At 48.0% G+C, this 57671-nt stretch carries 57 protein-coding genes, 1 tRNA gene and 1 CRISPR repeat array (2 of these 59 running past the window's edge); of the genes, 16 read left to right on the top strand and 42 right to left on the bottom strand.

The window, feature by feature from the left end; all coding sequences use genetic code 11:
- From glnA to C7452_RS06670, 3 genes are all read right to left on the bottom strand, one after another.
- On the bottom strand, positions 1-266 hold the start of the coding sequence (glnA, locus tag C7452_RS06680) for a type I glutamate--ammonia ligase (protein WP_048176080.1). Its footprint begins 1063 nt before the window's first position; 266 of the gene's 1329 nt are visible here — the first part of the coding sequence; its start codon is at positions 264-266; the stop codon falls past the left edge of the window.
- A 74-nt stretch (positions 267-340) separates the two neighbouring features.
- Positions 341-1096, bottom strand: a complete 756-nt coding sequence (locus tag C7452_RS06675; protein ID WP_115892646.1) for a HesA/MoeB/ThiF family protein — start codon at positions 1094-1096, stop codon at positions 341-343.
- Positions 1097-1462: 366 nt separating this feature from the next.
- Positions 1463-1571, bottom strand: a tRNA-Met gene (locus tag C7452_RS06670).
- Between the two features lie 114 nt (positions 1572-1685).
- Here C7452_RS06670 and C7452_RS06665 point away from each other — a divergent pair.
- Together C7452_RS06665 and C7452_RS06660 are read left to right on the top strand one after the other, a co-directional pair.
- A complete protein-coding gene (locus C7452_RS06665) occupies positions 1686-2675 on the top strand; it encodes a hypothetical protein (protein WP_048176083.1) in 990 nt (329 codons plus the stop codon).
- A gap of 18 nt (positions 2676-2693) precedes the next feature.
- Positions 2694-3515 (top strand): methanogenesis marker 8 protein, encoded by an 822-nt coding sequence (locus C7452_RS06660; RefSeq protein ID WP_048061092.1) that lies wholly within the window; start codon positions 2694-2696, stop codon positions 3513-3515.
- A 2-nt stretch (positions 3516-3517) separates the two neighbouring features.
- On the opposite strand, the gene C7452_RS06655 is transcribed toward C7452_RS06660, so the two are convergent.
- Positions 3518-3895 carry a CBS domain-containing protein gene (locus C7452_RS06655; RefSeq protein WP_048061093.1) on the bottom strand — a complete coding sequence of 126 codons (378 nt, stop codon included), beginning with the start codon at positions 3893-3895 and terminating at the stop codon, positions 3518-3520.
- 47 nt (positions 3896-3942) lie between these two features.
- Here C7452_RS06655 and thiC point away from each other — a divergent pair, with 47 nt between their 5' ends.
- The 5 genes from thiC to C7452_RS06630 all read left to right on the top strand — a co-directional run bounded on the left by thiC (position 3943) and on the right by C7452_RS06630 (position 8560).
- Entirely contained in the window at positions 3943-5217 is a 1275-nt protein-coding gene (gene thiC, locus C7452_RS06650; RefSeq protein ID WP_048176085.1) for a phosphomethylpyrimidine synthase, read from the top strand.
- A 72-nt stretch (positions 5218-5289) separates the two neighbouring features.
- A complete protein-coding gene (locus C7452_RS06645) occupies positions 5290-5568 on the top strand; it encodes a glutaredoxin family protein (RefSeq protein ID WP_010877185.1) in 279 nt (92 codons plus the stop codon).
- Positions 5569-5576: 8 nt separating this feature from the next.
- A complete protein-coding gene (locus tag C7452_RS06640) occupies positions 5577-6032 on the top strand; it encodes a ferredoxin-thioredoxin reductase catalytic domain-containing protein (RefSeq protein WP_010877186.1) in 456 nt (151 codons plus the stop codon).
- A gap of 14 nt (positions 6033-6046) precedes the next feature.
- A complete protein-coding gene (locus tag C7452_RS06635) occupies positions 6047-6829 on the top strand; it encodes a helix-turn-helix transcriptional regulator (protein ID WP_010877187.1) in 783 nt (260 codons plus the stop codon).
- A gap of 57 nt (positions 6830-6886) precedes the next feature.
- Positions 6887-8560 carry an ATP-dependent DNA ligase gene (locus tag C7452_RS06630; protein WP_369798263.1) on the top strand — a complete coding sequence of 558 codons (1674 nt, stop codon included), beginning with the start codon at positions 6887-6889 and terminating at the stop codon, positions 8558-8560.
- Positions 8561-8619: 59 nt separating this feature from the next.
- On the opposite strand, the gene C7452_RS06625 is transcribed toward C7452_RS06630, so the two are convergent.
- Genes C7452_RS06625 through C7452_RS06610 form a run of 4 tightly spaced genes read right to left on the bottom strand, consistent with a single transcriptional unit; the run spans position 8620 to position 13277 of the window.
- Positions 8620-9141, bottom strand: a complete 522-nt coding sequence (locus C7452_RS06625; protein WP_048176089.1) for a beta-class carbonic anhydrase — start codon at positions 9139-9141, stop codon at positions 8620-8622.
- A 32-nt stretch (positions 9142-9173) separates the two neighbouring features.
- Entirely contained in the window at positions 9174-10358 is a 1185-nt protein-coding gene (locus C7452_RS06620; protein ID WP_115892645.1) for a Coenzyme F420 hydrogenase/dehydrogenase, beta subunit C-terminal domain, read from the bottom strand.
- An 11-nt stretch (positions 10359-10369) separates the two neighbouring features.
- Complete coding sequence (fdhF, locus tag C7452_RS06615) at positions 10370-12415, bottom strand: formate dehydrogenase subunit alpha (RefSeq protein WP_115892644.1); 2046 nt, start codon at positions 12413-12415, stop codon at positions 10370-10372.
- Between the two features lie 37 nt (positions 12416-12452).
- On the bottom strand, positions 12453-13277 hold the full coding sequence (locus tag C7452_RS06610) for a formate/nitrite transporter family protein (RefSeq protein ID WP_115892643.1): 825 nt from the start codon (positions 13275-13277) through the stop codon (positions 12453-12455).
- A gap of 243 nt (positions 13278-13520) precedes the next feature.
- Between C7452_RS06610 and C7452_RS06605 the strand changes: the two genes are divergently transcribed.
- The 4 genes from C7452_RS06605 (at position 13521) to glmM (C7452_RS06590) (ending at position 17271) form a co-directional block, all read left to right on the top strand.
- A complete protein-coding gene (locus C7452_RS06605; RefSeq protein WP_115892642.1) occupies positions 13521-13715 on the top strand; it encodes a hypothetical protein in 195 nt (64 codons plus the stop codon).
- Between the two features lie 105 nt (positions 13716-13820).
- Positions 13821-14225: an exodeoxyribonuclease VII large subunit gene (locus C7452_RS06600; RefSeq protein WP_048176096.1), complete on the top strand. Its 405-nt coding sequence runs from the start codon at positions 13821-13823 to the stop codon at positions 14223-14225.
- 163 nt (positions 14226-14388) lie between these two features.
- Positions 14389-15789 carry a hypothetical protein gene (locus C7452_RS06595; protein WP_115892641.1) on the top strand — a complete coding sequence of 467 codons (1401 nt, stop codon included), beginning with the start codon at positions 14389-14391 and terminating at the stop codon, positions 15787-15789.
- Positions 15790-15903: 114 nt separating this feature from the next.
- Positions 15904-17271, top strand: coding sequence for a phosphoglucosamine mutase (gene glmM, locus C7452_RS06590; protein WP_115892640.1), 1368 nt, complete (start codon positions 15904-15906; stop codon positions 17269-17271).
- Between the two features lie 4 nt (positions 17272-17275).
- Here the strand turns inward: glmM (C7452_RS06590) and C7452_RS06585 are convergent, their stop codons facing one another.
- The 14 genes from C7452_RS06585 to C7452_RS06520 form a co-directional block, all read right to left on the bottom strand.
- Positions 17276-18406 carry a tetratricopeptide repeat protein gene (locus C7452_RS06585; protein WP_115892639.1) on the bottom strand — a complete coding sequence of 377 codons (1131 nt, stop codon included), beginning with the start codon at positions 18404-18406 and terminating at the stop codon, positions 17276-17278.
- 39 nt (positions 18407-18445) lie between these two features.
- On the bottom strand, positions 18446-19138 hold the full coding sequence (locus tag C7452_RS06580; RefSeq protein ID WP_170130321.1) for an anaerobic ribonucleoside-triphosphate reductase activating protein: 693 nt from the start codon (positions 19136-19138) through the stop codon (positions 18446-18448).
- A gap of 5 nt (positions 19139-19143) precedes the next feature.
- Complete coding sequence (hisC, locus tag C7452_RS06575; protein ID WP_170130320.1) at positions 19144-20244, bottom strand: histidinol-phosphate transaminase; 1101 nt, start codon at positions 20242-20244, stop codon at positions 19144-19146.
- Positions 20245-20296: 52 nt separating this feature from the next.
- Positions 20297-20752 (bottom strand): gamma carbonic anhydrase family protein, encoded by a 456-nt coding sequence (locus C7452_RS06570; RefSeq protein ID WP_115892636.1) that lies wholly within the window; start codon positions 20750-20752, stop codon positions 20297-20299.
- A gap of 4 nt (positions 20753-20756) precedes the next feature.
- Complete coding sequence (gene glmU, locus C7452_RS06565) at positions 20757-22028, bottom strand: bifunctional sugar-1-phosphate nucleotidylyltransferase/acetyltransferase (RefSeq protein ID WP_115892635.1); 1272 nt, start codon at positions 22026-22028, stop codon at positions 20757-20759.
- Between the two features lie 4 nt (positions 22029-22032).
- Entirely contained in the window at positions 22033-23382 is a 1350-nt protein-coding gene (glmM, locus tag C7452_RS06560; protein ID WP_115892634.1) for a phosphoglucosamine mutase, read from the bottom strand.
- Between the two features lies 1 nt (position 23383).
- Positions 23384-24613: a 2,3-bisphosphoglycerate-independent phosphoglycerate mutase gene (locus C7452_RS06555; RefSeq protein WP_115892633.1), complete on the bottom strand. Its 1230-nt coding sequence runs from the start codon at positions 24611-24613 to the stop codon at positions 23384-23386.
- A 30-nt stretch (positions 24614-24643) separates the two neighbouring features.
- Complete coding sequence (locus C7452_RS06550; RefSeq protein WP_010877200.1) at positions 24644-25327, bottom strand: TIGR00297 family protein; 684 nt, start codon at positions 25325-25327, stop codon at positions 24644-24646.
- 20 nt (positions 25328-25347) lie between these two features.
- Complete coding sequence (locus tag C7452_RS06545; protein ID WP_010877201.1) at positions 25348-25935, bottom strand: 30S ribosomal protein S3ae; 588 nt, start codon at positions 25933-25935, stop codon at positions 25348-25350.
- A 205-nt stretch (positions 25936-26140) separates the two neighbouring features.
- Positions 26141-26467, bottom strand: coding sequence for a NifB/NifX family molybdenum-iron cluster-binding protein (locus tag C7452_RS06540; protein ID WP_170130319.1), 327 nt, complete (start codon positions 26465-26467; stop codon positions 26141-26143).
- Position 26468: 1 nt separating this feature from the next.
- Positions 26469-27041 (bottom strand): flavodoxin family protein, encoded by a 573-nt coding sequence (locus C7452_RS06535; RefSeq protein ID WP_211305661.1) that lies wholly within the window; start codon positions 27039-27041, stop codon positions 26469-26471.
- Positions 26980-27822, bottom strand: coding sequence for an S-methyl-5'-thioadenosine phosphorylase (gene mtnP, locus C7452_RS06530; protein ID WP_115892631.1), 843 nt, complete (start codon positions 27820-27822; stop codon positions 26980-26982). Before mtnP ends, C7452_RS06535 begins: the two co-directional genes overlap by 62 nt.
- A gap of 13 nt (positions 27823-27835) precedes the next feature.
- Positions 27836-29284: an RtcB family protein gene (locus C7452_RS06525; RefSeq protein WP_115892630.1), complete on the bottom strand. Its 1449-nt coding sequence runs from the start codon at positions 29282-29284 to the stop codon at positions 27836-27838.
- Between the two features lie 32 nt (positions 29285-29316).
- Positions 29317-29739 carry an archease gene (locus tag C7452_RS06520; protein ID WP_048176116.1) on the bottom strand — a complete coding sequence of 141 codons (423 nt, stop codon included), beginning with the start codon at positions 29737-29739 and terminating at the stop codon, positions 29317-29319.
- Between the two features lie 177 nt (positions 29740-29916).
- Between C7452_RS06520 and C7452_RS09090 the strand changes: the two genes are divergently transcribed.
- Complete coding sequence (locus C7452_RS09090) at positions 29917-30084, top strand: hypothetical protein (protein ID WP_158296338.1); 168 nt, start codon at positions 29917-29919, stop codon at positions 30082-30084.
- A gap of 1 nt (position 30085) precedes the next feature.
- On the opposite strand, the gene cdc6-2 is transcribed toward C7452_RS09090, so the two are convergent.
- Together cdc6-2 and C7452_RS06510 are read right to left on the bottom strand one after the other, a co-directional pair.
- Positions 30086-31225: an ORC1-type DNA replication protein Cdc6-2 gene (gene cdc6-2 / locus C7452_RS06515; RefSeq protein WP_010877207.1), complete on the bottom strand. Its 1140-nt coding sequence runs from the start codon at positions 31223-31225 to the stop codon at positions 30086-30088.
- A 26-nt stretch (positions 31226-31251) separates the two neighbouring features.
- Positions 31252-31950 (bottom strand): 6-hydroxymethylpterin diphosphokinase MptE-like protein, encoded by a 699-nt coding sequence (locus C7452_RS06510; protein WP_010877208.1) that lies wholly within the window; start codon positions 31948-31950, stop codon positions 31252-31254.
- 253 nt (positions 31951-32203) lie between these two features.
- On the opposite strand from C7452_RS06510, the gene C7452_RS06505 reads away from it, so the two are divergent.
- Positions 32204-33361 (top strand): pyridoxal-phosphate-dependent aminotransferase family protein, encoded by a 1158-nt coding sequence (locus C7452_RS06505; protein ID WP_048176684.1) that lies wholly within the window; start codon positions 32204-32206, stop codon positions 33359-33361.
- Positions 33362-33579: 218 nt separating this feature from the next.
- Here C7452_RS06505 and C7452_RS06500 read toward each other — a convergent pair whose 3' ends face one another.
- The gene (locus tag C7452_RS06500; RefSeq protein ID WP_115892629.1) at positions 33580-35154 is read right to left on the bottom strand and encodes a thiamine pyrophosphate-binding protein; all 1575 of its coding nucleotides are present in this window, start codon (positions 35152-35154) and stop codon (positions 33580-33582) included.
- A gap of 69 nt (positions 35155-35223) precedes the next feature.
- Here C7452_RS06500 and acs point away from each other — a divergent pair, with 69 nt between their 5' ends.
- The gene (acs, locus tag C7452_RS06495) at positions 35224-37185 is read left to right on the top strand and encodes an acetate--CoA ligase (protein WP_115892628.1); all 1962 of its coding nucleotides are present in this window, start codon (positions 35224-35226) and stop codon (positions 37183-37185) included.
- 714 nt (positions 37186-37899) lie between these two features.
- Positions 37900-44989: direct repeats of the CRISPR family, unit length 30 nt; unit sequence GTTAAAATCAGACCAAAATGGGATTGAAAT.
- On the opposite strand, the gene C7452_RS06490 is transcribed toward acs, so the two are convergent.
- Positions 44990-45439, bottom strand: a complete 450-nt coding sequence (locus tag C7452_RS06490) for a dCTP deaminase (protein ID WP_115892734.1) — start codon at positions 45437-45439, stop codon at positions 44990-44992. It abuts the feature before it with no gap.
- A gap of 89 nt (positions 45440-45528) precedes the next feature.
- On the opposite strand from C7452_RS06490, the gene dmpI reads away from it, so the two are divergent.
- On the top strand, positions 45529-45714 hold the full coding sequence (gene dmpI, locus C7452_RS06485) for a 4-oxalocrotonate tautomerase DmpI (protein ID WP_048176126.1): 186 nt from the start codon (positions 45529-45531) through the stop codon (positions 45712-45714).
- Positions 45715-45862: 148 nt separating this feature from the next.
- On the opposite strand, the gene C7452_RS06480 is transcribed toward dmpI, so the two are convergent.
- The 15 genes from C7452_RS06480 to C7452_RS06410 form a co-directional block, all read right to left on the bottom strand.
- Positions 45863-47128 (bottom strand): GAF domain-containing protein, encoded by a 1266-nt coding sequence (locus C7452_RS06480; protein ID WP_245942884.1) that lies wholly within the window; start codon positions 47126-47128, stop codon positions 45863-45865.
- Positions 47129-47216: 88 nt separating this feature from the next.
- Positions 47217-48293 carry a signal recognition particle-docking protein FtsY gene (gene ftsY / locus C7452_RS06475; protein ID WP_115892626.1) on the bottom strand — a complete coding sequence of 359 codons (1077 nt, stop codon included), beginning with the start codon at positions 48291-48293 and terminating at the stop codon, positions 47217-47219.
- On the bottom strand, positions 48294-48719 hold the full coding sequence (pfdA, locus tag C7452_RS06470) for a prefoldin subunit alpha (RefSeq protein WP_010877217.1): 426 nt from the start codon (positions 48717-48719) through the stop codon (positions 48294-48296). It abuts the gene before it with no gap.
- A 4-nt stretch (positions 48720-48723) separates the two neighbouring features.
- Complete coding sequence (rpl18a, locus tag C7452_RS06465; protein ID WP_048176133.1) at positions 48724-48954, bottom strand: 50S ribosomal protein L18Ae; 231 nt, start codon at positions 48952-48954, stop codon at positions 48724-48726.
- 2 nt (positions 48955-48956) lie between these two features.
- On the bottom strand, positions 48957-49625 hold the full coding sequence (locus C7452_RS06460; RefSeq protein WP_010877219.1) for a translation initiation factor IF-6: 669 nt from the start codon (positions 49623-49625) through the stop codon (positions 48957-48959).
- A 14-nt stretch (positions 49626-49639) separates the two neighbouring features.
- The gene (locus C7452_RS06455; protein WP_010877220.1) at positions 49640-49885 is read right to left on the bottom strand and encodes a 50S ribosomal protein L31e; all 246 of its coding nucleotides are present in this window, start codon (positions 49883-49885) and stop codon (positions 49640-49642) included.
- Positions 49886-49896: 11 nt separating this feature from the next.
- Positions 49897-50052 (bottom strand): 50S ribosomal protein L39e, encoded by a 156-nt coding sequence (locus tag C7452_RS06450; RefSeq protein ID WP_010877221.1) that lies wholly within the window; start codon positions 50050-50052, stop codon positions 49897-49899.
- 13 nt (positions 50053-50065) lie between these two features.
- The gene (locus tag C7452_RS06445) at positions 50066-50656 is read right to left on the bottom strand and encodes a DUF7411 family protein (protein ID WP_115892625.1); all 591 of its coding nucleotides are present in this window, start codon (positions 50654-50656) and stop codon (positions 50066-50068) included.
- Between the two features lie 9 nt (positions 50657-50665).
- Complete coding sequence (locus tag C7452_RS06440; protein ID WP_010877223.1) at positions 50666-51001, bottom strand: DNA-binding protein; 336 nt, start codon at positions 50999-51001, stop codon at positions 50666-50668.
- A gap of 34 nt (positions 51002-51035) precedes the next feature.
- Positions 51036-51473, bottom strand: a complete 438-nt coding sequence (locus C7452_RS06435; protein WP_010877224.1) for a 30S ribosomal protein S19e — start codon at positions 51471-51473, stop codon at positions 51036-51038.
- A 10-nt stretch (positions 51474-51483) separates the two neighbouring features.
- On the bottom strand, positions 51484-51717 hold the full coding sequence (locus C7452_RS06430; protein WP_115892624.1) for a YhbY family RNA-binding protein: 234 nt from the start codon (positions 51715-51717) through the stop codon (positions 51484-51486).
- The gene (gene rnp4, locus C7452_RS06425) at positions 51659-52081 is read right to left on the bottom strand and encodes a ribonuclease P protein component 4 (RefSeq protein ID WP_115892623.1); all 423 of its coding nucleotides are present in this window, start codon (positions 52079-52081) and stop codon (positions 51659-51661) included. Before rnp4 ends, C7452_RS06430 begins: the two co-directional genes overlap by 59 nt.
- A 118-nt stretch (positions 52082-52199) precedes the next feature.
- Positions 52200-52715, bottom strand: coding sequence for an adenylate kinase family protein (locus C7452_RS06420; RefSeq protein WP_115892622.1), 516 nt, complete (start codon positions 52713-52715; stop codon positions 52200-52202).
- A gap of 106 nt (positions 52716-52821) precedes the next feature.
- Positions 52822-53598 carry a sulfide-dependent adenosine diphosphate thiazole synthase gene (locus C7452_RS06415; RefSeq protein WP_115892733.1) on the bottom strand — a complete coding sequence of 259 codons (777 nt, stop codon included), beginning with the start codon at positions 53596-53598 and terminating at the stop codon, positions 52822-52824.
- Positions 53599-53631: 33 nt separating this feature from the next.
- Positions 53632-54726, bottom strand: coding sequence for an OBG GTPase family GTP-binding protein (locus C7452_RS06410; RefSeq protein WP_115892621.1), 1095 nt, complete (start codon positions 54724-54726; stop codon positions 53632-53634).
- A gap of 131 nt (positions 54727-54857) precedes the next feature.
- Here C7452_RS06410 and C7452_RS06405 point away from each other — a divergent pair, with 131 nt between their 5' ends.
- Entirely contained in the window at positions 54858-55235 is a 378-nt protein-coding gene (locus C7452_RS06405) for a CBS domain-containing protein (protein ID WP_010877230.1), read from the top strand.
- A gap of 132 nt (positions 55236-55367) precedes the next feature.
- Here C7452_RS06405 and C7452_RS06400 read toward each other — a convergent pair whose 3' ends face one another.
- Positions 55368-57671 carry the 3' portion of a dolichyl-diphosphooligosaccharide--protein glycosyltransferase subunit STT3 gene (locus tag C7452_RS06400; RefSeq protein ID WP_245942883.1) on the bottom strand. It continues 207 nt past the right edge of the window, so only the last 2304 of its 2511 coding nucleotides appear in the window; the start codon falls outside the window, past its right edge; its stop codon occupies positions 55368-55370.

The following is a 57671-nucleotide window of genomic DNA, read 5'->3' as shown; positions in this document are numbered from 1 at the left end:
TTTTCCTCTGGCCTCCATGGGAGTGTTGAGAAGGTGTCGGGGTCAGGTTTCAGGACGAGGTCGCTCTCGTTTATATCCACGAACCCCTCAACTGATGACCCATCAAAGAGGAGACCGTCCTTTATTATGTCCTCTATCTGGTCTGGCCTTACCAGGGGTATTGCCATATTCTTTGGTTTTCCGTGTATGTCCACAAACTGAAGGCGGACGAATTTAACGCCGCATTCATCCATTTTAGCTATTATTCTTCCAATCTTATCTGACATGGGTTATGCCTCCATGGCATGAGCTTAACTTCACCGGAAGTAACTTTCCTTCTACTGGTTTATATATTTTTTGTTCAGGATAGTTCAACAATTTTAAATGGTTCGCCCTGAAAGAGATCAAACTTTAACATTCGGGGGGCGGCTATCACATCACCCCTCCCTGTGATCAACTTGAGAACCTCCGCTGCCTGGAGGCAGCCGGTGATATTTGCCACGGGACCTATTACCGGAGGTGTTTTTGATGATAGATCTCTGAGCTTCGCCTTCACATCAGCTGTGAGCTCAAGGCCCACAGATGGCAAACGGAAGAGTTCCTCATAGGATGGTGATCCCTCCCTGAACACAGTTACCTGACCCATGGAGCCATGTATGGCGCCGTGGATGAAGGGTGTTCCCTCTGATGTGCACCTCCTTGATGCAATCACCCTTGATGTTATGTTATCAAGGGCATCAACCACGGCATCGCTGCCAGTTATTATTTCAGCTGCATTTTCTTCATCGAAGATTTCATGATAAACCTTGACCCTGCTGAAGGGGTTTACGGTGCGAATACGCTCCGCTGCAACATCAACTTTGGGGATCCGGAGGTCCCTGAAGCTGCTCATGAGCTGCCTGTTGATGTTCGAGACGTCAAAGACGTCACTGTCAATTATTCTGAGACTGCCCACACCCATCCGTGCAAGCATCTCAACTGCAGAGCCACCTATACCCCCGCAGCCGATCACAGAGACAGTGGAATCCTTGAGCTTTAACTGGTCTGCCCTTGAAAGTAAACCCATCTGCCGGCTGACCATCTCCCAGTAAGCCATACCCTCATATCTCTCAGGCATTCAAACCCTCTTTCACGTTCTTGCATAATAACTATGTGTGTGTTGATATAAATCATGTTGGGGTTTGAGAGGTGGCTGGTAGCTGAAGTCATGAGGGGGTCATCCTGTAGGACCACAGTTATATCTGCTTGCAGCATGAGCCTATCACTGGAGATCATGTGGGGAAGATTCTTCAGATCAGTGAAAAGCAGATGTCTGGGGGGGGTCCTCTGGAGCCATTCTGAAATAGAAAAACAGTTCGGTTCAGTGAAGGGGTTTGATTATCTCCAATTTAAAGAAACGTGATTTTTGTTTTTCAGAAGAATTCATCTTTTCTGTTTTAAGGATAAAAAAAGTTTTTTTGAATGCAAAAATGGGGGGTTAAAGTGCCGGGGGCGGGATTCGAACCCGCGGCCTCACGGTATCCCAGGAAAAAGTCAGAGCACTGCTTAATACCCTATGAGCCGTGCGCTCTAACCAGCTGAGCCACCCCGGCATGACTTATACAAGATCAGTTTTCATCAAATTTAAACTTTTCTGTCAGGGGTGCAATCATTATTATGAAATGCCACCATAATTATATATGAATTTTCTTTGAGGGGGGTTTAATGTGCCTGATGATCTTGATTTCTCAGAGGGGGCCTGTGGGATATGTCATGCAGTCCTCGCAGATATCTCTAGGACAGGCTTCATGGTTGAAACAGCAGAGTACCCTGAGGGTGTCAGGGCCTGGATAACTGACCCATCAGGGGATTCTGTGGGGGAGGGTTCGGATATAACCTGGGCCCCGGCGATACTCGAGGCCGAGATCAATGCAGGATTTCTGGATGACGAAGCTGCAGATAAAATCTCGCCCTTCCTGACAGGCAGGAGAGACCAGATACGGGTTTCAGAGATGTCTGGCTACGGGAGGGTTGTTAACACAGCCTCCATGATAATATCTGATATCTGGTCGGCTGGGGGTTCAGTTGAGGTCAGAAGGGACGGCCCTGGCATAGAGGTCATACTATACTCTGCAGAAGGTGATGAAATTGTATCTGCAGCATCAGGTTTCTGCCCGGTCTGTGCAGTAAACATCGCAGCTTCAAGGGTGCCATCAATCAGGAGGAGGATGGCATCCAGGAAATCCAGAAACACGGGAATGGAAAAGTATGAGAGGGGGGTGACCGGCAGGGTCGCCTGGAGGAGGAACAGGATCCATGTATCCCTCCTTGAGAATGGGGAGGTCATCGGCAGGAACTGGGGGTGCTGCATAGCCTATGCAACGGTGAGGGCGGAGATAGATGCTGGATTTGGAAGCAGCAAGTGGAACCGTATCTTTAAGAATTACTGTGACCTCTGTCCCCTGAAACATTTCTGGCTCGGGAAATCCATGGGTGCCCTTGGAAACAGGATACTTCAGAGGATGACCAGGGTCGGTGTGAGGGAACATGTAAGGATGGAAGATTATATAACTGTGGATATCCTATCTGGTGATAGGAGGGTTGGATGTGGTATAGGAACGCTCTGCTCATTCAGTGCAACCGTCAATGCACTCCTGAGATCCGATGCTTCCCTCATCCTGAAACCGGACCCTGCCGATGGGTTTCCGTACCCCTAAGCTGTTGAGGTGTTCGCTGTGGGTGAACATGTAATAGAGGCCCTGGGAAAAAGTCGTGTCACCGTGAGGAATGGAAGGGTGGTTGATGTATCCGAGCCACTTATCGATTACTGTCCCCTCTTTCATAAGTACCGGGGCATTGAAAAAATCACATCTGAGGCTATCCGTCAAAATATTGAGTTTCGCATTAAAGATTTTGGCATGTGTACAGGTAATCGTGAATTAAGAATGAGGGATTTTCTATCATTTGGCATTTCTGAGATAATCTCAACACTCATCGAGGAGGGTGAGGTGGACGCAGCAGTCATGGTATGTGATGGTGCAGGCACAGTCATAGTCACCGAACCCGAACTTGCACAGGGAATCGGGGGCAGGATATCAGGAGTGGTGGAAACATCACCCGAGGATGAGGTTATAGGATCCATAGGACCAGAAAAGGTCCTTGACCCCGAAAAAGCCACGATAGACCAGGTTAAGGGTGTTGAAAGGGCCTTTGAGATGGGCTATGATAGGGTTGCTGTCACCGTGGCTGACCCGGCAGAGGCAGAGAGGCTGAGGGAAATGGATGGAGGCGAAATCTACATATTCGCCGTTCACCTGACCGGGATAGACTACAGGGGCGCCGAGAAAGTGATTAACACAGCCGATGTTGTAACATCATGCGCATCAAAATACATAAGGAGAATAGCTGATAGAAGGGCGCTGCTGAAGGTAGGATCAGCCATACCGGTATATGCATGCACAAAGAATGGTAAAAGATTCATTGAACTCAGAATTAAAAGGATGGGTGGTATAAAGGATTCAGGGAAAGGTTCAGGCTCCCCGCAACCACTGGTATGAAACTAGAGATAATCTGCAAGGGCCTTTATTATGCAGCTCTGGGTTATCAGTCCAACCAGTCTACCATCCCTGACAACCGGTATCCTCTGATATCCGGTATCTGCCATTATACGGCTTATCCTGCTTATAGGAGTTTCCTCATCAATCACAACAAGGTCCTGGCTCATTATGTCCTTCACCCGAAGCTTCAGGGCCTCGCCACCGGCAAGCAGAATGTCCCTGTGGGTTATGAGCCCAACAAGTTTATCACCCTCCACAACAGGGACACCACCCACGTTCGCACGGACCATCTTGAGGTTGGCTGCTGCGACAAGGTCATCGGGGTGGGAAACAATAACATCACGGAGCATTATATCCCTTGCACGGAGCTTCCTGATCATGAAATTATTTTTATGGATATTCATATATTAAGATTGAGGGATCCAAAGTGACTCAGATGGAAGAAGCAAGAAAGGGCAATATAACCCCTGAGATGGAGGAGGTTGCCCGGAAAGAAAATCTGGACATTCAGATGCTTATTAGGGGTATTGCAAACGGTCGAATTGTGATACCCTCCAATATTAATCGGGAATCATCACCCTGCGGCATAGGGGAAAATCTTTCAACAAAGATCAATGCAAATATCGGTTCATCCTCAAAAATGGAGGACATTGAACTGGAGGTTGATAAGGCACTTGCAGCTGTCGAATACGGTGCAGATGCTGTCATGGACCTCAGCACAGGCCCCATGCTGAGGGATGTCAGGAAAGCGGTCCTGGAGGCTGTTGACGTTCCTGTGGGCACGGTACCCATCTACGAGGCCGGTGTCGAGGCCTTCATGTCAGATGGAGCCGTGGTGGACATGGATGAGGATGACATGTTCAGGGCCATAGAGAACCAGGCCCGGGATGGGGTTGACTTCATGACCGTGCACTCAGGAATCACCCTGGAAACCGTTGAAAGGGCTCAGAGATCAGGGAGGATAATGGGAATAGTTAGCCGGGGAGGAGCGTTCCTTGCAGCCTGGATAATGCAGAATCAGGAGGAGAATCCTCTCTACAGCAACTATGAGTACCTCCTTGAAGTGGCCTACGAGTATGATGTCACACTCAGCCTCGGGGATGGCCTCAGGCCGGGGTGCCTGGCAGACGCTTCTGATATACCCCAGATCAGTGAGCTCCTCACACTTGCAGAACTCGTTGAGAGGGCACGTGATGCAGATGTTCAGTGCATGGTTGAGGGGCCCGGTCACATGCCCCTTGACCAGATAGCCGCCAACATGAAGATACAGAAGGAGGTCTGCGACGGCGCACCCTTCTATGTCCTTGGACCCATAGTCACAGACATGGCACCGGGTTATGACCATATAAGCGCAGCCATAGGCGGGGCCGTCGCTGCAATGAACGGGGCGGACTTCCTCTGTTACGTCACACCGGCAGAGCACCTGGCGATACCGGGGGTTCAGGATGTTATTGAGGGTGTCATTGCATCAAGGATAGCTGCCCAGGCTGCAGACGCCGCCAGAAAATTACCGGGCGCATGGGAATCTGAACTTGAGATGGCTGATGCAAGAAGGTCCTTTGACTGGGATAAACAGTTCAAACTGGCCTTTGACTCAAAAAAACCATATGAATACAGGATGCAGTGCCCAATTGAGGATTCAGAGATGTGCTCAATGTGTGGCGAATACTGCGCCCTCAGGATACTGCGTGAAGACAGATGAATCACATCCTCGATCCTTAACATGCCGGTAAGGGTTAATAGAGATCAGAACCATAATTAAAGTGGTGGTCCTATGGGATTCGAGCATGTTGAAGGTACTGAAAGGGGCAGTGTAAGGCTATTTGCACTCAGCACATGTGGATGGTGCAAAAGGACACGGGAGCTGCTGGAGGAACTTGGGGTGGCCTACGATTATATATACGTCGACCTCCTTGAGGGTGAGGAACGTGAGAATGTAATTGAGGAGCTTAAGAGGTGGAACCCATCCCTCTCATTCCCCACACTTGTAATAAACGATGAGGAAGTGGTGGTGGGATTCGATCCACTCTCAATAAAATCATCCCTCAGGTAGGGATCATCATGAAGGATGAACTCCAGGAACTATACAGAGAGGTTAGGGAATCAGCAGAGAAATCAGGTTATAAGCTTAATCCTGACAGGGAATTCGTCATGGAACTGCTCAGGGGGATGCTGGTTAACAGGAAAAGATATGGCTATGACTCCTGCCCCTGCAGACTCGCATCAGGCAACCCCGAGGAGGACAGGGATATAGTGTGCCCCTGTGATTACAGGGATGATGATATTGAGGAATACGGGACATGCTACTGTGGACTCTATGTCAGGGATGAGGACGTTGAGTTCAGATCCATACCCGAGAGGCGGGGAAAGAGTAGAGGTCCTGGCAGGGCACCAGCCGGCCTTGACATACCTGTGCTGAGGTGTCGCATCTGTGGTTATCTCTGCGCAAGGAAGATCCCTCCGGAACCCTGCCCCATCTGTGGCGTGGCAGGAAAATTCCATGTTTTCATTGAATAGAGGAGTGCATTACCTTGCTGGAAGCCTTCACTGAAGTCAGAAAGGATATCAAATTTCTTTTCTCATCCGAGATAAGGCTCAGGGTTTTAATGGCCCTCATGGACGGTCCAATGGAACTCTCTAAGATGAGGTCCATCATAAAATCAAGTTCATCAACTATTCTCCATGCCATATACCAGCTCGAGGACAAGGGGCTGGTTTGCAGGGTCAACCGTAAGTATGAACTGTCATCAACCGGCAGGATAATATCTCTGAAGGTTCAGGGGATTATAAGGACAATCTCGGTGATCAGGGAACTCTCGGATTTTCTGCTTGACCATGACCTTGGATCCATACCCGAATCACTCCTCTACAGCATAGAATCCCTTGAGGGAGTATCACTCCTCGAGGCAAAACCCGAGAACCTCACAGAGCCATATGAGGTAGTTACAAAGAATGTCATGAACTCCGGGAGGGTCTGGATCCTTTCAGGCGTTCACCACCCCTTCTACGGGGACCTCCTGAAAGCGGGGATAAAGACCGAGATGATCCTCTCAGAGAATGTTGTGGATGCAATTGAACATGTTGAAGCTACGGAAAATGTTAAGATCAGCACCATCGATTCTGAACTGAGGTTCAGCCTCATAATAACGGAGACGGCAATGGCCCTTTCTCTGTTCATGTCTGATGGTCTCTATGATCCCGTGAGATTCCTCTTTTCAAGGGATGAAGAGGCCGTTGGATGGGCCTGGAAACTCTTCAAACACTTCAGGGACATGGCGGAAGCGCCAGCAGACAAGGATGACTGTGAATTGTAGGTACTGAAGAATGTTTTTAAGGTCGATGGGAGTTTAACGGTTCAGATTACTTAGGGGATGAAGGAATTGCTCTATATGGAACTTGCAGAGGTATACCACAGACTTGAATCAACCACAAAACGCCTTGAAAAGACCGAAATACTTGCGGAACTCCTGAGGAGTGTTGATAAGGAACTTCTGCCCGATGTAACAATACTGATGCTTGGCAGAGTGTTTCCAATCTGGAGTGAGGAGGAACTTGGGGTTGGCATAAAGCTGCTCATGAAGGCAATATCCCTGGTTGTGGGGGTTTCGATGGATGAAATCGAGGACGAAATAAGGGAACAGGGTGATATAGGTCTTGCAAGTGAAAAACTATTCTCCAGAAAAACTCAAACAACCTTTTTTTCACAACCCCTGACAGTGGAATTTGTTTACAGCAGACTGAAGGCCCTGGCATCAGCTTCTGGTGATAGGGCACAGTCAAAGAAGATAAACATACTTGTTGAGGTCCTGTCCCAGGCAAAGCCACTGGAGGCACGCTATATAACAAGGACGGTCCTTGAGGAACTGAGGGTTGGTGTTGCAGAGGGAATCATAAGGGACGCCATTGCCCGGGCCTTTGAGGTTGACCCGGCACTCGTTGAAAGGGCCCACATGCTCACAAATGACCTGGGAATGGTGGCCGCAGTTGCAAGGGAGGAGGGCGAGCCTGGACTTGGAAGACTCAACCTTGAACCGGGAAGACCCGTGAAACCAATGCTGGCACAGCTTGCCAGCAGCATAGAATCGGCCATAACGGAGCTTGGAAGGGCCTTCTGTGAAACCAAATATGATGGTATACGTGTTCAGATACACAGATGCGGGGATGAGGTATCCATCTTCACCAGGAGGCTTGAGAACATCACCGCGGCGGTCCCCGAGATACTTGAGGGTGTTGAGGAGGCCCTTCCAGCCGATGACTACATAGTTGAGGGCGAAATAATAGTCACCATGGATGGGAGGCCAGCCTCCTTCCAGTACATACTCCAGCGCGTCAGAAGAAAATATGATGTGGATAGGCTTACAAGGGAGGTTCCCCTCTCACTGTTCCTCTTTGATGTCCTCTACCACAGAGGACCCCTCATCGATGAGCCCCTCTGGCACAGGAGGGAGGTCCTTGAGTCAATACTCTCAGAAATACCTGGAAGGGTTGAGGCGAGTCGCATGGTTGATGTGGGCCCGGATAACCTGGATGATGCTTTATGGCTCTTCAAGGAGTCAATAAGAGAGGGACATGAGGGTATAATGATAAAGGATACGGAAGCGCCGTATATACCCGGTATAAGGGGTAAAAAGATGCTTAAGTTTAAGGCAGAACCCGAGACCCTGGACCTCATTGTGGTCGGTGGCACCTATGGCAGGGGTAAAAGGGCACATCTGGTGGGATCCTATCTCCTTGCTGTAAGGGATGAGAAGAGTGGGGAACTCAAGACAATAGCACATGTGGCCACGGGACTTGATGACCAGACACTTCAAGACCTTTCTGAAAGAATGGAGAATCTAAAAGTTGAAAGAAGGGGTAGAAAAATCAGGGTAAAGCCTGAAATAATACTGGAAGTCGCTTACAGTGAAATAGTCAGGAGCCCAGAATATGAAAGCGGGTATTCCCTAAGGTTCCCTGTTGTTAAACGTATAAGAGATGATTTGAGCCCCGATGATATTGATACCCTTGGTCGCGTGATATCACTCTTTAAGCAGGGTTTCTCATGAATCATTATATAGGACCTTGATAAAATTTTTTAGAGGGCCTTAAATCCTAAATGGGGATCTCATGAATCATTATGCAGGACCTTGATAGCGCCGCTGTTAATATCTACAATCAGACCATGAACAGGTATTTCAGGGATGAATTCAGCATTTTTTATTTTTTTAACGCCTTCAATCACATTTTTCTCTTCATCATCGATTGCCCCAATCCACTCCTCCAGGTTAAGTTTTTCTATAACGTCTTCACTTATCCCCATTGTTTTCATTGATTCCCTGATTTTATCAAAGTTGACGTTTGCCATTCCACAGTCGGTATGACCGACCACCATCACTTCCTCTGCACCCAGAGAATAAATTGCGACGACAAGGGACCTCAAAGCGTCTTCTGTTATACGGTTACCCGCATTTTTTATAATCTTTGCATCTCCTCTTTCAAGCCCCATGGCGGATTCCAGAAATCCTGCTAACCTTGTGTCCATGCATGTTACGATTGCGAGTTTCTTTTTTGGTTTGTGACTTAGTTTTTCAGCGTGGAAATTCTTTACAAATTCCTGGTTCTTAATCAGCACGTCATCCAGTATCATGGCATCACCTTAAAAAGAGAATAAAGTGGGATCTAGGGATGTGTTAGTGGAGGTTCCTGACCGGTTTCAAAGCCCGTTTTGTATCCAAAGGTTTCCTGAACTCTGCAGTTGATTTCATGCCATATCTTTGCGAGGGGTATCTCTGCTGGGCATAATTCCTCGCACTGACCACAGTTGGTGCATGAGTCAACCATATGTAGCATTCTTTCGAGATGGAAGAGAGGTGATGGTGGAATTTTACCTTTCTCGATCCATTCAGGCGTTTTTGTCTCAAGTGAGCACTCTTCACAGTAACATATTGGGCATGCTTCCCTGCAGCTGTAACACTTGATACACTTGTTGAGTTCGTCCATATATCTATCGAGATTCATGAGAATCTCGGCACCGGTTTCCTCATTGAAATCATTTTTCTGCCATTTCTTTGCAAGGTTTACCATGGCCTGATCTATTTTTTCACGTATCTCAATGCCCTTGGGTATGGGATCCTCTATTTCGATGACACCCGCAGATACGGCTTTTTCAAGTAAATCTGCACCTTTCTCGGATGTAACCTCAACGAAGGTTGCCTTACCTGCCAGTGGACCTATAACTCCCCAGTTACCAAGTGCAAGATCCGCCATTCTTGGAATATTCTTTTCGCATCTCCTGCAGTTTGTTCTCCTACCGTAACCCATCTCTTCAACTTCATCGACGCTTATCCCTTTTTCAGCGTCTGAAGTTTCAATTATGAGTTTTCCTTTGGCTATTTCTTCCTTGACAACATCATCAGGGTCCATTTCATATACTTCTTCTATCATGGCGCGTGTTTTAACAGGTGGGAGTGTTCCACCGCAGTTTACACCGACCATTATAACATTGTCAAGGTCTATCTTGCCCCTCTTTGCAACCTCGACTATTGTCATTGCATCGCAGGGTTTCGTTGTAACGGCTATTTTGATGTCCTTTGCCCCGTTCAGGTAGCGAGTTATAACCTTTGCTATGTTCAGTGTACCGCAGTGAAGTGAACCTGCAGATTCTATAACCTTTTCAGGCTCCATTATAAGGGTTGGGACGGCATCATAAAGATCCGAACCCTTCTTAACTGCAAGTACAGCATCCACCATTCCTTCTTCCAGAAGGAATTTAAGAAGGGAAGTTACAGCACCCCCATATTCTCCTTTCTCTGCAATTTCTTCATTTTTTGAGAAAGCATAGTACATGTCGTTAACTTCAACCATTTACAGCCCCCCTATTTTGATATGCTTGCCGCGGAGACCTTTAGTTCAGGCATCTTGGCTTCAGGGTCAAGTTCATCTGCACTTGTTAACATGTTAGCTGCGCACTCAGCGAAGTGGAATGGAATAAATAGAACTCCCTTCATAATCTCTGGGGTTACTCTGGCTGTTATTTCAATCTCTCCGCGTCTGGTTTTTACTTTGACCATATCTCCATTTTTGATTCCAAGTTCAAGGGCATCTTCATCATTTATCTCAACGAATCCAGTTGGAACTTCCCTATCAAGGGTCTCTGATCTTCGTGTCATGGTACCTGTGTGGTAGTGGAAAATTATTCGACCTGTTGTCAGTATGAACGGATATTCAGAATCTGGTGTCTCTGCAAGTTCTCTGTATTCTACCGGGAAGAATATACCAAGACCATCTGGTGTTGCAAACTGTTCTGTGTGTAATATGGGAGTTCCAGGATGGGTTTCATCGGGGCATGGCCAGTGAAGGCCTTCGGGTTTTACCAGTCTCTCAGGGTTCATTCCAGCATACTGTGGTGTCACTTCCCGTATCTCTTCAAATATATCCTCTGCTGAGCTGAATTTAAAACCATCAGCACCCATCTTATTCGCTATTTCACATATTATCTGCCAGTCATCCTTTGCTTCTCCAGGAGCATCAGCAGCTTTTCTTATATACTGAACACGCCTTTCTGTACTTGTATATGTGCCGTTTTTCTCAGACCATGCACTTGCAGGGAGAACAACGTCTGCCAGTTCAGCTGTTTCTGTGAGGAATATGTCCTGAACAACAAGGAACTCAAGATTTTCAAGGGATTCTTTAACGTGCTGAATGTCGGGGTCTGATACCATCGGGTTTTCACCCATGATGTACATGGCCTTAAGTTTACCCTCTGCTGCAGCGTTCATCATTTCAACAACTGTCAGCCCAGGGGTGCACTTCAGATCACTGCAGCCCCATGCACAAGACATCTTTTCGGTCGCATCCTCTTCAATGACCTTCTGATATCCTGGATAGAATGCAGAAAGGGCACCCATGTCACAGGCTCCCTGAACGTTATTCTGACCCCTCAGTGGATTAACTCCAGCACCTCTTTTACCGACGTTACCTGTTAGCATTGCAAGATTTGCAGTTGACACAACATTATCTGTTCCTGTAATATGCTGGGTTATACCCATGGCAAAGAGTATTGCAGCACTATCTGCCTTTGCATATTCTATTGCTGCTTCTCTGATTTTATCGGCGGGTGTCAGGGTGATCTTTTCAGCTTCTTCTGGTTTATAGTTTTTAACAGTTTCTTTAAGTTTTTCAAAGTCCTTTGTTCTTTTCTCTATGAACTCCCTGTCTTCCAGGCCCTCCTCTATTATAACGTTCATCATAGCATTCATGAGAGGAACATCGGTTCCTGGCTTGAATGGGAGATATATATCTGCCATTTTTGCAGTTGGGCTAACCCTTGGATCGGCGACTATTAGCTTGGCACCGTTGGCCTTAGCACGGAGGACTCTTCTCCATATAAGGGGGTGCTGTTCAGCTGTGTTTGATCCGATTATGAATATACATGAGGATTCCTCGATGTCTGAAATAGAGTTTGTCATTGCACCTGAACCAAAGGTCTTGGCAAGCCCGGCGACGGATGGACCATGACATAACCTTGCGCAGTGGTCGACGTTCTGTGTCCCTATGACAGCCCTTGCAAATTTCTGGAGAAGATAGTTTTCTTCGTTTGTACATCTTGCAGATGCAAGAAATGCAAGTGAGTCAGGATCTTCGCCTCTGTATTCTTCTAATTTGGATGCTATCAGGCTTGTGGCTTCGTCCCAGGAAGCCTCTCTGAATTCACCATTTTCTTTTATAAGGGGTTTCGTCAGGCGATCATCTCTTCCTACGAACTGGTAGGAAAAATTTCCCTTTGGACAGAGTTTTCCTTCGTTCAGAGGATGTCTCTTCCAGGGTTCCACACCTTCAACCTTTCCATCGATGGTAACCACGTTCAATCCACAACCACAACCACAGTAAGGACATACTGTAGGAATATATTCAAGCTTCATATTACTCACTCCCTAAAAAATAAATTAAGATTTTAAATCACTCTTTAAGATAGGTGTACCAGTACAGACATGCAACGAAGATAGCACCACCGACTATGTTACCAAGGGTAACTGGAATCAGGTTATTCATAAAGAACTGGCTCCAGGTAACTCCTCCAAGGAATATGCCGACTGGTATGAAGAACATGTTTGCCACACTGTGTTCGAATCCGATAGCCACGAATGCGAATATAGGGAACCATATTCCCCATATTTTACCAATGATATCATCTGAGGCAATTGCAAGGTATACTGCTAGACAGACAAGCCAGTTACAACCGACAGCTCTCCAGAAAGCTTGCGCCCATGTAAGAGACTTTGTAACCTTACCTGCTGCAATAAAGGAAGCACCTCCAAGTGCTTTGGTTTTTGCAACTGTTAATGCGCCAGCCTGCCATGGGTCTGCAGTGAGTATACCTGTTGCAACAGCAAGGAAATATGCAACAAATACTGCACCAACGAGGTTGAATACCCAGCTTGTGACCCAGTTCCTTATTAAGCCCATTATAGAGGCCCTTTTATCCAGAATTCCCAATGACATGTACATACAGTTTCCGGTAAAGAGCTCAGAACCTGCTATTACAACAAGCATGAGCCCGACTGGGAAAACTGCACCAAAAACTAATTTCACAAGGCCTGCAGGATAACCTGCCTTGGCCATTCCCCCAGTAACAACTTCAGCAAGCAAGCCTCCAAAGGCTATGTAAGCACCAGCAAGGAAGCTAAGAACTATAACTTTCCCTAAAGGCGCTTTTTCTTTTAATTCAGCTATTGCAGAACAGGCTTTTGCCGTATCTGCAGGCGATTTAAAAGATGATCCCATTTTTGCACCTCCTTTTTTTACATTCAATATTTTAAATCATGATATTTAATTAATCTTTCCAAAATCATTCAATCGAAAAATTCATATTATAAAATCTACAAATATATTCAGCTTCTTTAGTTTAATCAATGAGTTGGCTCAATTAGGAGTGCTGAGATGGAAATTATAGATAACTAAAGAGAAAATTATTTCTAATAAAAAAAACAATAATTATTCCAATTAAAATCAAATGGGGAGGTTTCCATGTCAAGAAAGGAAAGGGTTGAGGAGCAGATTCGTGGTAAGAAGACTGAGGATATTAGGGATGAGGTTGAGGAGCAGATTCGTGGTAAGAAGACTGAGGATATTAGGGATGAGGTTGAGGAGCAGATTCGTGGTAAGAAGACTGAGGATATTAAAAAAAAGATCGATGAGCAGATAAAAGGAGAGGAAGATTAGGTAACATCATTTAATCTATTTCATTCTATTTTTTCCGGATTCTCCGCCTTGTCGCGTAAACACAAATTAGTAATATTTAAATAGACATATGTATTAAAAAAGTTCATGGCTTACCTGGATGATAGAAGTCTCCTCCTAATATCCCTTTTTCTTGGACTTTCAGGCTTCATTGGAATGATAATATCAGCAGATACAGTTACTCCGCCTGAGGTTAGTGTATCCAGCATAAATCATGGAATGGTGGACAGGAAGGTGACTGTAGAGGGTACAGTTGAGGATTTTCGTGAATCAGAACATTCAGGGACTCTTTTTTTAGTTATAAACGATGGCAGCGGTGTTATAACGGCTGTTATATTTGAATCGACATCGGCTGAAATAAAAAAGAATGGCCTGGACCCTCATCTACTTCGGGGCATGAAAGTGCGAGTTACTGGGAAAGTAAATGAGTACAAGGGATCACTGGAGATTATTGTCGAAGAGCCCTCCAATTTAAGGACACTCGCCTGCTAAACTTCAGGGTCAAAGGTTCTTTTTTCTGATTCACTCAAGCTCGGGTATTTCTGGATTATATATCATTGGCCCCTGGATTTGAATCTAGAGTAATAACCCCTAGAGATATATTTAAGAGCCTCGTTAACAGAGTTATAGTAACTGAGAGTGTTGGTGGATTAACATGCGGATTAACAGAGTAAAGCTCAATTTTATATTGATATTGTTACCTCCGCTCCTTGCTTGCCTTATCGCTTTAACACCCACCTTCCGGTACACTGTTCCGCTGACATGGGATATCTATTATCATATACATAATGCCACCCTTTATATGGGGCGGGGCATCGTGTTCTGGGATCCCATAACTTCAGCCCCCCATGGGAGACCCATATATTATCCACCCCTCTTTCACATAATGCTGCTTTTTCTCAGTAAAATAACAGGATTGGGTTTTTTCACGGTCTCCAGATTCATGCAGCCGGTGTTCGCATTTTTCATTGTACTATCATTTTCATATGTCTCAGGAAAACTGTACGGACCTCTGGCAGGATTCTTAACAGGTATGTTCCTATTTTCAAGTCTATTCTTCATGAGGATGATGTTTCCCATCCCTGAATCCCTTGCGATGATCTCCATCCCCCTCTTTGTTTATGGATACTACAGGTCCATGGAAGGTTGCTCAAGGCTTTACCCTGTTTTAACAGGTTTTCTCCTGGGATTAATGTTAATGACCCATATCTTTTCTGCCTCCATAATTTTAGCAGTTGTTACTCTCTCAACCATTGTCCTTTACATTGGAAAATATGATATCAGACCATGGAATCTATTAATAATCCTCGGGTCCGGTCTTTTACTTGCATCGGTCTGGTATGCACCCCTTATAGTTAAATACGGTTTTGTATTCAGGTCACCGGCGACCACTTCCCTGCCTTTAGAGGGATACATCACCCATCTGGGGGTTCTGCTCACCATCCTTTCACTGGCAGGACTTATTCATGCGGCTGGACGGAGGGAGAAAAAGGATGTTATAATGGCTGTCTGGACTGTATTCGTCCTATCACTTACAGCTGCCTACCTTCTGGGTTTGAAGGTCCTCTCGGACAGGATACTGTACTTCGCCCTCTTCCCGATGGCAACACTGAGTGCAGATCTTTTCAATTCAATACGAATAAATAATGGCAAATGGTCCTTTTACGCTATTATTTTGCTTATATCCCTTTACTGCATCTATGATGGTTACTCCCTTGCAAGCTCCATAAAACTCGAGGTTTCAGATTCTGAACTCGATGTTGCAGAGTGGTTCAGGTATAACGGAGACCATGCAACTGTTGTTGTGTCTGACTACCACATCCAACCCCCTATAGTTGCAGTTTCAGGGCAACCGGTATCGGCGGGCGGCTATGCACCAGGAACCATCCGTTCAATCAGCGTGGAAAAATATATCAGCAGCTTTAAGTATACGAAGCATGATATAATGAGGGATCGGGTGGGATACATAATCCTGGATAATGAGCAGAGGACTCCCCCATACTCCAGACTTGTTTACAGGAACAGGGACTTTTCTGTTTACAGAGTGAATGTCTGACTTTATTCATATAGAGGTAATGTGATTGAAAATTAATACGGAGTGAATGTCTGACTTTATCCATATTGGTGTTTAACAATTCAAATATTATCCAGTAAATGGGGCTGTTAAAAAATGAAGAAACTATTTGGCACATTCGGAGTTAGAAGACTTGCAAATGAGGTTTTAACACCTGAATTCGCATCAAAGCTTGCGGCAGCATACGGTTCAACTGTAGAAGGGAAAATAGCTGTTGGAGGAGATACAAGGACATCCACTGTAATGATAAAGAATGCTGTCATATCCGGCCTTCTTTCAAGCGGATGTGATGTTGTTGACCTGGGAATACTCCCAACGCCAGCCGTTCAGTATGCAGTCAGAAAATATTATGATGGCGGGGTTATCGTAACGGCGTCCCACAACCCCCCACAGTACAACGGTATAAAATTCGTTGACTCAGACGGCATAGGCATCCCTGATGACTTGGAGGAGGAAATAGAAAGGATATTCTTCAGCGAAGATTTCAGGAGGGCCTCCTGGGATAAAATCGGGAACCTCACATCAAACACCTCCATAATCAGGGAGTACCAGGACGGTGTCATAGCGAGGGTCGATGCAGAGGCCATCCGCAGAAGAAAATTCAGGGTGGTGGTCGACTGTGGCTGTGGAGCAGCGTCCTACACCATGCCCTACATCCTCAGGAGACTCGGATGTCAGGTGATAACCCTTAACTCTCAGCCTGATGGTTTCTTCCCGGGCCGTGACCCTGAACCGGTCCCTGAGAACCTCTCGGAGCTGATGGAGACTGTGAGGTCAACCGGGGCTGATCTGGGCATAGCCCACGACGGTGACGCAGACAGGACAATATGTATCGATGAGAGGGGAGAATTTGTCCTCGGCGATAAGACCTTCGCCCTTGTTGAGAAGAGGATGCTCCAGGAAAAGGGTGGAGGCATAATAGTCACCACCGTCGCAACATCCTCAGCAATATACGATATAGCATCAGAGAACAACGGAGAGGTAATAACAACAGCTGTAGGGGACCTCCTGGTGGCAAGAAAACTTAAAGAGACAGACGGACTATTTGGAGGCGAGGAAAACGGCGGATTAATATTCCCCGACTTTGTATACGGGAGGGACGCAGCCCTCACAGCCGCCACGATACTCGAGATAATGGCCCATGAGGACAGGCCACTATCAGAGCTTGTATCGGAACTACCCGCATATTACTCCAGTAAGAGGAAAATAGAATGTCCCGATGAAATTAAAGGGGATGTGATGGACCTGGTAAGTAAGATGCTGGCAGATGAGGAGGGTGTAAGGGACATAGATACCACAGACGGTGTTAAAATATTCAGTGAAGCCGGATGGGTTATAATAAGGCCCTCAGGGACCGAACCAATATTCAGATGCTTCGCAGAGTCAGAGACACAGGAGCAGGCAGATGAAATGGCCCGCTGGGGCATATCCCTGGTCGAGAGGGCCATGGAAAAACTGAAATAGCTGTTTAGAGGTTCTCAAGGCACTCCTCACGGAGTATCCCGGCATCCTCATTTTTCGGGTTTATCATCAGGGCCCTGTTGAAGGCCTCAAGGGCCTCATCGAATCTTTCAAGCTCAAGGAGGGCAACCCCCATGTTGGTCCAGTAGACATCGTTCTCTGGTTCCATTTCAATGGCCCTCCTGTAGCATTCAAGGGCCTCATCGAATCTTTCAAGCTCAAGGAGGGCGTTACCCTTACGGTTCCAGACATTGGGGTCCTGTTCATCCTCAAGGGCAAGCTCAAGGGCACTGTTGTATGATTCTATGGCTTCTTCCATTCGCCCGAGGTCAGATAGCAGGTTTCCCCTGGCTGTCCAGACCTCGGCGTTCCGGGGGTCAATTTCAAGGGACTGTTCATAGGATTCAAGGGCCTCCAGGGGTTTTCCTGCAACCTCAAGCATCACACCCCTCCAGTAGAGGAGGTCCGGGTCGTTTTTTATTTTCAGAGCCCTTTCACTAGCCTCAAGGGCCTCATCAACCCTCCCGGCGTTCAGGAGGGTTATGGCCATGTTATTCCATATGTAGGGGTTCTCGGGTTCTATCATTATGGCCCTCCGGTAATTTTTAAGGGCCTCATCGAATCTTCCCAGCCTTGTGAGGTTGTCACCGAGTCTGTTGAGTATGTAGACGTCGTTGGGGTCTATCCTGAGGGCCGCGGTGTAACATAGCTCTGATTTACTGAATTTACCTGAATCAAAGAGTATGTCCGCCCTTCTTGTTATCATGGCCTTCTCATCGATTTTTTTACCTTCCCATTCATCCACAGGGAGTTTTCTGAACCTTATCACCTGGAACTCGGTATCATCCGTGAGTTCCCCCTGGTACATCCTCTGGAATTCCTCTTCGAGCTGTCTGGCGTCCCTGAAACCATCCTCCCTGGCCAGCTCATCGTTCTCTCTGAGTTCCCTGAAACTCACGGTTTCAACGTCTGTCACCACCGCTTCGAAGACCTTTTCACGGTCCTTTGAGACGAGGTTCCAGTAGCAGTGGAGCCGGTCGCCGACCCTGAGGGGCCTCTTCCACTTGCGCCTTATAGTCATGGTCCTTTTGCCTGTTACAAGGTCAATGTCCCTGCTGCTGAATGAGAGTATGGGCAACGGGTCTCCACCTCCTGGATTCTCTTAGAGGGTTATCATCTAGATCTCTTCTTCTCCGAATTCCTCTGTACGTATTTTAACCATTCTGAACCTGTCTCTGAATCTCATTGCAATCTCCCTGAGTCTCCGGGGTGATGGGGGCTCTGTTTCTCTGAGTGACTCATCAAGGACGACCCTGTTCCTGAACTGCTGCAGGACATAGACATCACATTCGATTGAGTCTGCAATCATCTCTATGTCTTCTTCCCCCATTAGACCCGGCACGAAGGTTGTGCGGCACTCCACTGTGACACCCGAATCCCTGAGGATCTCAAGGCTCCTCATCACGCCCCCGGCACCGGCACCGGCAAGTTCAGGGTACCTGTGGAGGGGGGCCTTCACATCAATTGCAACATAGTCAAGGTGGGGCAGTAGCCTTTCAAGGGCTTCAGGATATGAGCCATTGGTATCCAGTTTCGTTGCAAGTCCCAGGGAACGTGCATGTTCAAGCACAGTTTGGAGGGCATTGACCTGGAGGAGGGGTTCACCCCCACTCACCACCAGGGCTTCAACGAATTCTGAGTACCTCTCCACGTCATCAAGGACAGTTTCGAGGCCAACTTCATCACCCCCATCTATGAGTTCAGGGTTGTGGCAGTAGGGGCACCTGAAGTTGCAGCCGGCAGTGAATATAACGAGCGAGGTTTTTCCGGGATAGTCGAGGGTTGAAACTGCCATTGAACCAATCTTCATTGGAATCACTGAACCAGTTCACCCAGGACCTCAAGGAACCTTCTATCCTCTTCAAGGGTGCCGACACTGACACGTATCCAGTATTCATCAAGTCCTGCGAAGGAAGTGCAGTCCCTCACGATTATACCCTTCCTTAAGAGTTCTTCTGAGAGTTCGGCAGCGGTCCTGCCTGTCCTCCTCACGTCAATCAGTATGTAGTTTGCATATGATCTGAAAACCCTCAGTTCCGGGAATTTCTTCAACCCTGAGTAGAGGTACTCCCTGCTTTTTATTGAGTACTCGGTGGATTTTTTTATGTAATCCCTGTCCCTGATGGTTGCAAGGGCAGCTGCATGGGATAGCCTCGTGAGGCTGAAAACCGGCTTTACACGGTGCATGTACTCTATTATCTGTGGGTCCCCGAGACCATAACCTATCCTCATACCTGCAAGTCCCATCACCTTTGAGAATGTCCTCAGTATAAAGAGGTTTTCATGGTCAGGGAGGAGGTCAGTGTTGTCCACACCTGCGAATTCGGTGTAGGCCTCATCAACAACCACCAGGGCATCTGTTGACTCCAGAACAGCCCGGATGTCCTTCTTATCTATGAGGCCCCCTGTGGGATTGTTGGGTGTGCAGAGAAAGACGAGGCGGGTTGATTCATCAACCGCATCCAGGACCGATTCAAGGTCGAGGCGGTTCTCGTTGACGTCCCACCGTGCATGGACAGCCCTTGCATCATGGGCCTGGAGTGTGTACTCATAGTACATGTAGGATGGCATGGGTACGACGAAGGACTCCCCCGGTTCAAGGAAGGTCCTCCCCAGGACATCGATTATCTCATCGGCACCATCACCACCCACTATAACCTGATCCATCTCAACCCCTGCGTAGTCTGCTATGGCTTCCCTGAGGTCGGTCAGGGCTGACTCGGGGTATCTGTGAACCGATTCAAGTTCACGCTCCATGGCCTCCACCGCGGCGGGTGATGGGCCCAGGGGGTTCTCATTGGATCCAAGTTTAATTATCTCATCCTCTTTAAGACCATAGGCATCTGCAATTTCCTTTATGGATCTTCCAGGTACATAGGGTTCAATATCATTGATCTTATTCCGAATCTTTACCATAGAACCACTCTTGAGTTTCATACAATCTCGGTTAACTCAGGTCACTGGAGAGTTATTCATGTGCCAGCAGAGCATACCTCCGGGCATTATCCCTTATTGACTCTATCTCCTCATCACTGAGTTCTCTCACAGCCCTTGCAGGAGTCCCGATTATCAGGCTTCCAGGGGGGAATTCCTTACCCGAGGTTACCACCGCCCCGGCTCCGACGATGGAGTTCTCCCCTATAACGGCACCGTTGAGGATGGTGGAGTTCATACCTATGAGGACATTATCTGCCACAATGCACCCGTGGAGGACCGCGGCGTGGCCCACAGATACGCAGTCACCAACCCTGACAGGGTATCCGCGACTTGTATGGACGACGCAGTTGTCCTGGATGTTTGAGCAGCGCCCTATCTCGATGGGTTCAAGGTCGCCCCGCAGGACGGCATTGTACCATACAGAGGAACCATCACCGATCCTCACATTCCCCACTATCCTGGCACCCTCAAGGACTCTGAAGCCCATCCTATCACCTGTACTCCATTGTAGTGTGCTCCTGCCTGAGTATCACCAGTCTGTCTGAGGGCACATCCCTCGATATCACACAGCCGGCACCTATGCAGGAATCCTTCCCCACCTTGACACCGGGGTTGAAACTTGAGTTTATACCTGTCTTGACACCATCACCGAACACAGCCCCCAGTTTCCTCCGACCGGTTTCCACGACATCATCCTTTACCACCATCCTGACGGGGCCATCATCAAATCGCAGATTGGCTATGTTGGTACCTGCAGCTATGTTACAGTTCATCCCTATAACGGAATCCCCCACATAGCTGAGGTGGTTGATGTTTGTACCGTCCATTATGATTGAATTCTTGACTTCGACGGCGTTCCCTATACTTACACCGTCCCCTATACAGGTATGGGCCCTGAGGTAGGAGTTGGGGCCTATATCGCAGTTTCTGCCTATGTAGACCGGTCCCTGGATGTAGGTGCCTGACCTTATAATGGTGCCCTCGCCAATGGCAACAGGGCCATGTATGGTCACACCGTCCTCCACATCACCCTCCACGGAATCCTCAAGGTCCTTCATGAGCCTTTCACTTGCCTCAAGGAGTTCCCATGGTCTGCCAACATCTATCCAGTCCCTGTCTGATATTATGGCCCTCACAGGGAGGTCATCCCTCACCTGCATCATTATGGTGTCTGTTATCTCGTATTCTCCCCTGCTGGATAGGGGGGTTCTCTCTATATAATCAAAGACGGCCGGGCTGAACACGTATATGCCTGTGTTTATGAGGTTCCCTGCCCCTGCATCGGGGCCTGGTTTCTCTATGATCTCCCTTACACGGTCCCCCTCAACCTTAACGACCCCGAAGGAGGAGGGGTCCGGGACCTCCCTGAGGACCATCAGTGTTTCGGGTTTCCTCTCATGGTATGACCCAATCAGGTCGCCCATGAGCCCCGGATCCGTGATGATGTCCCCGTTAAGTACAATGAATTCATCGTCTATGAGCTCTGAGGCCTGACCTATGGCATGAGCCGTTCCAAGGCGTTCCTCCTGCCTTACGTAGGTTATATTGACTCCTGATCCGGATCCGTCGCCGAAGTGGGACCTGACGGCCTCCTCATGATAGCCTGTTATCATCACGATATCATGGACACCGTTGTCCCTGAGGGCATCCACACTGTACTGTAGTATGGGTTTACCTGCAACTGGCAGCATGGTCTTGGGCCTTGTGAGGGTGAGGGGTCGCATCCTGGTCCCCTCACCTGCTGTTAGAATAACTGCCTGCATTCCATCACCCTATCATATTTTCAAGGTAACCGCGGGTCCTTTCATGTATATACCTGGCCTTCTCCTCTGTCTTTCCCTCCAGGGTGATCCTGATGTAGGGCTCTGTCCCTGATGGTCTCACAAGGACCCAGCTCCCATCATCGAGGGATATCCTGACGCCGTCGATGGTATTAATATCTGATGTCTCGCTGAACTGGTCACTGAGCTCAGCAGCTACCCTCTCCATTATGATATCCTTCTTCTCGTCGGGGCACGGGACCTTGTCCCTTATGTTGGGGTAGGATGGCACCTCCTCAAGCAGCTCTGAGAGGGGCCCCCTTGCTGATACAAGTTCCGCCACCCTGAGGGCTGAGAGTATCCCGTCGGGGCACATGCAGAAATCAGGGTGCAGCCAGGTACCTGAGGGCTCACCTCCGAACCTGGCCCCCTCCTCTGCAATGGTGTTGGCCACATGCACATCACCCACACGGGTCCTTATGACCTCGCCCCGGTCCCCCAGGCATTCATCAACACAGAGGGACGCATCAACGGTTGTTATTATCTTACCTCCAATCTCCCTTGCCATGAGGGCCAGGAGCTTATCGAAGCTTGCGAATCGTCCCTGGTCGTCGATTGCAACCATCCTGTCTGCGTCACCGTCGTGGGCTATGCCCAGATCAGCCCCGGTTGACCTCACAGTCTCCATCAGCTCCGAGAGGTTCTCAGGGACCGGTTCAGGGTCACGGCCCGGGAAGAAACCATCAGGCTGAGAGTTAAGGGTTATGACCCTGCAGCCTGCCTTCCTGAATATGAGGGGAGACAGGTGGGATGCTGCGCCGCACCCTGAGTCAATGACGACCTTGAGGGGTTTTTTAATCTCCACGGTTTCGAGTACCGCCCTGACATAGTCATCCCTCATATCAACCGTGGTTATGGACCCCAGTTCATCCCAGGCCTTCCTTTTGAAGTCCCTGCTGTGTATTATGGACTCTATGACACTCTCCTGCGATGGTCTGTAGGCCATCCCGTCAGGGTTCCAGAGCTTTATCCCGTTGTAGGGGGCGGGGTTATGGGATGCGGTTATCATCACACCAGCAGCTGCACCCAGACGGGATGCTGCGTAACCCACAAGGGGTGTGGGGACCATTCCAAGGCGTGTAACATCACAGCCACATTCTACTATCCCGGCGATCAGGGCATTCTCCAGAAGCTGGCTGGATGTCCTTGTATCGTAGCCCACAACAACCTCCCCATCACCACCGAGGTGGGTTGCCAGGGCCCTTCCGGTGTCAGCTGCAAGTTCCAGTGTGACCTTCTCTCCGAAGCGGCCCCTTATACCTGATGTACCGAAGAGTCGCGGTTTTTTCTCCTTCATCTTAAGCCCCGAATTTTTCCTTTTTGTTCATGAGGTCGAGGAGTATGTCCATGACATCGGATCCCCGTATCCGGCAGAGACCACCAGCCGCGGCGGCCCTCTCACTGAAGGATGTGACATCATCAACACGGACCTCCGGCCCGGTTATGGCGATGGGCACAGGGTCACCTGTGTGGTCCATGACAGATACAGGTGTTGAGTGGTCCGCCGTTAGTATGAAGTAGATATCATCCCCCATCAGGTCCCCGAGGATGGAGTCGACCCTCTCAATGAAACGGACCTTTCCCTCGAGGTCGCCGTCGTGTCCAGCCTCATCAGCACCATCGATGTTTATGAGGAGGAAATCGTAATCAGCGGCAATTGCACTGGATATGGCGTTCTTTATGCTCTCAAGGTCTGTGTCTATTCCCCCGGTGGCCCCCTCAACGTCTATCACATCCATGCCTGTGAGGTGCCCTATACCCTTTATGAGTCCTGTTTCAGCTATGCACGCTGCCTTCAGACCGTAGCGTTCCTGGAATTTCTCAACATGTGGAACGGCACCTGCCCCCCGTGGGAGTATTATGTTTGCAGGGGTCTCACCCCTTTCGATCCTCCCGGTGTTGACCGGGTGGTCCCTCAGGATTTCATAGGATTCCTTAACGATCCTGTTGAGGACCTCAGCTGTCTTCCGGGATTCAGGGGATCCATCAAGTGCCTTTATCTTCTTCGGAGGTTTTCCCTCCACCTTGGGGTCTGCATCTGAGACCTTATCCCCGAGTCCGGGTCCCCTCAGTACAAGGACTGCCCTGTGACCTGTTGATTCCCTGAATATTATTTCAACGTCCTCAAAGCCCTCAATGGTCATTGAATTTATCGTCCGGGCTATACTTGAGGTTCCTGACCTTATACGTCCGGCTCTCCTGTCTGTTATTATCATATCCTCGTCTGCAGTTGCGAAGTTGCACCTGAATGCGATGTCCCCTGGCTTCACATCAAGGCCAACACCAGCGGCCTCAAAGGGTCCCCTTCCGGTGTAAACCCTGTAGGGATCATATCCGAGGATTGAAAGGTGCGATGTGTCGCTCCCCGCCCTCACACCGGGTTTTATGGGGTCCATTATACCGTTAATACCTGACTCTGCTATCCTGTCCATATTGGGGGTGCTGGCGGCCTCGAGAGGTGTTCTGCCTGAGAGTTTCTCAAGCGGGCGGTCAGCCATCCCGTCTATTATCATTATTACCCCTTTCATGATTAACCCACCTTCCTAGATTTATGATCTCTATCCTAAAATAATTCCTATAACTGCCCCTGTAACTGTTGCAAGGAGGTTCACATGTTCATTGGTGAGGTACTTCCTTCTTTCAAGGACTGCACCCAGAAGACTGTCCATGAAGCAACCCACAGTCCCTGCAATCACAGCCACCTTCATTGATTTGAGGGGATCAGGGCATACACCAAGTAAAAATGCTGATAAACCAATTATACCTGCTCCCGCTATACCAGCAGCGGTTCCAAGGGATGATATGCCTCCATCGGTCCCGGGTTCCACCCTCTTAAGTGTTGTTATGAGTCGCGGTGTCTGCAGAACTCCGATCTCACTCGCCATGGTATCGGCGGTGGCGGTTGCAACGGATCCTATGAAGCCCCCAACAAAACCGTCATAGTATCCAAAGGCAGCCATTATGAAGGGCACTATCCCATTCGATATAACGTTCTTGGCGCTTCTGGTTCCCTCAAAGACACCAAGCTCCTTCTTGTATTCATGTCTGTACTTTGTTGATAGGAGGCCAAGAACGAGGAAAATGAAAATAAGAAGGAGCCAGTTAAAACCGGCGGATAATATTATGAGAAGACCCATAAGGATCATGAAAAGGGACCCCCATACATCGAGGGCACCTCTATAGTAGGTTAAGAATCCAATGAATACGCACAGGAGTACGTATCCAATGTTGAGGTCTATCATGAGGGGTCCCGATCCATTGATTAGGCTGGTTCCTCCAGAACCCTGCTCTTTATTATTTCAACCCTCTTGAGGGGGTAGATCTTCTTGGCCTGGTGGTATATTTCTGAGGCTATTTTTCCTGTTACAATACCCTCCACGAGTTCCTCAAAGGTCTTCTCTGAGGCGATTTCCCTGAGGTGTTCCTCTATGCTCTGCCTCATGTACTTCTGCTGTGAGGACTTCGCCCTACGGATTGTTATGGCCAGGGGATGGACCTTAAGTTTGTAACCATCCTTTGTTTCAACTATAACCGGGGCATCGACCCTGCTCGTACCCCTCCTTATCATGCTCCTGACGTAGTCCGTCGTGACCTGGTGGCCTATGAACCTGGTTGTGGCCTCACTGCCGGCGACGCTGTCTATCTGGAACTTCAGCTTAACGTACTGCTTTGAGAAGTCTCCGGTCAGTTCCCTCATGGTGGCTTCAACCCTCCTCTTGAGGAGGAAGTCAGGGTCCCTTGAGGGTGTTGTTCCTATCTCGTTTTCTCCAAACAGTTTAGGACTTTTTATTACATACCATTTCTTTTCTTTCCATGTATCACGTACTCTCCTTCTTCGAGCCTTTGCCATTATATCACCTTAATCTTTAACACCGTAAAAACAGCTGGATTTAACATAAATTCAAAAAATTCATATTTAACTGGTTAACCATGATTTAGAGTTACATACACCGCCAGTATGGAATACTCTATAATAGGATAAGGGAGTATTTAAATCTTGACATGGTGGTTTGGGGTGCTGTGTGGTCATGAATATGAACAGCCAGTTATGCGGGTTACACTGACTTCATGAATTCGTTGTGCCTGATCCACCTTTCAAGCACTTCCTCAACCGGGCCCTCATCGGCCACGAATTTTATACCGGCATCCTCAATCCCGACCTTACCCCTGAGGCCGGCCTGGACAGCTATTACAACATCACAGTCTCTGATGGCATCAAGGGCTTTCATCCACTGATGTTTTCCGGTTTCAGAGATTTCAACGGTCCGGATCTCCAGAAGTCTTGGTTTACCCTCAGTGTATTCATACACAAGGAACTGGGAGGCCCTCCCGAAATGGAGGTCAACCTCCTCCCCACTGGAGGAGGCCAGTGCTATCCTCATCTTAAGAACCGCCATTTATCCTTTTTATGAGCTCAGCCACGTTTTCTCCGAAACGTCTTATGGTCTCAATTCCCTCACTGTCATTTTCAACCTCGCCGGGGGCCCATCCAAATACCATGTTCCAGTAGGTTGAACCCGGTACTATCATGTCGTTTATGAAGTAGAACATCAGGAGCTCCTGTATGGTCGCGGTGTGGCCTCCGCGCCTTGCAACCGCAATGGGGCCACCGACCTTCCAGCTCAGGAATCCGTCTGAGGCCCTTGAAACCATCCCGATCCGCTGCAGCGCCGCCATCAGGTCGCCTCTGGCGGTTCCAAAGTAGACAGGGGTTGCAACTATGAAGCCCTCGGAGTCACGTATCCTGTCGATTATATCGTTGAGGCCGTCATCTATCCTGCAGCGGTGCTTCTTCGCACAGCTCAGACAGGCCCTGCAGGATTCGATTTTCATTCCACGGAGTGATATTATATCTGTTTCAACACCATGGCCCTCTATAGCATCCCTGCAGTGCTCAAGGACCATCATGGTGTTGCTCTTCTTTCTCGGGCTTGCAGATATCATTAAAACCTTCATATAACTCCTCCTCATGATTATTAACGTCGGCACCTCTGAGTGCATGCTGGCATGGACATGATTGCTCTGTTTTGAGGTCCCTGATTGCAGCATCAATGATGTCTATGAGATCATTCTTCTTCTCATCCATAATCTCGAAGACCTCATCTATGGTGAGCTTGCTGGGTGAAATGGACGCCGCATAGTTGGATACGAGGCATATGCTTGCATAGCACATCTCAAGCTCCCTTGCAAGGACGGCCTCTGGCAGTCCTGTCATGCCAACCACGGTGCCCCCAAGGGTCTGGAACATCCTTATCTCTGCAGGTGTTTCAAACCTGGGGCCCTCGGTGCACACGTACACCCCCCCATCAACCACACCTGATGATCCGCTGAGGGCGGAACGTATATTCCTGCAGTAGGGCTCTGTCATGTCTACATGCACTGTTTTCTCATCATAGAAGGTTGATGGACGGGACCTCGTGAAGTCGAGGAAGTCATGGGGCACAACAAAGTCCCCGGGCCCTATGGACCTTTTAAGAGACCCAACAGCATTTGTTGCTATTATCTGTCTGACCCCCAGCTCTTTGAGGGCCCATATGTTCGCCCGGTAGTTTACCATGTGCGGGGGTTTGTCATGGCCCGGTGAGTGCCTTGGTATGAAGGCGACCCTCCGCCCGTGGAGTTTGAATACGGATATTTCAGGGGTTTTGCCGTAGGGGGTGATGAGGGACTCCCTTCTCTCCAGCCTCCCGTATTCAGCCATCTCATATATGCCGGTACCTCCAATGATCCCTATCATTGCTTCACCCCGGCTATCCCTTGGCAACGCCGAGGGGGAGCATCCTCGCCACAAGGCGGGATATTCCTGTTTCATGGGCGGTTCTAACAACGACGTCCACGTCCTTGTAGGCCCCGGGGGCCTCCTCTGCAACCACAGGCATGGAGGTGGCCCTGACATAGATGCCCTCACTTTCAAGTTTCCTCTGGACCTCCTCGCCGCGGTAGGTCTTCTTGGCACCTGCACGGCTCATCTTACGCCCGGCGCCGTGGGCGGTTGAACCGAAGGTCTCCTCCATGGCAACCTCTGTTCCGTGGAGCAGGTAGGATGATGTTCCCATTGTCCCCGGTATTATCACCGGTTGACCGATTTTCCGGTACTCCTGAGGTATCTCATCCCTTCCCGGTCCAAAGGCCCTTGTAGCCCCCTTCCTGTGGACGAATACCTCTGTTTCACGACCCTTTATGGTGTGGACCTCCTTCTTGGCTATGTTGTGGGCCACGTCATAGACGATTTCCATCTCCATGTCCTCTGCAGTCATACCGAAGACGGCCTCAAAGGATTCCCTGACCCAGTGGACTATCATCTGACGGTTGGCCCAGGCATAATTTGCAGCTGCTGCCATGGCCTGGAAGTAATCCAGGGCCTCATCCGAGTCCACAGGGGCGCATGCAAGCTGCCTGTCAGGTATGTTTATCTTGTACCTCCTGTATGCCTTGTCCATGAGCCTGAGGTAATCTGAGCAGACCTGGTGGCCGCAGCCACGTGAACCTGAGTGTATCATGACGGCGACCTTTCCGGGGCTCACACCGTAGACCCTGGCTGCTTCCTCATCGAGGATCTCATCAACCATCTGGACCTCGAGGAAGTGGTTACCTGAGCCAAGGGATCCGAGCTGGGGTATGCCCCTTTTCTTGGCCTTTTCACTGACCTTTTCTGAGCTGGCCTCCTCCATTTTACCGTTTTCTTCAAGGCGCCTGAGGTCCTGGTCCCAGCCGTATCCGTTTTCAACGGCCCATTCAGCCCCGTTTTCAAGCACCTCATCGATCTCCCCGGGTTTCAGGCGTATCTTCCCCTTACTCCCAACACCGGAGGGGACATTGGTGAAGAGCGTGTTTATGAGCTCCTTTATCTTTGGCCTGACATCCTCATGGTCAAGGTTTGTCCTGACCATCCTCACACCACAGTTTATATCGAATCCAACACCTCCAGGGCTTATAACTCCTGTTCGGGCGCTGAAGGCACCCACACCTCCAATGCTGAAGCCGTAACCGAAGTGAATATCTGGCAGTCCAATGGAGAACTTCTGGATACCCGGGAGGCAGGCAACGTTGGCCACCTGATCGATGGCACCCTTCTCAAGGTCCTTGAGGGCCTCCTCCCTCAGGAAGATCCTCCCGGGCACCCTCATCCCCTTCTTGTATGATGTTGGAACTTCCCATACGGATTCTCTCACCTTAACCAGTTCTTCATGTATACTCATGCAAACCATCCTCCATCATTTCTTCTCATCAGTTAGAGGTCCAGAATTACTCTCGCCTTTATCAGCCCATCTTCATCCAGGATTTCCATCATATGGAATGTCACGGCCTTCACCTCGTCACGCCGCTCATGGCTTTCCTTTATCTCTTCACCCATGGCGGTGCCGGTGAGGTGGAGGCCATCATCTTTCTCATCTATCTTAACTTTGAATTTACTGAATAAAATAAATTCAGTGTCATGTATGAAGAGCAGTTCATCCAGCCAGTCATAGAGAAGCGAAACCCTATCCTCTGATGTGATTTCAACTCTCCTCTCCTCAGCAGCCTCAACCAGTGAGGTGTCGGTCATAACCTCGAACATTGCAAGGGCTGCGTTCTCAAAGACCTCCTCGAGGTCATGTCCATAGGCCCAGAATCCAGCATCTGCAGTGACATCAAAGAATTCAAACCCTTTCATGGTCTCCCTCCCGGTGTGCAGCAGGTGACATTGATCATAAACTTAAGATGCACATACACTGAGTTATTGAGGGGGCTTCTCTATCCCCGGTATGTGCTTTACTCTTTACTTTTCAGGTGCTCTCTATCTCTTTTCTTAAATAATCTCCACATGAACATGGTAGTGGAGTGGATTATTATGCACAGTCTGAGGAAATCAAACAGTATATGGAGACGTCTCGGGCACCTTGCCGTTGTGGTGGATGTGAGGTCATGTTTAATCATCTCAATGGTTCTCATGGCCCTCCTGTGGGGCGTTATCAGCGTCGCAGCGGGAGGCAACTCAAATTATCCTGCGGGTATCTGAATCAGAAGCCAGGGCACCTTCTGAGGTCCTCCCTGCTGAAACGTGGAATCAAAATCCGGGAGTTACCACGAACACCCTTACCGGTGAGCCTTGTGTCAATCAACCTTAAAAATTCCAGTTTCTCAATGATTCTGTTGAAGGATGAGTAGCTTGAACCTGTGCTCTCCCTGAAGAGCTCGTAGAGGGCCCCGGCTGTCATATCCTCGCCGGCGTCTGCAAGTATCCTCAGAAACTCCCTCTCATTTTCGTTCAGGGTTCGCACCGTGTGTATGAGATTCACGGGTCCTGTGCTCTTCAGGGCCCTTTCAAGGTGCTCCTCTCCTATCACCGGCGATGCATCCGCCTCTGCAAGGTTTCCACAGACCCTCAGGAGGTCTATACCGTAGCGGAGATCCCCGGTATCCATTGTATGGTCAGTTATCCTCTCAAGGAGCTCATCGGAAATGACACCCGGGTAGAATCCGACCCTGACACGATCCCTGAGTATGTTGAACACCTCCTCACGGGTGTAGGGAGGGAATACGATCTCCTGGGGTATGAATATGGAGTCAACATTTTTATCAAGGGCGTACCTGAACTCGATGTCTGAGAGAACAGCGAATACCCCGGTCCTCACACCCTCAAATACTTCATGGGCCCTAAGTATATCGTAGAGTACCTTGTTCGCATTTTTACTGTAGAAGAGGTGGTTTATGTCATCAAGGGCAACCACCAGGGCCCTCTTCTCGCTGGCAAGGTGCTGCATTATGGTCTGATATATCCTTGAGAACGGCACTCCGGTTTCAGGGGGCTGGTGCCCGAATATCTTGCTGTAGATCTGTGAAAAGATCCCGAATCTTGTGGTGTGGAGCTGACAGTTTATGTAGCAGCATACAACGCCCTCTGATGTTGATTCAACCATTTCAAATATCTTCTTGATGGCGGTTGTCTTACCTGTTGCACAGGACCCCAGTATAACCGCATTGACGGGCCTCCCATTCCTCAGGGCGGGCCTTATACACACTGCAAGGGCCTCCATCTGGGACTCCCTGTACCTGTAGTTCTCAGGAACATAGTCGGGGTCAAAGGCGTTCATGTTCCTGAAGAGGGTCTCATCATGCAGGAGTATATCCCTTATATCGCGCCTCTTATCGCCTTTCATGGTCCTTCACGTTCATTTTATTGAATTCACCATCTCTCTATCCTGACATCCCCGTTCCTCTCAAGCCAGTCTATTAGTCTGCTGGCGTACTCTAGTTTGAGCCTTTTAACGGGATCGGCCGGTCCAAGCTCAGAGTCCATATCAGGCCTTGAGTACCTTGTCACAACCTCACCGAAGTCCATGCCTGCCAGCACTATACGACCGGCGCCGAGGGCTGCGGCAAGGAAAACAGCGCGGTCACCATCTGTGAATCCACCAAAATTGTGGAGACAGCCATGGGGGATGCTCTGGGTTGTCCCGATGATGTTCTGGAGGAGTGGGAGGTACCTCCTGAGGGCAGGGAGGTTGTTTCCATGGGCGTGGACCACCACCACCGCCCCCTGCCGGTTTGCCTCGATTATATCCTCCATCTTACCATCGAGGTCAGTTACTATTATATCAGGCAGCACATCCTCCTCGAGGAGTGCAGTGGTGGCACCATCTGCCGAGATGACTGTCATGGGCTCATCAAGGGCCCTGAACCTTTTGAGGTGGGATCTGAGTGATGGTCCAGCCCCGAATACAATGAAGTCACTGGATGGGACATCAATGTCATCAACCCGCAGGCATCCGTGTTCCCTGAGGAAGGCGTCGAGGTATGATGCTGACTCCTCATCAGCCCTCCTGTCAAATCCAAAGTCATCAAGTATACGTGTGTACCATCTGAGCCATACCTGGACTTCCATGGGATAACTTTATCCACATTTATATATCATTCTTTGGGTTTTCTCCTGGTGGGAGCTGGAGCTCAGGAGCCTGGTTCAGGTCCCTGAAGCCGCGATCCATCAGTTAATCACCTCTTCAGGGCCCCATGGCTGGCTGAATTTTCAGGTCGGATTTACTGATGGCTGGCCGGGGCTCATGTAAATCTTTTTAAATGGACAGATTAAAAATAGATACAGGTTATGAAATCCACTTTAATCTGGAGGTTTTTTGGAAATGGATGAAACACTGCTTATGATCCCCGGGCCGACGAGGGTGGCCCAGAGAGTCCTTAAGGCAATGTCAGAGAACATTGTTAACCACAGGAGCGCCCTCTTTGGCAGGATCCTGACTGAAACGACTGAGATGATGTCCGATGTTTTCAGGACCAGCAATAAGTCTTACCTACTGACGGGTTCAGGGACAGCTGCAATGGAAGCCGCAGTTGCAAACATTATAGAACCCGGCGATAAGATCCTGAATGTTGTTGGGGGTAAATTTGGTCAGAGGTTCGCCCAGATAGTGGAGGCCTTTGGAGGCGAATCCATCACCATAGACGTGGAGTGGGGTAAGGCCGTTAACCCCGATGACATTGGATACACCCTAGAGGAGAATGATGATATAAAGGCAGTCACAGTAGTCCACAATGAGACATCAACAGGTGTTGCTAACCCCATCAGGGAGATAGGGAAGATAATGGACGACTACGACGCCCTCTACATAGTTGACACGGTTTCATCCCTGGGAGGGGATGAGGTCGATGTTGATGCCTACGGCATAGACATCTGTGTTACAGGTTCCCAGAAGTGCCTTGCAGCACCCCCGGGCATGGCAGCCATAACCCTCAGCAACGACGCCTGGAGGGTCATTGAAGCTGTGGATAATCCCAGGACATACTACCTGAACCTCAAGAAGTACAGGAAGAGCGGTGACGCGGAGCCACCTGAGACACCATACACCCCTGCAGTTTCACTCATATACGCAATGCATGAGGCCCTCAAGGTTATAATGGAGGAGGGACTCAGCAACAGGATAAAGAGGCACAAGATAGCTGCAGAGGCCACAAGGAATGCGGTGAAGGCCCTCGACCTTGAACTGTTCCCTGATGAAGCAGTTTCATCAACAACGGTCACGGCTGTTAATCTCCCGGAGGGAGTTACAGATGGTGAACTGAGGGGGACAATGAGGAACAAGTACCATGTTGAGCTTGCAGGGGGACAGGATCACCTCAAGGGAAGGATATTCCGTATCGGTCACATGGGTAACATAACCCACAGGGAACTTATAACAACATTTTCAGCCCTTGAGATGACCCTCAGGGAGCTCGGATTTGAGGTTGAAATGGGAGAGGCTGTTGCAGCAGTTGCAGACACCTACCTCCCTGAGGACCTCTAAATATCTATTTTTTCGCGGATTTCTCCTTTTTCTGGCGGACCCTAAAACATTCTCCACCCGGAATCACCATGGCCCCTGTTCGTTGACGAAGAGCTCTACGTGTTCAGGGGTCCTCCGGGAGCCTAATGCAGTGAGGGACCTCAGAAGATCATTTTCAGACCCTTAAGAGGATTAGAATTCTTTAGCACATATCCCCAGGCCCTCACCATGCAAGGGGATCAGGGCCTGACCCCGGGAAGTGGTATGTCCTCCCCTTCAACCATGAACTCCAGGAGGCGGGGTTCACCTGACTCAAGGGCCCTCTCCACGGCACCTGAGACATCTTCCACCCTGAGGATCCTCTCCGCACCTATACCGTAGGCATCTGCAAGTCTAATGAAATCAGGGTTCTTCAGTTCAACAGAGTAACTGGTGCCGTAGTTCATCTCCTGCCACTGCCTTATAACATCGAGCTTCTGGTTGTTCAGGATGCACATGGTGATGGGCAGCTCCAGCTCAGCAACGGTGCCAAGTTCCTGGATAGTCATCTGAAATCCGCCGTCACCCGCTATCATGATGACATCCCTGGATGGGTCTGCAAGCTTTGCACCGATGGCCGCCGGGAGACCGTAACCCATGGGCCCGAAGCCACCGGAGAATATGAGGGACCTCTCACGGAGAACCCGCCGGTGGAGGGTCACCCAGGTGGTGTGGCTACCGGCATCGTTGACTATGGTGGCATCGGGGGCTGCATCAAGGATACCCCTCACAGCAGCTGATGTTACAAATGCACCCCCATCGGGAGGCGGTAACTCACTGATGGGCGGGTTATCCCTCCGGTAGGCTGCAAGTTCCTTAAACCACCCCTCCGGTCCTTTTAATTCAGGCAGTTCCCTCAGGAAATCCCCCACATCCATTTCCAGCACAACATCGCCCCTCAGTACAGAGGGGTCAGTGTTGACGTGTATTACCCGGGGATTTCCTGTGGCTGCCAGGGTCCTCTCTGAGAGCCTCGCCCCGAGGACCAGGAGAACGTCGCAGTTCCCTGCAGCATGGTTAGCTGCCGGGGTCCCCCGGGTACCGGTCATTCCCAGGCAGAGTGGATGGTCCTCGGGTATAACACCCCTTGCACTGTAGGTGGTCACCACCGGGATCCTGACATTCTCTATGAATTCCCTGAACTCCCCAACGGCATTCCCCCAGATTACACCACCACCTGCAAGTATAAGGGGCCTTCTCGCGGATCTCAGGATTTCCAGCGCTCTGCTCATGTCTGGAAGCTCCCTAAACACTTCAGATGGCCCCACAGGGGGGCATGCATCCTCTTCAAGGACGTCCCTTGGCAGGTTTATGTGTATGACACCGGTAAGCCCCCTCCTGAGGGAGCTTATGGAGTCAGCCAGCATCATGGAGGCCTCATCACCACTCCCCGGGGTCATGCTCATCCTTGTAAGGGGCCTGAAAACCGCCTCAAGGTCAACCTCCTGGAACCTGCCCGGGCCCCCACCACGTGGCAGGTCACCGGTCATGGCAATTAGGGGTACGGAATCTGTGCTGGCTGCAGCCACACCCATCACAAGATTAAGGGCGCCAGGTCCTCCGGTGGCAACACAGACCCCCGGTCCTCCAGAGGCCCTGGCGTAGCCATCTGCGGCGTGGACGGCTCCCTGTTCGTGTCTCATGAGAACATGTTCAAGCCCGGATTTTCTGAGGGCCTCATAGAGTGGCAGTATCTGTTCACCCGGGTGCCCGAAGATATGGGTGAAACCAGCTTCCTCCAGGATCCCTGCAAGGACCTCCGCACACATCTTCATGCACCCATCTATATTCTGCCAACTATTTAAATCATGAATTAAAAAAATATTAACAGAAGGGGGTTGTTTATGAGAGGACAGCTTGATGCTCTGCTCAAGGAGGAAAGGGTTTTTAATCCAGACGAGGAACTTGCAGAAAACAGCAATATAAGGGCCTGGATGGACGCCCGGGGTATTGGGGGTTATGATGAGCTCCTTGAGAGGGCCAGCTCTGACCCTGAGTGGTTCTGGGATGAGATGGCATCTGAACTCGAATGGTTCAGACCCTACACCAGGGTCCTTGAATGGGAACCACCCCATGCCCGCTGGTTCACAGGCGGGAAATTCAACATCACATACAGTGCCCTTGACAGGCATGTTATGGGTCCTGAGAGAAACAGGGTGGCATACATATGGGAGGGTGAGGATGGTAGCATCCGGAAGCTCACCTACTATGACCTCTACAGGGAGGTTAACCGCATAGCCAATGCCCTTAAGGATATGGGTGTCTCAAGGGGGGACCGCGTCAGCATATACCTCCCCATGATACCGGAACTCCCCATAGCCATGCTCGCCTGTGCACGTATAGGTGCAGTCCACAGTGTAGTGTTCAGCGGCTTCTGGGCCAAGGCCTTCAGGGAGAGGGCTGCAGATGCAGGGGCAAAGGTTGCGATCACTGCAGACGCATTCTACCGCAGGGGTAAGGTAATAAAACTCAAGGAAACCCTTGATATGGTTGCAGATGAGATCCCCTCCCTTGAGAGGGTCATAGTGGCGGACCGCATGGGGGAGGATGTCAGCATGGTGGATGGGAGGGATATCTACTGGAGCGAGGCTGTTGAGGGCATGGACGATGAATGTCCCTGCCAGGAGCTTGACCCTGAGGATCCCCTCTTCATACTCTACACCTCCGGCACGACGGGTAAACCAAAGGGTGTTGTGCACACCCATGGGGGCTACGCCGTGGGTGTGAGCTCCACCTACAGGTTCGTCTTCGATGTTAAGGACCAGGACATATGGTGGTGTCTGGCTGACATAGGATGGATAACAGGTCACAGCTACATAGTCTACGCCCCCCTCATTGAGGGTGCAACCTCTGTCATCTATGAGGGTGCACCTGACCACCCGGATCCCGGAAGGATATGGAGCATGGTTGAGAGGTACGGTGTCAGCATCCTCTACACAGCACCCACGACGGTGAGGCTCTTCATGAAATATGGGGACAAGTGGCCTGAGAAGTATGACCTCAGAACACTCAGAATACTGGGGTCCGTTGGGGAACCCATAAACCCCGAGGCCTGGATGTGGTACTACCGGACCGTTGGTGGTGGCAGATGCCCCATTATGGATACCTGGTGGCAGACAGAGACCGGGATGCACATAATAACACCCCTCCCTGTGACACCCCTGAAGCCGGGTTCCGCAGGAAAACCATTCCCCACGGTGATAGCCGACGTTGTGGATGATGAGGGGAGGAGTCTGCGTGGAAGCGGAGGCCACCTTGTGATAAAAACACCGTGGCCTGCAATGTTCAGGACACTCTTCAGGGAGCCTGAGAGGTATGTGGATGCCTACTGGAGCACATTTCCGGGCATCTACCTCAGCGGTGATGTTGCAAGGATAGATGAGGATGGTTACTTCTGGATCCAGGGCAGGGAGGATGATGTCCTCAATGTTGCAGGGCACAGGATAAGCACCGCAGAGGTTGAATCAGCCCTTGTGAGCCATCCTGATGTTGTTGAGGCTGCGGTGGTTGGAAAACCTGACATCCTCAGGGGAGAGGAGATAGCGGCCTTCGTTACTCTGAGGGATAAAGTGGAGCCCACACCCCGCCTCAAGGGTGTTCTGCGTGAACATGTGCGGAGGGAGATAGGTCCCATTGCAAGTCCCAGTTACATAGAGTTCGTTGAGGACCTTCCAAAGACAAGGTCAGGTAAGATAATGAGGAGAGTGATAAAGGCCATTGTGAGGGGTGAGGATGTGGGTGATGTCAGCACCCTCTCAAACCCGGAATCAGTGAGTATGCTGGAGGACAGGGTCCGTACATTCTGATGATGTCATCAGACAATTCTTTTTTATCGGAGAATCAGTACGGGTTTTCATGCCAGGCATACCGTTGCCAGCATGCCATTTTTGCCAATGGGAGAATCAGTTTTATTGGTTTTCATGCAGGTTTTATTTTTCATCCTCGCCGCTTTCAGTTCATCTGAGGTCTGTATTTTTTGGAGAGCTTATGATGTCGGCCTGGAAGTTTTTTCGTGGCATTGCTGACTGGGAGGGCTGTCCATGAACTTTCACTCTGACCACTCAGTAAAAACTGACCTCAGAGCCTATCTGGTTTTAGCGTACAATCAGAATCTTCATTAAACCACAATGGAACTTATATACTAATTATTAAATTCATAGCACGTTAAAAAATCTTAAAATTAAATTTAAATTGATTAAATAACCTATATGCTCAATCAGAGCCCATTCGTCCAGTCGTTTATGAGCCATTTTTTCAGCCTCTCATTATAATAACCTGATGTTATTTTAAGCTTCTTTAAGGATTAGAGGTTTTAATATCAACTTAATAATTTTTTATCCTGTCAAAATTCTTTTTAGATTACTTTAAATAGTTTAAATCTCTTATTTCCGGATTTTAAGGCCTTCTGTTAAGTCGTCTATCCATATAAATGGAGTGCATTATCAGGGATCGACAAATTTATATGTCTGAAAGGAGAAATTTCAGAGCGATAGAGGCCAAATAAAGAAAAAATCCGCCCTGTTAAAATCAGACCAAAATGGGATTGAAATGTTCACGGCCAAAAAATAAACTTCTGGTCTTATGACCGTTAAAATCAGACCAAAATGGGATTGAAATGATTTAAACCTGGTTGAGGTTGAGGTCTGCATATTGTGTTAAAATCAGACCAAAATGGGATTGAAATCTTAGTCTACTATGACCTAAATTTTGAGATAATGTAAGTTAAAATCAGACCAAAATGGGATTGAAATGCGACAGCATTCTTCATCTTCACAGCGAAGCTAGGTTAAAATCAGACCAAAATGGGATTGAAATTTTACAATTCTTACTAAAAATCTGTATTTTCATGACATTTGTTAAAATCAGACCAAAATGGGATTGAAATTAGTCTAATCCTATGCGCTCCTCTGCATCTGCTTGTTAAAATCAGACCAAAATGGGATTGAAATTTAAAGTACATCGCAGAGTAACCATCCTTAGATGTCCGTTAAAATCAGACCAAAATGGGATTGAAATCTGCTTCGCAGCGAGATCCTTCAGGGTTGGGAAGACGATAGAGTTAAAATCAGACCAAAATGGGATTGAAATCACACAAAGAAAAAAAGAAGAGGTGAAACAGATGACAGTTAAAATCAGACCAAAATGGGATTGAAATTTTTTATGGGTTGATATATATGATAATACAGAAAAAGTTAAAATCAGACCAAAATGGGATTGAAATAATATTTCACAAATTTCTAATTTGTTGTTTTCATATGGTTAAAATCAGACCAAAATGGGATTGAAATATTAAGAATAAGTATTTAACGATAACGGCCGATATGTTAAAATCAGACCAAAATGGGATTGAAATAGGCGTGCTGGGCGTGGGCGTGGTCCTCTCTGCTGAGTTAAAATCAGACCAAAATGGGATTGAAATTAAATCATTTTCAATATTCATTAGGACTCTTTCCGTTAAAATCAGACCAAAATGGGATTGAAATAAATAAAAAAAATGGTTGCAGAAACAAACAGTAGGGTTAAAATCAGACCAAAATGGGATTGAAATGAACATGAGGGCTGTGATCCTCATCCTCATAATACTCGTTAAAATCAGACCAAAATGGGATTGAAATTTGTTATAGGTCTTTTTGACAGTGGCGCATAGTTATGTTAAAATCAGACCAAAATGGGATTGAAATGATTTATCACGGTTTTTGAACATATTATAGAATTTATGGTTAAAATCAGACCAAAATGGGATTGAAATATAAATGTACACATCTGTTCATTAATGTACATTAGTTAAAATCAGACCAAAATGGGATTGAAATAAATGCTATTTCATACATGTCTTCAAAATCCATTAGGTTAAAATCAGACCAAAATGGGATTGAAATCGATATCGCAGACCATATTCCTATATTCATCATCGGGTTAAAATCAGACCAAAATGGGATTGAAATGGTTGGTTGGGTTGGGTTGATATTGGGTTTGAGATTGTTAAAATCAGACCAAAATGGGATTGAAATTGGTACTACTGTTTTTAAAAAAGTATTACACAATAATGTTAAAATCAGACCAAAATGGGATTGAAATGGAAGGATGGGAAAAAACAACAGAGAGGATCTTCCTCGTTAAAATCAGACCAAAATGGGATTGAAATCTTTTTGGGAAAATAAACGTTTTAAGACCGTTTTAAGTTAAAATCAGACCAAAATGGGATTGAAATTTTAATATCGTCAAGACGGTCATTTACGACCGTCTCAAGTTAAAATCAGACCAAAATGGGATTGAAATAAATAAGCAATATTCATAAAGTTCATAAAAATTTTGAGTTAAAATCAGACCAAAATGGGATTGAAATGGGGAAGATTGGGGGGTTCTTGACTGTGAAGTCCTTGTTAAAATCAGACCAAAATGGGATTGAAATGAGGATGAAGACAGGGACACCCATCTCCACTATCCTCGTTAAAATCAGACCAAAATGGGATTGAAATTGTTTTTGTATCGATTATGAACGCGTCATTACAGGGTTAAAATCAGACCAAAATGGGATTGAAATGCAGCAGACCTCAAAGAGCAGTGTGAGGGTCTTCCTGGGTTAAAATCAGACCAAAATGGGATTGAAATAGGACGGTTTCACGGCTCTTGAGGTAGTCCCTGTAATCGTTAAAATCAGACCAAAATGGGATTGAAATCTCGATGTTGTCCTCTAGTGTCTCATCCTCTATGGAGGTTAAAATCAGACCAAAATGGGATTGAAATCTTTTAGCTCTCATCATCCGTTGCAAGAGCGTAACATTGTTAAAATCAGACCAAAATGGGATTGAAATTTGGAGTTTTCAGCGTGCTTATTTCCCTCATATGTTAAAATCAGACCAAAATGGGATTGAAATTTTAAAGTGTTAAGTCTCGATAGACGATACATGATAGTTAAAATCAGACCAAAATGGGATTGAAATTCTCCAAATACTCCAGTAGCATCCCAATCCTTGCATAGTTAAAATCAGACCAAAATGGGATTGAAATCCGAGTAAGCCGTGGGAGAGTGTGGAAAGTCCTGTCAAAGTTAAAATCAGACCAAAATGGGATTGAAATAAATGTTGCATCACTCCAATATAGTTATGTTCATCGAGTTAAAATCAGACCAAAATGGGATTGAAATAATTAAGAGATTAAATAGAGGGAAAGAAAGGATCGCGTTAAAATCAGACCAAAATGGGATTGAAATCGCGGTGGGGCGCTTCGGGGCTCAGCTGATAGGGAAGTTAAAATCAGACCAAAATGGGATTGAAATTTTGCAGGTTCAGGGGCTACTATAATGGCTGCGTTAAAATCAGACCAAAATGGGATTGAAATCATTAGGGAGAGGTCCATGGTGGCGGTGTTGATTATGGTTAAAATCAGACCAAAATGGGATTGAAATTCTTTTTTCCCGATCTTCTTCACGTCCCTCATCCCCGTTAAAATCAGACCAAAATGGGATTGAAATTATGCTACGCGATAGAAAAGGAATTCGAACAGATAGGTTAAAATCAGACCAAAATGGGATTGAAATGAGGATCTGGACTTTATTCCCTCTCTCTCCTCTGATTGTGTTAAAATCAGACCAAAATGGGATTGAAATGAGACTCCTCCCCTCCTCTGACGCGGCGAAAATCGTGTTAAAATCAGACCAAAATGGGATTGAAATATGAAGTCAACGTAGACGGCACAACCGCCTAGTTAAAATCAGACCAAAATGGGATTGAAATACGATTGCAGTGTGAGATCGCAGTTGTATGCAGTTGTGTTAAAATCAGACCAAAATGGGATTGAAATTTTCTGGTTTGGCTGGTTTTCTGCGGCTGGTTGTGGTTAAAATCAGACCAAAATGGGATTGAAATTGTTTTGGATCATGGTAGGCGGATTCCGAGAGCCTAGTTAAAATCAGACCAAAATGGGATTGAAATTTCTTTTTAAGATATCGGCGGCCTACGTGGATGTGTAGGTTAAAATCAGACCAAAATGGGATTGAAATAGGGGCATGTCATATGCGGTGAAGGCCCTCCCAGCGCGTTAAAATCAGACCAAAATGGGATTGAAATCTATCTATCCTTATTTCTCTCTTTTTCTTTCTCTTTGTGTTAAAATCAGACCAAAATGGGATTGAAATTGTTTTCTTGTTTTCTTGGTTGTGTGTGCTTGTTTTGTTAAAATCAGACCAAAATGGGATTGAAATAGTCTCTTTAAGTCTCTTCTCATGATCCAGGCGTGGTTAAAATCAGACCAAAATGGGATTGAAATATACCCAAGAAACAATACCCAAGGTTAAAATCAGACCAAAATGGGATTGAAATGAATTATATGACGAGTTAAGGGAGGATGCCAGGAGGGTTAAAATCAGACCAAAATGGGATTGAAATGTGTCTGGGTCATTCAATTGTCACCCCCCCCTTCTTCAGTTAAAATCAGACCAAAATGGGATTGAAATTACGTCGTCCTGGCCTTAATCCAGTAGCGTAGGTTAAAATCAGACCAAAATGGGATTGAAATATTGGGTCTGGCTCTGACTGTAGCTCCCACTGGCCCTGGTTAAAATCAGACCAAAATGGGATTGAAATGGGGGTCGATCCTCACGGTGTACTGTGTGCCCCTGGAGTTAAAATCAGACCAAAATGGGATTGAAATATTTCATCTTTATTTATCTTCATAGCACCCCCCTCCAGTTAAAATCAGACCAAAATGGGATTGAAATCTTTTAGGCTCTGTAGGGCTGGTTTAAATTCATGAGAGTTAAAATCAGACCAAAATGGGATTGAAATGCGAGTAAAGACCTGTACGCATACTCATCAAAAGCGTGTTAAAATCAGACCAAAATGGGATTGAAATTCTTCGAGTTTATCAAGTACAATGATAATGTTATACTCGTTAAAATCAGACCAAAATGGGATTGAAATTATAGATGGTTAGATGTATATAATACATTAGGTTATCGTTAAAATCAGACCAAAATGGGATTGAAATTCTCAGCGATGGATAAGGAGATAATACAGGATAGCGGGTTAAAATCAGACCAAAATGGGATTGAAATTATTCAGGCTCAGGGTAAATCATATAACTTATTTCTACCCTGTGAGTTAAAATCAGACCAAAATGGGATTGAAATGGAGATTAAGCCTGAATTCACAGTTCTTCACCCTCCAGTTAAAATCAGACCAAAATGGGATTGAAATGCTCTTCGGATTCAACATAGCCTGGACACCGAAGAGGGTTAAAATCAGACCAAAATGGGATTGAAATAGATTCATTCACAGTGAGAATTCGGGCGGGGCTTTAAAGTTAAAATCAGACCAAAATGGGATTGAAATTTATATTTTTTTGTTTCTTTTTTCTTATTGGGGTTGGGTTAAAATCAGACCAAAATGGGATTGAAATTTTTCAGAAACTCTTCAGTATATTTGATTTCACCTATAGTTAAAATCAGACCAAAATGGGATTGAAATATGAAGAATCGGCGGAGTATCATGTTATCATTGTACTGTTAAAATCAGACCAAAATGGGATTGAAATTCAAATACAGGGCCATCAGCTGCAGCGCCGAGATACCAGAGGGTTAAAATCAGACCAAAATGGGATTGAAATGACTCGTGGATGAGGGTCGTGGTGATGGTCACACCCCGTTAAAATCAGACCAAAATGGGATTGAAATGTGGCAGAGTCCGCAGCGCCCCTCCAGGTCCCCAGCGTTAAAATCAGACCAAAATGGGATTGAAATTCTTCTTCATAGCGCTCAGGAAGCCTGCCATGATTGTTAAAATCAGACCAAAATGGGATTGAAATACAATGTGGGTAACAGCTTCAACGGCCTCAGCAATGAGTTAAAATCAGACCAAAATGGGATTGAAATCTCAACAGAGAGGTCGATGAGTTTCAGGAGGTTCGTGTGTTAAAATCAGACCAAAATGGGATTGAAATCGTATTCTCTGCGGGTTTTTTCGAGTTCTACTTCGAGGTTAAAATCAGACCAAAATGGGATTGAAATGTCTCAGCAAGAAAGCTGAGAATGGCGGTTATTTGGGTTAAAATCAGACCAAAATGGGATTGAAATGATGGAGAGTATGGGTCAGGCTGCAGACCAGTCGGGTTAAAATCAGACCAAAATGGGATTGAAATTGGAGATATAGTACTCCATGTTATGCTTCCTGAGGAGGGTTAAAATCAGACCAAAATGGGATTGAAATGTACCGAGAAGGTCATCGGGGTGGCGGTCTCCGAGTTAAAATCAGACCAAAATGGGATTGAAATGAGTTCAGCGTACTCTCACAGGAGGACTCCGCAGGGAACAAACCGTTAAAATCAGACCAAAATGGGATTGAAATATTGGGCGGTTTGAGAACTTTAAAACGGTGGTGGGGTTAAAATCAGACCAAAATGGGATTGAAATGGTAGTGATGAGGATGGCCTATAAGCCCCCGTACGTTAAAATCAGACCAAAATGGGATTGAAATCCACCAGGACGATATGCAGAATATCGCATATCGATTTGGCTGGTTAAAATCAGACCAAAATGGGATTGAAATCAAACCACAACAAAAAAGGAGGTAAAATATGGATTTAGTTAAAATCAGACCAAAATGGGATTGAAATATGAAGTCAACGTAGACGGCACAACCGCCTACAATGGTTAAAATCAGACCAAAATGGGATTGAAATCTAAAAGCTCTAATTCTTCACTATCCTTGTTAAATGTGTTAAAATCAGACCAAAATGGGATTGAAATTGTTCATAACTATTCACTACTGTAAAGTAGTCCTCTCCAAGTTAAAATCAGACCAAAATGGGATTGAAATTCCACTGCCTGCAAATGTCTTGGTTCTGGTGCTTTTGTTAAAATCAGACCAAAATGGGATTGAAATATATTAGGTCTCAAAATACACCTTTCATATCCGTTAAAATCAGACCAAAATGGGATTGAAATGTCACTGTGGATCTCCAGGAGCCTTGCCTTCAATTCGTTAAAATCAGACCAAAATGGGATTGAAATGGGAGTCATTCACTGGTATGATGGACCGTGCCCGGGGTTAAAATCAGACCAAAATGGGATTGAAATGTGGTAAAATCCCACCCTGCCGGCCTGTAGTTAGATGCGTTAAAATCAGACCAAAATGGGATTGAAATTATTTGGTTTTCTCGGTCCCCTACACGGCGTGGGGGTTCAGGTTAAAATCAGACCAAAATGGGATTGAAATTCACTATACATACAGTGATCATAAAAAATAAATAATGTTAAAATCAGACCAAAATGGGATTGAAATCTACACTGTTACTTCTATTTACACAAACAGTACAATGTTAAAATCAGACCAAAATGGGATTGAAATAGGATATCATCTTATCAGCCTACAAAAACACATTAAGTTAAAATCAGACCAAAATGGGATTGAAATCCGGGCCGGGGCCTTCAACTGCTACGACGGGGCCCTCGTTAAAATCAGACCAAAATGGGATTGAAATATGGAAGATGAATAGATGGATGAATAGAGTGGAAAAGGTTAAAATCAGACCAAAATGGGATTGAAATTCACGGACACTGACACGGTCAGCGCGGGGGATGTGGTTAAAATCAGACCAAAATGGGATTGAAATTCATTCCTGGTAGCTTCCACTGTACTTTCCGGATCCCTCCACCGGGAATACCACGGCCTGTACTATCCTTTCACCCCTCTTTAGTGTATACTCATATTCCCCATGATTATGTAAAAGGAACTGGAGGGTACCCCTGAAACCAGGATCTCCCACGGCGGTTTGAACGGATACAAAGGACCTCAGGAGGGTTGACCTTGGCAGGTAGAGCATTGCATATCCCTCAGGTATCTCTATCATCCTGTCAACACTTGCAAGGTAAGCTTTGCCGGGTTCAAGTCTGTAGATGGGCGGTTCAAGCATTTCGAGGGGTGGAAGGTTCTTCTCATCATCAATCAGTGACCCGGGGCCCGTCTGTCTGTAAACCTTATCAACCCTCAGGTCAATTCCAGCTGGCTGGATAAGTTCCTCAAAGTCCGGAAAAAGTTTCTTTAAGAGCTGTTCTCCAATCATCATGATTCCTCTGCAATTGCTATTTTCTGGTCTCTGAATCTATTAAAGGATTTATTATATGAGTATAATACCTATGGGTGGTGATATAATTGCCTGTTATCCAGATAAACTGCAATGAGCTGACAAGGGAAAAGAAGAGGGAACTCGTAAAGCGTATCACAGAGGTCTCAAGTGAAATTATGGGCCTCCCGGAGTCAACAATAACGGTTCTTATAAGGGAGTTCCCACCGGAGGATGTGGGAGTTGGAGGTTCACTCCTCTGTGACAGGGAGTGAATGGTTCCTCATGGGAGTGTCTCCTCGTTGATACATTCCCTGTGAGGGGGAGTGAATGTTCTCCGGCATGGGCCGAGAAAGCAGAATTCAGAGACTGAGCTATTCTTATGTGGCCCGGATTATTTTTTTTAAGTTCAGATACTATCTTTCAGGTTACATCGATAAGGAATACCGAGGCAATTTCTCGGGAGGGCCTCACAATCTTTAACCTGAACAATTTCGTCCTTCCCTGGTGGGGGTAGCTTATCATTTCTTCCAGTTCAACATCCCCCATGATGGCCCCTCTGATCTTCTTCAGATCTTCCTCATCAAGACCCCTGAGGACGTCATGGACTCCTAGGGATCCAGAGCATTCCTTCACCCCTGTTATTATTGAGGCCTCCCTGTTGAGTTCCAGGAGCGCTGGTTCCCCATGGTCCACCCGAAAATTCAGTATTGCAACGGGGGATAATTCAAAGATCCTCTTAAGAATTCTCTCCCTCTGAGCTATTCTGGCTACCCTCTCCTCCATCTCCTTCAGGATTTCACGGGATTCAATGTAGAATGACACATCCCCTGCAAGTTCCATGAGAAGTTTCACTTCCTCCTCATCGAAGGCATCCCTCTCCCCCGAGTAAACCGTGAGGGCTCCTATGGTCTCACCCTTCACAGTGAGGGGAAGACCAATGACTGACATGAATCCCCTCTCAACGGCCCTATCCCTCCAGGGGGTGAATGTGGGATCCTCTCCGGTGTCCCTTATTATGACGGGTTCCCCTTCCCTTATTGACCTTCCTGTTGGGCCCTCCCCGTATACGCTATCATCCCACCTGATGGTTACTGAGTCAAGGTAGCCTTCATGGAATCCGTACTCTGCAGCGGGCCTCACAGACTTCTCCTCATCATTCTCTGCAAGGCCTATCCAGGCCATCCTGTAACCACCGACCTCGACGATGATCCGGCATACCTCTCTCAGAAGTTTTTCAGGGTCATTTATCCTTACAATGGCCTGGTTACAGTCGCTGAGCATTCTAAGGTTACGGTTAAGTTTTTTTATCTGTAACTGACTCCGGTGCCTCTGAACCGCCAGTTCAATGCTGAATAGGAGCTCCTTCTCATCAAAGGGCTTTATCAGGTATCCGTAGGGTTCCACTTCCCTGGCCCTCTCCATGGTGGAGCCCTCTGAGTGGGCTGATAGAAAAACCACAGGTATGTCAAGGCTACGAATTTCTTTTGCAGCATCAACACCGTTCAGGGGGCCCTTGAGGACTATGTCCATTAAAATTAGATCAGGGTGGTGCTTCTGTGCAAGTTCAACTGCAGTCTCACCACTGTATGCAACCCCCACAACATCATATCCCCAGAACTCCAGCTTTCTCTGGAGATCCATCGCCGTTATTGCCTCATCCTCTACAAGGAGTATCCTTACACCCATATGAAAGTCTCCACATGGGTAATGTGACATGGCTGTATAAAAATTTTTGTATTCTGTATTTTATCTGCATGGATGTCCATTAATCAGTTCATGCGAATAGCTGTTCAATCATCCATTCGGGTTTGAATTCCATTATGTCATCGTAGCCCTGCCCGATCCCCATGAATATTATGGGCCTTTTGATCATGTAGCCTATGGACAATGCTGCACCTCCGCGCGCATCTGCATCAGCCTTTGTCAGTATAACTGCGTCTATGCCAACGGCTTCATCAAATCGGGCTGCCTGTTCAATGGCATCGTTTCCTGTCAGCGCATCACCGACAAACACTATGAGGTCTGGTCTGACGACCCTCTTTATCTTGGCCATCTCGTCCATGAGGTTCACGTTGGTCTGCATCCTCCCTGCGGTGTCTATGAGGACGACATCCTTTCCCTGGGCCTTTGCATGGGATACCGCGTCAAAGGCAACGGCGGCGGGGTCGGCTCCCTTGCGGTGGCTTATTAGCTTGACTCCGAGTTTATCTGCGTGCTGACCTATCTGCTCTATTGCACCGGCACGGAAGGTGTCTGCAGCTGCTATCACGGGCTCAAGGCCCTTTTTCATGAAGTATCTGGCCACCTTTGCTATGGTGGTTGTCTTGCCGGTCCCGTTTATACCAACAAACATTATAACAAGGGGTTTCTTCTTCTCCACGAGCTGCGGGAGGTCCACACCGTCAACGCTGAGAACATCCTTAACAGCCTTTTTAAGGGCTTCCATTGTGTATTCTGATATTTCGGTGCTCCTCTTAACCTTCCTTCCAACCAGTTCTTCCTTCAACTCTGTGGTGATTTTTTCAGCCACTTCAAGGGCCACGTCACTTTCCAGGAGGGCCATTTCCAGGTCCCAGAGTACATCATCCACGTCCTTTTCTGTTATCCTTTTTTCCCTGAAAAATGAGAGGAAACCTGAACCCCCCTCCCCTGCACCGGGAGAGGGCTCCTCTGAACTCGTATCATCTGGTTCTTCAGTTCTAACCTCTTCTTCAGGTTTACCTTCTGGAATGGACTCGGGAACCCTATCCTCAGACTTATCCTCTTCGGACCGGGGTTCCTGGCCTGATGAGACCTTCTCGGTGATTTTGCCAACGGTTTCACTGAATTTTTTCTTCAGAGATTCAAACACTTACTCTCCACTTCCCCTTACCTTTTTGAGGAGTTCCTCTGCCTGAGGAGATAATTTCATCATGATGTCTGTTATCTTACGCAGGTTCTCACCCATTTTCTGAAGTGTTGACTCCAGTTCGTTCTTCTGGGACTTAATGCTCTCCATTGCATCCTCGAAGTTCTTCTTTATGGCTACACCTGCACCGACACTCATTATAACTTCACTGGTATCCTTGAGCTCTGCCTTTATGAAGGAGCCGGCACCCACAGGTACCAGGGTCTCGGAGCCATCTTTTCCCTGTATATCACTGAGGGTCTTCTCAAGGATTTCAAGTTCACTGATGGTGGCCCTCACGGCCTCCATCTGCTGCTGTATGAGTTCTACCTGGCTCTGGTAGATGTTCAGCTGGTTCACTATCTCCTCGAGCCTCTGCTGGTCTTCCATGTGATCACCTCTGGACCAGCGCCTTGACCACCGGGTCCTGAACCTCCTCAGGTGATATCTCCTCTATCTCCTCTATTTTAACTTTGCTCCTTGGAACCCTGTGTTTGCTCCCGAATTCAGAGTAGAGCCTCTCATAGATTTCCTCTTCCCTTATTGCCTTGAGCTCCTTTGTGAATGGCTGAAGCTTATCACCCATCAGGAACTTTCCTTTAACCCTAAATATCTTTGTCTTCATTTTCATCCCTCAAGAAAACCTAAAGCTTCTTCTATCCTTGCAAGTTCTGGCCCTGTGGTTTCCTCACCCACAAGGACACCGTTTGAGTTGGCCACCGAACAGGCACCTATAAGTGTGACTCCATGGTTGACTGTGCCAACGTCGGCCTCCACGCCCAGGGTATCCTCTATGATACCTATCTCCTCAGATGATGCCTGGGGATTCAGCAGGGCACCACGGTTGGTAGCTGCACCCATGGAGCCTACGATGTTGAGGCCTGCAAGTGTGGATACTTTAACGTCAACCTCAAGCACATCCCCTATAACCTGCAGCGCATCATCTGACAGCAGTGGACTTGCAACGGCGCCGTTGTCATTGGCCAGCACAAGGTTACCGACTGCAGTAAACCTTTCAGGGATCCTGACAGCCTCCACACCGGCAGCTGCAAGGGCATCGATTTCACGGTCCATGGCCTGATTTGAGACCACGAATCCATTTGAGTTGCCCACGGCAAGGGCACCGTTTAGGCTGCTGCCACTGATGGACACCTTCAGGACCTCAACTTCAAGGGCTTCCCTGAGAACACCCTCAAACTTTTCAGGGGTGTTCTGTGGTATCAGGGCCACACTGTCGGTTACAGAGATGTAAACTCCCAGGTTCGGGTTTCCACTGAGGTTGATCCTTCTAATCATAATTCACCATCATTTCATTCTTCGAGTGTGGCTTCAACAACACCGTCTTCATCCTTAACGGCCTTGACCTTTATTCTTGGGGGTATCTTCTGGATACCTCTCTCCCAGAGTTTTTCGTTGATTGACTCGTCGAGTTTAACGGTGTCTGCCTTCATATGTTTCATGAGAAATTCCCTGACAATCTTAACAGCCTTCGGTGCTCTTATGGTCCTTGGCACGTTCTTGGCCTTTCTGAGAGGTATGACATAAATCCTTTCCATATCCAGTCCTCCTATACCTTGAGTTTGGTCCTTCTCCAGTGCCTCATCTTTGGATGGCTTCGAACCCTGTAGTTTGTCTTAACCATAACCCATGCGGGCACCCTTCTGTTCTGTCTGTTAGCCTTTGCCATTCTGAGTTTCCTGGCAACATGTTTATTTCTACTCATTTAGCATCCTCCTTCATATTTTGGTGTTCCAGCCAGTGACCCTGGTCTGGAAGTGAACAGGGAAGAATGATTCTGAACTGTGGCCCATCTCCTCAAGGAGGAGGCGGACCTCAACCTCGTAGTCGGAGCTGTTATCGATACTGCTTCTCTCCCTCCTCAGGCTGAAGAGCATCGATGCAAGTCTGTTAACGGTCCTGTGACCGAGACCATCCAGGTTCACATATTCAATGTTCAGGCGGTCTTCGAGGCTCTGTATCTCGTCCCTTGTTAGTTTAGGGGTCCTGTCGTCACGTCGCGTTCCATCGGCAACCATGTCGTACTCGGTGGCTGCGGCTTCAACTGCCATCCTGTGTATGTGCTTTATACCATTATTCGGAAACCCGTCATTGATTATCGTCTCAGCAGCGTCCCTCAGGATTTCATCGCCGAGTTTAAGAACACGGTGCGGAAATCCAAGGGATGCAGCTGCATCAGATGCTGGCTTCCATGAATCATGGATCCCGAAGTTCACAGTCACCAGCTCTGGCTGTATCCCCAGCCGCTGGAGCATCACAGCCGCCAGTGAACTGTCCTTACCGCCACTGTAGAGTACGCATGCATTCATTTTACCAGACTATTTGCGGCTGATCTTTATCTCCCTCTTTTTACCCGCAACCCTTTTAAGCAGCTCCTTCAGCTGCTCATCGGTGATCTTTGACCTTACACGCCCCATCTGGGCCAGCTGTATGAGCTGCAGTTCTATCTGCTCAACGAAGTCCGGTCTTGTCAGACGGAGGTTGGCCAGACGGCTACGGGCTTCAGGGGTGAGTATCTGCATCATTATCTGTTTTTTCTGCATTTCCAGCTGCTGACGCATCTGTTCCTGTGCTTCAGCTTCCATCGCCTGCTGCTGAGCCTTCTGCTGGAGCTCCAGCATCTTCTTGCGACGTATCTCTTCGAGGTCTGTCAACTATGAAACCTCCTGAGGCCCCTCTGGGATAGTTTCAGTACCTTTCAAGTCCTTCAACTTCTTTCTTTACCTCTGCAGCGGCCTTGTCAAGGAATGATCTGCCTTCGGGTGTTATAACCCTTCCATTTTCTTCCCTCTTTATTAGACCTGATTCCTCCAGCTGCTGCAAGGCCCTTCTGATTATGGCACCGCTACCTCTTCTGAACTTTTCAGGGCGTGAGCCCCGGTCCTTCTTACCGCCGTAATGTGTCCTGAGGCTGTTAACACCCACAGGACCATCAATGTAAACTCTTCTGAGGAGGGCTGCGGCCCTTACATACCACCAGTCAGGATTCTCAGGTCTTCTTTCCTTGTGGACACCTGTTTTAACAAAGTTAACCCATTCAGGGGATTTAACCTTACTGTCATTTTTCAGTTCCTCAGCAACCCTGTTTATGAGCAGATCTGCTGGCACGTCATAAACTGTAGTCATATTTATCCTCCTAAGATCTTTTTTTGAAAATTATTGCCACATTTCCTCTTAAATCTATGAGCTTAGAATTTGTTTTTTCAACTATCTCTGTAATATAACTTTCTTTTTCAGAGGCCACCGTCCTGGCAAATCTTATCTTTATCAGTTCATTTGCCTTGAGCTGCCTCTTAACCTCTTCAATGAGGCTATCTGTCACTCCGGCTTTCCCCACATTTATTGTGAGCGCCGACAGTGACCTGTTCATCAGTTCCTTCTTTGGTGGTGTGAGACTCAATCTTATTTCTCCTTCTATCCTTTTTTTCCCTGATATAAGGGAATCTCATGATGTGACCGCACTCGTGGCACCTAAAATTAACCTTCCCATCAGCTATCCTGACGGTGCAGTTTGCCCCGGGTTTAAGGAAACTGTAACATTTCCTGCAGAACCTCCTCCTCCATTCCCTGGGGATTCTAACCCTGTACTTCATTGCGATGTTTCTTGCAAGTTCGGTGTACCTGTGCGATCTATGGGGATTAGCTGAAAATTCACGGTCAGCCATTCTGAAAAGGATGTCTATTCTCTCTTCAGCAATTTTTAACATCCATCGTGGTCTCTTTCCTCTCCTCAAGGTTTAACCTCTCATAACGGAATAGAACATCCACATCTTGCACATTGAGATGGTGTACTGACTGCACAAGAAGAATATTATAAGTGGTTTGTGTTTCCATATTTAAAAAGCTTTTCCATCATCCAAGAAGCCACCCTGAGAAGTCCACTCCCCCTGGGGGGCATACCCTTGAACCATTCATGATATCGGTGATGATATCGGCAACCTCATGGGGGGATCTTCCTGTTGTATCGACCTCATGAACACGCTCCCCATGTATTTCGAAGGCCTCAACGGTGCACACATCCAGTGCCTCGGCCTCGAGGTTTTCAAGCACCTTACCTTCAGGGTAGCCCCTCCCCTCAAGCCTACCCCTGAGTACCTCCGGGTGGAGTCTGAGGACGATCACCATGCTGCAGGATCTGCAGAGGTGGGAGAGGTGACCCTCCACCACATCCAGACCCTCCATTTCCTGGAGGTGACTGCATGCGGCCTCAATGTCGGCTTCAAGGTATCCCCTGAGGGGGTCGCGTCCAAGGACGAATCCCTTCTGCCTTATGAGTTCCCCGAGGGATATGACCTCAAATCCCCTGTCCCTCAATATACCCGCCACGGTTGTCTTCCCGACGCCGGGTGTTCCGGTTATGCAGATCATAATTTCACAGTCTCGCCTTGCTGACTGGAACCGTGGCGCATTTCTCCTTTTTCATTGCCTCTGTGTCTGTGGTGGCTGTTCAATGGTGGTGGTAAGACGCAGACATTCATTTCAGCTTCTCGATGATCATCTCTGCAACACGTCGACCTGAGACCAGCATACCACCAAATATGGGCCCCATCCTGGGGGCGCCGTATACGGCGTTGCTCGCCATTCCAGCCACATAGAGGTTGGGGTAGACCTCCCTCGTGTTTTCAATGAGGGCAGCCTCCCCCACGTCGGCCCACATGGACCTCTCGCCCTGTATCCTGCCATCGGGGGTGTTGAGTTCCGGTCCGATCTTCCTCTCCACCACCTTCACTATCTCACAGTCATGACCCGTTGCATCGATGACTGCTCCGGCCCTGACTGTGAGGGGATCAACGTGGAGGCCCGCCATTTCAACTGAGCTCCAGTTGAGCACAAGACCTGTTATCCCCTCGTCGCGGATCATAACGTCCTCTATGCTCATGAGGTTGAATATCTTCAGTCCGGCCTGGCAGGCCCTGGAACACAGGGTGGAGGTCGCCTCCACCGAATCAGCCACATGGTATCCCTCATCATAGGGTTCTGACCTTATTCCGAATTCATCGAGGATCTCACGGCCCTCGTCCTGGACGACGATCTTGTTGAACATCATACCGCCGCCCCACATTCCACCACCAATGGAGAGCTTGCGCTCAAAGAGCGCCACCTTCAGACCAGCCCTTGCAAGGTAGTAGCCTGCTGTTAGACCGGAGGGGCCCCCTCCGCCGATAGCAACATCCATCTCCATGTAGTCCAGGAGATCCTCCATGTATCCTTCAACAATTGCTCTTGAAATTTTTATATCATCAAGCTTCATCTTCACACCTGCATGTATTTCCATAAGAAGCGGTCACTTCTTTATTATGATCCTCAGGACGTCCTCATCATTGAGGACATGTTCAAGGCCCACCTTCTGGCCGTCGAATTTAACAGAGCTCCCCCAGACCCTTGCATGTCTGAATTTACGCACAAAGTCCCTGTGGAGCTTCTGGCACACATCGCCAACGGTTGACCCGTCCCTGATGATGAGGGGTTCGTCGTAATCAGCCTTTTTACCCTGGGGCTTCAGGTATATCCTTATGAGGCCCAGTCTGTTAAATATTTCCTCCCTGAGCTCATCGATGTTGATGTTCCTGTCTGCGGAGATGAAGAGGGCTTCCGGGAATTTCTCCCTGAGACCCTCAAGATAGGATTCATCCACAAGGTCTATCTTGTTTATAACGGTGATGGCCGGTATGTAGGCGCGGTTGGCCTCCATGACGTCTATGAACTGGTCAACGGTTATGTCATCCCTTATGAGGACGTCGGCATTGTGGATTCCGTACTCATTGAGGACTGACCTTATGATCTTCTCATCAAGGTGTGTGAGTTCGACCGTTGCTGAGAGCTTCACACCACCCAGTTTTCTCCTCTTAACAATCACATCAGGGGGCGTCTCGTTGGGTCTTATACCAACATCCCTCAGCTCCCTGAGGATTATGTCCATGTGGTCTGTGTTGAAGACATCAAGGACTATCACTATGAGGTCGGCGCTCCTGGCAACTGAGAGTATCTCCCTTCCACGGCCCCTCCCACGGGAGGCCCCGGTTATTATCCCGGGTATGTCAAATATCTGTATCTGGGCCCCCCGGTACTCCATGACGCCCGGGACGATTTCAAGGGTTGTGAACTGATAGTCACCCACCTTTGACTCTGCACTGGTTAACTCGTTGAGGAGTGTTGATTTCCCAACCGATGGAAAACCGATGAGGACCACGGTGGAGTCTCCAGACTTTTTGATATGGAATCCTCTCCCCTTTCCAGATGAGGTCTTCCTCTGGAGGGCCTCCTCCTTGAGGCGGGAGATCTTTGCCTTCAGTTTACCTATATGGTGGGCTGTGGCCTTGTTGTATGGTGTCTTCTGAATCTCCTCTTCTATCTTTCTGATCTTCTCTTCGATATCCATACCACTCACATGAACATTGTTGAAGCCGGGAAAAATCAGTGTAATCATTCAGTGTTCTCTATTATCCATTATTAAATATTTTCCCTTATATTTTATATCCCATAACCTTCATATTATATGCAGGTGATTTTATGAGGGTTGAGGATGTTATGGTTACGGATGTTGACACCATCGACATAACCGCCAGCCTCGAGGATGTTCTAAGGAACTATGTTGAGAACGCCAAGGGAAGCTCGGTGGTTGTGAAGGAAGGTGTCAGGGTCGGAATTGTAACCACATGGGATGTGCTTGAGGCCATTGCAGAGGGGGATGATCTTGCAGAGGTCAAGGTATGGGAGGTGATGGAGCGGGATCTTGTTACCATATCTCCCAGGGCAACCATCAAGGAAGCAGCAGAGAAGATGGTGAAGAACGTTGTCTGGCGCCTCCTTGTCGAGGAGGACGATGAGATCATAGGCGTGATAAGCGCCACTGATATATTGAGGGCCAAGATGGCCAAGCGATACTGAAGTTGTTGCCAGAAACTTCTTTTATTTGCCTGTTTTTATAATGAGGTAATGAAATTTATTTTTTTCATTAAGAGTTTTTGAGCGGCTTAATCTCTTAAAGAGATCATGGTCGTGTAAAATGAAAAATATGGGTTATGCTGCTGTCCACAGCAGCACACCGGGTTCCTGGTGGAGGAACTTGAAGGATGTCTGGTTGAATCCTCCCATGAGGAAGAGCTTTGTGAAGACCGAGTCCTCCAGTTCCCTGTTCATTATTATTGTCGTGTACTGGTTCCCACTTCCAATGACTATGAGGCTCAGCTGGGCGTCACTGTCAACAACCTCATTCTTAACAAGGAGGTCGCCCTCGATTATGGTGAGCCTGTGTGGGTTTATCTTCTGAACCGTCATGTTGTTGCCCACTGCTATCGTTGCATTGGTGGTGTTGGCCTTCTTCTCTATTATGGTGCCCAGGACGTTATTCTGGTCCACCATGGTGTTCACGGTCTGGATAACGGTTGTGTTGTTAACCACCTGGGGCTTTGAGCTTGCCAGGGATGGATAGTAACCATACCTTGACCCTGTTTTCTTCTTGAAATCCCAGGTTCCAAAGTACGTCCACCATGGCGCCTTACCGAGCATATCTGAGCTCAGGACAAGTACAAAGGGCTTTGGCTTTGCCGGGTGGGAGTACCTGAGTACACTGTCAGCCTCTTTATCACTGAGACCGTAGCGCCCGGTCATGACGGCCCTGGCTTCCTCCCTTGGAAGTCCGAGGGTCGCGGTCAGTATCTCGGCGGTCTTTCCGCTGTCATCTGTGTAGTTGTCAAGGGTCTCATAGGCGAGATCACCGCTGGTTGAGAGCATGGTGAGTATACCCCTTGAAAGTGTCTCGTTACTCGTTGTGAGGGCCTTACCTATCCAGTAGGCCCTCGGGGTGTTCTGGCTACCACCGTCAAAGGTGACTGGCCTGTCTGCTGCAACCGCAAAGAGGTGTCCGAAGTCCCACCATGACATGACCACCGTGTCCCTGCTGGTGTTCTTCTTTACCCACTGCATGGAGTTCCACATACCATCATCTGTACCGGGGGCTACCGACGTTGTGATTGAGTGGGCTCCACTCACAGAGGGGGCCACAGCTGCAAGGACCACCAGAACCATCATGAATGGCGCCCTTATCTCAGGCTTCTTCACGGAGTATATGAATCCAGCCGCAAGCACCCCTGCAAGGAGCTTAACCGCAACTGAGACCCCGAAGGGCATTACCATGGCAACCGCCGCCACGAATACGATCAGTGCCAGTGATGATGTTGTCGTGAACCTCACCCTCAGGTACTCAACAAGGAATCCTGTGAATATCCCTGCTGAGAGCCCCAGGGGCATTGCAAATGTGGGTATGAACCTTGAACCCTTGGTAACAGCATATCCACTCATTATGAGCCATACAGCCATGAGGACAGCGTAGAGCAGGTAGCGGTGTCTCATCTCCTCACTGGCAACAGCCGCCCTCTTCTTCCTCATGAACTTGCTTTTCTTACCGGCCCGCGGCCTGTTCTCTGACTCCTCAACGACAACCTCGGGCTGGCGGTATTTCCACACCAGGGCTCCGACACCCAGAACACCAAGTATGAATACCAGGAGGCCGCCCACACCACCAACGATTGTGTTCTGACCAGGGAGGAAGATGTTCCCGGCACCGGTTGTTATGAATTCAGGCACCTGGAGTTCTGAGACTGAGACATAGACGTTGGGGTAGGCCGTGGTCTGGGCGGTTGCCTGTATCTGGGTGGCACCTATGAGTCCGCCTACAGCACCCGCAAGGCTTGAAAATCCTCCAAACACTCCTACGAGGACTCCCCCAGCTATGAGGAGGATCAGGAGGGGGAAAAGTTCTCTCTGATGAATCAGCCAGTCAAGTTTGCCCTCGAATTCGCCTTCCGGTTTTTCTCCCAGGATGTACCTTGAAATGACAAGGTAAGCTGCAACGAATACGATGAGAACCGCCAGGTAGAATATGTAACCCACCCAGGCAGCTGAGAATACAAGTATTGAAACTGCCGCTGCAAGGGCATATCCAACCTTGCCCCTCATGCTGGAAGCCAGCATCCCCTCTGTGAAGAACCAGAACACGAAGAGCGGGAGGACGAAGTTGAACATGTCCGTGTCAAAGAAACCTGCATAGGTGTGGGCGACGTAGGTTGGGACAAGCCCCACTATGAGGGCAGCTGCAAAACCCCCGTAATCATTTGTTATCCTCCTCACGAAGAGGTAGGCGGGGATCACGCAGAGGGAACCTATGAAGGCCCCCATCCAGAATGCGACCTCCTTGAGGCTGAAGTCCCCGAAGAAGTTCAGTACCCTGTAGGCAGCCGAGGTAACGTATACGATCAGGGGCGGGTAGTCAACGGGTCTGCCCGGGGGATAGTAGGAGTGGAGGTCATAGGGTTTACCATCCAC

Source organism: Methanothermobacter defluvii (assembly GCF_003385755.1).
GTDB classification, from domain to species: domain Archaea; phylum Methanobacteriota; class Methanobacteria; order Methanobacteriales; family Methanothermobacteraceae; genus Methanothermobacter; species Methanothermobacter thermautotrophicus.
Note: the sequence above shows the minus strand (reverse complement) of the source record. Positions and strands in the feature narration are given on the sequence as shown.

Excerpts from the sequence above, each read along its gene's own strand:
- C7452_RS06435 (WP_010877224.1), bottom strand. The coding sequence starts at position 51,473 with ATGACTACAGTTTATGACGTGCCAGCAGATCTGCTCATAAACAGGGTT.
- C7452_RS06445 (WP_115892625.1), bottom strand. The coding sequence starts at position 50,656 with ATGAATGCATGCGTACTCTACAGTGGCGGTAAGGACAGTTCACTGGCG.
- glmU (WP_115892635.1), bottom strand. The coding sequence starts at position 22,028 with ATGCAGGCAGTTATTCTAACAGCAGGTGAGGGGACCAGGATGCGACCC.
- C7452_RS06415 (WP_115892733.1), bottom strand. The coding sequence starts at position 53,598 with ATGAAGCTTGATGATATAAAAATTTCAAGAGCAATTGTTGAAGGATAC.
- C7452_RS09090 (WP_158296338.1), top strand. The coding sequence starts at position 29,917 with ATGCACAGTCTGAGGAAATCAAACAGTATATGGAGACGTCTCGGGCAC.
- C7452_RS06570 (WP_115892636.1), bottom strand. The coding sequence starts at position 20,752 with ATGGGCTTCAGAGTCCTTGAGGGTGCCAGGATAGTGGGGAATGTGAGG.
- C7452_RS06655 (WP_048061093.1), bottom strand. The coding sequence starts at position 3,895 with ATGATCAGGAAGCTCCGTGCAAGGGATATAATGCTCCGTGATGTTATT.
- C7452_RS06645 (WP_010877185.1), top strand. The coding sequence starts at position 5,290 with ATGGGATTCGAGCATGTTGAAGGTACTGAAAGGGGCAGTGTAAGGCTA.
- C7452_RS06420 (WP_115892622.1), bottom strand. The coding sequence starts at position 52,715 with ATGATCTGCATAACCGGAACACCCGGCGTCGGGAAGACAACCGTGGCG.
- C7452_RS06500 (WP_115892629.1), bottom strand. The coding sequence starts at position 35,154 with ATGAAGATGTGTGCGGAGGTCCTTGCAGGGATCCTGGAGGAAGCTGGT.
- C7452_RS06630 (WP_369798263.1), top strand. The coding sequence starts at position 6,887 with ATGAAGGAATTGCTCTATATGGAACTTGCAGAGGTATACCACAGACTT.
- C7452_RS06490 (WP_115892734.1), bottom strand. The coding sequence starts at position 45,439 with ATGATTGGAGAACAGCTCTTAAAGAAACTTTTTCCGGACTTTGAGGAA.
- C7452_RS06625 (WP_048176089.1), bottom strand. The coding sequence starts at position 9,141 with ATGATACTGGATGACGTGCTGATTAAGAACCAGGAATTTGTAAAGAAT.
- C7452_RS06675 (WP_115892646.1), bottom strand. The coding sequence starts at position 1,096 with ATGCCTGAGAGATATGAGGGTATGGCTTACTGGGAGATGGTCAGCCGG.
- hisC (WP_170130320.1), bottom strand. The coding sequence starts at position 20,244 with ATGGTAAAGATTCGGAATAAGATCAATGATATTGAACCCTATGTACCT.
- C7452_RS06505 (WP_048176684.1), top strand. The coding sequence starts at position 32,204 with ATGGATGAAACACTGCTTATGATCCCCGGGCCGACGAGGGTGGCCCAG.
- C7452_RS06525 (WP_115892630.1), bottom strand. The coding sequence starts at position 29,284 with ATGAGTATACATGAAGAACTGGTTAAGGTGAGAGAATCCGTATGGGAA.
- glmM (WP_115892640.1), top strand. The coding sequence starts at position 15,904 with ATGAAGAAACTATTTGGCACATTCGGAGTTAGAAGACTTGCAAATGAG.
- C7452_RS06545 (WP_010877201.1), bottom strand. The coding sequence starts at position 25,935 with ATGGCAAAGGCTCGAAGAAGGAGAGTACGTGATACATGGAAAGAAAAG.
- C7452_RS06450 (WP_010877221.1), bottom strand. The coding sequence starts at position 50,052 with ATGAGTAGAAATAAACATGTTGCCAGGAAACTCAGAATGGCAAAGGCT.
- C7452_RS06460 (WP_010877219.1), bottom strand. The coding sequence starts at position 49,625 with ATGATTAGAAGGATCAACCTCAGTGGAAACCCGAACCTGGGAGTTTAC.
- C7452_RS06605 (WP_115892642.1), top strand. The coding sequence starts at position 13,521 with ATGTCAAGAAAGGAAAGGGTTGAGGAGCAGATTCGTGGTAAGAAGACT.
- C7452_RS06595 (WP_115892641.1), top strand. The coding sequence starts at position 14,389 with ATGCGGATTAACAGAGTAAAGCTCAATTTTATATTGATATTGTTACCT.
- C7452_RS06550 (WP_010877200.1), bottom strand. The coding sequence starts at position 25,327 with ATGATAGACCTCAACATTGGATACGTACTCCTGTGCGTATTCATTGGA.
- C7452_RS06640 (WP_010877186.1), top strand. The coding sequence starts at position 5,577 with ATGAAGGATGAACTCCAGGAACTATACAGAGAGGTTAGGGAATCAGCA.
- C7452_RS06620 (WP_115892645.1), bottom strand. The coding sequence starts at position 10,358 with ATGGTTGAAGTTAACGACATGTACTATGCTTTCTCAAAAAATGAAGAA.
- fdhF (WP_115892644.1), bottom strand. The coding sequence starts at position 12,415 with ATGAAGCTTGAATATATTCCTACAGTATGTCCTTACTGTGGTTGTGGT.
- acs (WP_115892628.1), top strand. The coding sequence starts at position 35,224 with ATGAGAGGACAGCTTGATGCTCTGCTCAAGGAGGAAAGGGTTTTTAAT.
- pfdA (WP_010877217.1), bottom strand. The coding sequence starts at position 48,719 with ATGGAAGACCAGCAGAGGCTCGAGGAGATAGTGAACCAGCTGAACATC.
- C7452_RS06600 (WP_048176096.1), top strand. The coding sequence starts at position 13,821 with ATGGCTTACCTGGATGATAGAAGTCTCCTCCTAATATCCCTTTTTCTT.
- C7452_RS06580 (WP_170130321.1), bottom strand. The coding sequence starts at position 19,138 with ATGAAGATTGGTTCAATGGCAGTTTCAACCCTCGACTATCCCGGAAAA.
- C7452_RS06430 (WP_115892624.1), bottom strand. The coding sequence starts at position 51,717 with ATGAACAGGTCACTGTCGGCGCTCACAATAAATGTGGGGAAAGCCGGA.
- C7452_RS06410 (WP_115892621.1), bottom strand. The coding sequence starts at position 54,726 with ATGGATATCGAAGAGAAGATCAGAAAGATAGAAGAGGAGATTCAGAAG.
- C7452_RS06510 (WP_010877208.1), bottom strand. The coding sequence starts at position 31,950 with ATGGAAGTCCAGGTATGGCTCAGATGGTACACACGTATACTTGATGAC.
- rpl18a (WP_048176133.1), bottom strand. The coding sequence starts at position 48,954 with ATGAAGACAAAGATATTTAGGGTTAAAGGAAAGTTCCTGATGGGTGAT.
- C7452_RS06520 (WP_048176116.1), bottom strand. The coding sequence starts at position 29,739 with ATGAAAGGGTTTGAATTCTTTGATGTCACTGCAGATGCTGGATTCTGG.
- C7452_RS06405 (WP_010877230.1), top strand. The coding sequence starts at position 54,858 with ATGAGGGTTGAGGATGTTATGGTTACGGATGTTGACACCATCGACATA.
- C7452_RS06480 (WP_245942884.1), bottom strand. The coding sequence starts at position 47,128 with ATGGGTGTAAGGATACTCCTTGTAGAGGATGAGGCAATAACGGCGATG.
- C7452_RS06540 (WP_170130319.1), bottom strand. The coding sequence starts at position 26,467 with ATGAGGATAGCACTGGCCTCCTCCAGTGGGGAGGAGGTTGACCTCCAT.
- C7452_RS06535 (WP_211305661.1), bottom strand. The coding sequence starts at position 27,041 with ATGAAGGTTTTAATGATATCTGCAAGCCCGAGAAAGAAGAGCAACACC.
- C7452_RS06610 (WP_115892643.1), bottom strand. The coding sequence starts at position 13,277 with ATGGGATCATCTTTTAAATCGCCTGCAGATACGGCAAAAGCCTGTTCT.
- C7452_RS06555 (WP_115892633.1), bottom strand. The coding sequence starts at position 24,613 with ATGAAAGGGGTAATAATGATAATAGACGGGATGGCTGACCGCCCGCTT.
- mtnP (WP_115892631.1), bottom strand. The coding sequence starts at position 27,822 with ATGATAGGGATCATTGGAGGTACCGGCATATATGAGATGGCTGAATAC.
- glmM (WP_115892634.1), bottom strand. The coding sequence starts at position 23,382 with ATGAAGGAGAAAAAACCGCGACTCTTCGGTACATCAGGTATAAGGGGC.
- C7452_RS06455 (WP_010877220.1), bottom strand. The coding sequence starts at position 49,885 with ATGGAAAGGATTTATGTCATACCTCTCAGAAAGGCCAAGAACGTGCCA.
- cdc6-2 (WP_010877207.1), bottom strand. The coding sequence starts at position 31,225 with ATGAAAGGCGATAAGAGGCGCGATATAAGGGATATACTCCTGCATGAT.